Origin of the sequence: Rheinheimera soli (assembly GCF_031457405.1) — a bacterium.
Classification (GTDB): Bacteria; Pseudomonadota; Gammaproteobacteria; order Enterobacterales; family Alteromonadaceae; genus Pararheinheimera; species Pararheinheimera soli_A.
Genome location: NZ_JAVDWR010000009.1, coordinates 1 through 57671, shown reverse-complemented (window position 1 = coordinate 57671; position 57671 = coordinate 1). Strand labels below are relative to the sequence as shown.

The window sequence follows — 57671 nt, the reverse complement described above, 5'->3', positions numbered from 1 at the left end:
AAGCACAAAGCCAACAATAACCGGATAGAGAGCATCACCAAATGCTCTGGAGGTACTGTCAGGCCAAAGTAGCTGACACACTTTTGTAAATACAGATCTAACACAAGGCGTTTTCCGAAGCTGACGTTTCTGGTTGTTGATAAGCCGCTATTGCCTGGTCTTTTTTCAGCCAACGTTGATTCAGCCAGTTTTGAAAGGCGACTCTGAAGGATTCGTCGTTAAAATAATCGCCAATAATTTCGTGATCAACAGGCAGAATTTCAACCAGCACAACCACGCGCTTTAAGCGGCCACATAACATATCAATGGCCACATGGCCCGGGTTGTCCGGGTACATAATGGTGACATCCAACACCGAATGAAACTGCTGCCCCATGCTGGCGAGAGTAAAAGCAATACCACCTGCTTTGGGCGGTAACAAATGCCGGAACGGACTACGTTTTTGTTTATGTTTTTCTGGGGTGAAACGTGAACCTTCGACAAAGTTAATAATAGTGGTTGGGGTGTTTTTAAACTTTTCGCAGGATTTGCGGGTGGTTTCTATGTCTTTACCTTTCAGCTCTGGTTTTTTGGCAACCTGGGCCTGACTGTAACGCTTCATAAAAGGCATATCCAAAGCCCAGGAACCTGAGCCAATAAAAGGCACCCATTTTAATTCTTCTTTTAAAAAGAACTTAGGCTCAGGAATACGGTTTAACGCAAACTGGCTTAATACCGGAATATCCAGCCAGCTTTTATGGTTAGAGATCAGCAAATACCAGCTGTCTTTTTTCAGTTCAGCTACACCACTGACTTGCCATTCCACTTTATTAAACAGCTCCATCAGTAGTTTGTTGTATTTTGACCAGCCGCGATAACACCAATGTGCAGGTTTGGACCAGAAAGCTCTGGTTGCTGAACCTGGCGATACCAGTTTAGCTATGCCTACGAGTGTAACAAGAGTACCCCACAAGGCCAGATTAAGGCTAAACAGCAAAAATGCCAGAGGGGCTTTGAATACCACGGGTAACCAGTGCAACATCAGCTTCGCTCTCCTTGCTTCAGCTCTGTTAATAACAAGTCTTTGTCTAACCAGAGCTGATTCACCCAGCTTTGAAATTTTTGCTTAAACACCGGATCGTCATAATCACCAATCAGCTTTGGATCTATAGGTAATACTCTGACCCGCACTTTAATGTCATGCACTTTGCCGGAAATATAATCCCAGAAGGTAGGAATGCCTTTGGGGTAACAAATGGTCACGTCCAGCAGCTTATGCAAATGTTCACCCATAGCGTTCAGTACAAAAGAAATACCACCAGCTTTGGGTTTGAGTAAGTGGGTAAAAGGCGATTGTTGTTTGTCGTGTTTATGCGTCGTGAAACGGGTGCCTTCGAGGAAATTCATCACAGACACCGGTTTGTAGCGGAATTTTTCGCAAGCTTTACGGGTTGTCGCAATATCAGTGCCTTTCAGTTCAGGTTTTTCCGCCAGCTGCTTGGCGGTTAAACGCTGCATAAAAGGAAAATCCAGCGCCCACCAGCATAAGCCAATCACAGGCACATAAATCAGTTCTTTTTTCAGGAAAAACTTTAAAAAGGGTGCTTTATGGTTAAAGACTTTTTGCAGCACCAGAATATCCACCCAGGACTGATGATTTGCCATCACCAGATACCAGTCTTTCACGCTTAAGTTATCTATGCCTTTGATATCCCAACGGATCCGCGTAAAAGTGCGGCTGGTTAAGTTATTTAATGTGATCCAGCTGGTGGCGCAGAAATCGAGTAAATAGGTGATCCAGGTTTGCCAGATTTTTACCGGAGGCAACTTTACAATAGCCAGGATCAGAATAGGGGTTGCCCAAAAAATAGTGTTGATAAAGTACAGCAAAAAAGAAAGCGAGCCACGTATTGGGGCTGGTAAAAAATGCAGCATAGAATCACCACCTAATCATTAATTTAAAAAAGAAAAGCAGGCTGGCCTGCTTTTCTCTCATCCGATCAGTGGCAAGTTTACCTTAATCTTCGAAATAGGTGTAACCATAAACCCCTGATTTCAGCTCATCTAAATAAGACGCCTGCATTTCAGGGGTAAAGTCCATTCGTGCTAATTGCTTCTGATAAGAGGCAAGCAGCTTCTTCGCGTCAAACTGTACATAACGTAAAACGTCAGCCACTGTGTCGCCTTTAATCGCATTGGTCAGACGGTAACCGCCTTCGTCATCCAGTTCAACATGCACTGAGTCGGTGTCACCAAACAGGTTGTGCAAGTCGCCCAGAATTTCCTGGTAAGCACCGACCATAAACATACCCAACAGGAACTGCGAGTCTTCTTTGTAAGAAGGCAGCGGCAAGCTGGATTCAATACCGTTACCGTCGGCATAACTTTTCAGTACGCCGTCTGAGTCACAGGTAATGTCCTGAATAATAGCGCGGTGTTCCAGCGACTCATTCATCCGTTCCAGTGGCATCACAGGGAATAACTGGTCAATACCCCAGGCATCCGGCATGGACTGGAACAAGGAGAAGTTCACAAACAACTTGTCGGCTAATTTCTCGTTCAGTTCATCGTGAATATCACGGTGTGAACGCGAGGATAAATCCAGCTTGTTTTTCACTTTGTTGATGGTGGCAAAGTAAATTTGCTCCAGCAAAGACCAGTCTTTTAACGTCAGCAAACCATGCACATACTGAGCGTGGGCATCGGTAAAATAATGCACTGCATCGTGGTAGGCTTCGACCGCTGTGCGTGGCGTAACGTTTTTATACGAATCCCACAACGCCCAAATCACAGCTGGTGAGTCTTCGCTTGGCTCTGGCATATTGACTAAGCCTGGTGCGCGTTCTACGTCAATAGCATCAGTGATTAACACTGCGTGGTGCGCTGTCATAGCACGGCCCGACTCAGTGATAATGTTCGGATGTGGTAAGTCGTATTCGTCACAGACTTCTTTTAAGCCATACACCACGTTGCGGGCGTATTCCAGCATGGTGTAGTTCATCGAACAGGCTGAACGTGAGTTTGACCCTTCGTAATCCACACCTAAACCACCACCTACGTCAACCGTAGTGATAGGCACACCCAAGGTGCGCAGTTCAGCATAGTGACGCGCACATTCACGGATGGCATTGTGAATATCCCGGATATTGGCAATCTGAGAGCCTATATGGAAATGCACTAACTGCAACAAGTCCAGTTTGCCGGCTTCACGCAGAATGTCGATGGCTTGCAGTACTTGAGTGGCTGTTAAGCCAAACTTGCCTTTTTCACCACCGGTGTTTTGCCACTTGCCTTTACCGACCGAGTTCAGCTTGATACGGATACCAATTAAAGGTGCCTGACCTAAGCTGTCGATTTCACGGATTAAGGTTTTTAATTCAGTGATTTTTTCAACCACTACATACACCTGGTGGCCCATCATCTGGCCAATAGTGGCTAAACGCAGGAACTCAGAATCTTTGTAGCCATTACAAACAATACGCAAAGGTTTGTCGGTGACACCTAAAATAGCCATCAGCTCAGGTTTGGAACCTGCTTCTAAACCTACTTTGCCGCTGTCATGGCTCACCAGTTTTTTCACTACAGAAAATTGCTGGTTTACTTTGATAGGGTAAACGGCTGTGTATTCGCCTTTGTACTCACGCTCTTTTTTCGCCTGAGCAAAAGAGCTGATTAAGGTGCCAACACGGTGCTGCAGAATATCGGTAAAACGTACCAATACGGGCAGGGTTAAGCCTTCCTCTTTAAAACGGGCAGTCAGTTCCGGGAAATTAATACCGGGTTTTTTATGGTCCTGATCCGGATAGGCCACCAGGTCGCCATTGTTGTTCACATCAAAATAGCCTTCACTCCAGACTGCTACGTTATATATGGATCGTGCTTTTTCGATACCCCAATCTGCCATTGTCGTGCCCTTTAAAAAATGATGCGCCATTTTAAAGCCAATACAGTGAAAAAAACATGAAAAGTTTGTCTCATCTTGCCCTGACTGGCAAAATACCCCCAAAGTCTTTGAAATTGCAGCACGGCGTAGCTAATGCAGGTGCAGTTTCATACGAGTCAGGGACATCCAGCTTAGTTTATTTTGAGGAGATAAGTATGTCGGGCGACAATAAATGGTTCACTGAAATTTTTGCGGCCAGTGGCAGTGCTTTTGGTTTAGCCATTACAAAAAAACTGGATGAGGTGCAGTCGCCTTTTCAACATATCGAAATGTTTGAAACCACACACTTTGGCAATCTGATGGTAATTGACGGCGTCATTATGCTAAGCAGCCGCGACAATTTCCTTTATCACGAAATGTTAAGCCACCCTGTGTTATTTACTCACCCTAATCCAAAGCAAGTGGTGATTATAGGTGGCGGAGACTGCGGTACTTTGCGTGAAGTATTAAAACACCCTGACATCGAACAAGTGACACAAATTGATATCGATGAACAAGTGACCCGTATGGCGGAAAAATACTTCCCAGAGTTGTGCGCATCGAATAACGACCCGCGCGCTACCTTGAAATTTGCCGACGGTATCCAGTTTATGCGAGACGCAGAACCAGAATCTTTGGATGTGGTGATCGTCGACTCCACTGACCCTATAGGCCCTGGTGAAGGTTTATTTAACAGAGCATTCTACGAAAGCTGCTTAAAAGCGTTGCGCCCAGGTGGCATTTTAGTGCAACAAAGCGAGTCGCCTCTTATTCATATGCCACTTTTAAAAGCTATGCGTGATGCGATGTCAGACGCCGGTTTTGCCGATTTACAAAGCCTGCTGTTCCCACAGATGGTATACCCATCGGGCTGGTGGACTTGTACTTTAGCCCGCAAAGAAGCCAAATTTGACGGCTTCCGGGTTGAAGCTGCGCAAAATCCTGCTTTTGAAACCCAGTACTACAATGCTGAAGTGCATCAGGCTGCTATGGCTTTGCCTAATTTTGTCAAAAAGGCTTTTGCAGAGAAATGATGAAGTGACGGGCGACCCTAAAGGTCGCCCTTACAAATTTTTCTGCCTGCTTGCCCAGACTAAGCTGGCTAAAATCAGTACCGAACCTGCGGATAAGGTGAGCCAGTTGACGTTATGTTGCCAGAATACAAAATTCACTACTAAGCCTGCAGGGATTAAGACGTTATTCATCACGGCCAACTGATTCGCATTGACCTGCCTGGCTCCTGCATTCCATAACCAATAACCTAAACCTGAAGCCACTACACCCAGCCAGGCTAAAATGCCGTAATCCAGAGTGGTCGTCGGCATTTTGTTCCAGTCGGCAAATAAAGCTGTGGCTATTAAGCTGGTGACAGTGGCGCCAACAAAAAACCAGCCAAAGTTATACCGCTGTGCGCCTGTGGAGCCTAAGTTCAGTTGGCGGTAGGCGACCTGACCAAAAGCAAAACATAAGTTGGCTGCCTGTATCAGCAGCAATCCCCACCAGAAATCTGAGCTTAAGTTTTGATACCGAATCACCAAGGCGCCCAAAATAGCCAACAGAGCAGGGCCTAACCAGCGCAGGTGCAGCTTTTTATAGCGCCAAAAGTAATCCAGCACCGAGATATACACAGGAGTCAGAATGGTAAAGAGCAGCACTTCGGCCACAGTCAGATACAAAAAGCTGTGATACAAAAACAAATACATCAGCCCAAGTTGCACTGATCCTATAGCGGCAAGAGCCACAGCCTGAGTTTTAGAGCTACTGCTTTTGAATAACCAGGGCAGGAATAACAACAAGGCCAACAGCATACGGCTACTGACCGCCAGATAAGGATCAACACGGCCAGCCAGAAATTCGCCAATCAAGGAGAAACTAAAAGCCCAAATCAGCGTGACTAACCACAATAAACCCATAAAAAAACTCCGGCTGGCTGCTTCTACAAGGGGCTGGGTTTACCCCAGCCCGCTGCAAATTACAAGTCCAGACCGGCTTTTTTATATCACTGAGTGATGGCTTCGATATGGATCTCAACGCGGCGGTTCATTGTTCTGTTGCTTTCAGAATTGTTTGGCACTGCCGGGTAGCTTGGGCCTAAACCCTGAGTTTCAATACGAATGGGGTTTAAGCGTTGTGCTACCAAATAATCTTTGACGCTTTCAGCTCGTTTTTTCGACAACTGCATATTGTAGTCGTAAGTGCCGGTATCGTCGGTATGACCGCTGATCACCAGCAAGGTTTTGTCGTATTCGCCCAGCACTTTAGCTACATCGTTTAATACCGGATAGAGCTGTGGCTGAATGGCGGCCTGGTTTACCGCAAAAGTAATTTGTGACGGAATTTCTAAACGTAAAATATCGCCGTCACGGTGCACTTTTACACCAGTACCTGATAATTGATCACGCAAGGCTATTTCCTGATGGTCCATATAACGGCCCACAGCAGCACCGGCCAAAGCACCAATAGCAGCACCTATCGCCAGTCTTTTATTTTTATGGTTGCCTGTGGCTTTACCCAGCACAGCACCGACACCTGCACCAATGGCTGCGCCTTTGGCGGTGTTTTGATTTTCCGGCGCTATGTTCATGCTGGCACAACCTGATAAAACTAAAGTGCTGCATAATGCAACTAAACCTAAGTGTTTGGCTTTCATGCGAAATCTCCTGAATTTTTGTGGAGTTATTGTACCTCAGTTCAACTGAATTAGCGCTGAACTAAATCAAATCCTGCATTCAACAAAGCTACAGCTTCAAGTAAGACGGGTATAGACATATATACGTCTAAATAGGTATGCTCCGGTGGTTAAAAATTAACTGGAGATAAATGGGTGTTATGGCTGGGTTAAAGTGGCGACGTCTGGTGCTCAAAGTGGGCAGTGCCCTGATTGCACCGGAAGCAAAAGGTTGCTCCACCCGTTATTTGTTGGCTATCGCTGGCTTTATCAGTGAGTGCAGACAACAAGGGGTTGAAGTGGTATTAGTATCCTCAGGTAGTGTGGCGGCAGGCCGCGCTGCTATTCCCTTTGCCCATCACCCCTTACCCATTAATGTGAAACAAGCTATGGCCGCAGTAGGCCAAACCCGCATGATGCAAAGCTGGCGCAATTTACTGGATGTGGATTGCGCGCAAATTCTGCTGACGCATGACGATTTGCAGCATCGCAACCGCTACTTAAATATCCACAATACCTTGCGTACTTTGCTCGATCACGGCGTGCTTCCGATAGTGAATGAAAACGACACTGTGGCGACCGCTGAACTTAAAGTGGGAGATAACGACAACCTTGCAGCTTTGGTGGCGACAGTTGTTGATGCCGATGCTTTGATTATTTGCTCCGATGTCGATGGTTTATATACAGCCAATCCACGTTCTGACAGCAGTGCCAGGTTGATCCCTGAAGTGCATCTGATCACGCCGGAAATTTATGCGATGGCCGGTGGTAGTCATCATTTGATTGGCACTGGCGGCATGACCACCAAATTGCAGGCCGCCAGCAAAGCCACCTCTCAGGGCATTGATACCTTAATTCTTAACGGTCAGAAAGCCGATAGTTTTGCAGCACTGCTGGCAGGAAAAGCCTGTGGCACGCTGTTTCATAAACAGCAGGAACGCTTAAGTGCAAAAAAACACTGGCTGTTACACAGCTTAAAAACACGGGGTGAGTTACAGCTCGACAGTGGTGCTGTGCAGGCGTTGCTGCATAAAGGCGCATCTTTACTACCAAAAGGCATCAGCAGTATCAGTGGCGACTTTGATAAAGGTGATGCTATTTGGTTGTGTGACGAGGCTGGTAAACAACTGGCAAAAGGCATCAGTCAATACAGTGTGGCTGAGCTTGGAAAAATCCGTGGTGTGCACAGCCAGCAAATCGCCGGTATTTTGGGTTATTGCCCAAGCGAAGTAGTGGTGCACCGCGACGATTTAGCTTTAGTGGAGGGCTGAGTATGACAAGCGTAAATATTAAGGCCATTTGCCAGCAAGCCAAGCAAGCGGCATTACAACTGGCGCAGTTGTCCGAAGCGGATAAAAACCAGTTGCTGCTGGCGATGGCGGATCAGTTAGAAGCCGACACAGCATTCATTCTGGCGGGTAATGCCAAAGATATGGCGGCAGGGCGCGAAAAGCAGTTAGCAGAGGCTATGCTGGACCGCTTATTGCTGACTGAAGATCGAATTAAAACCTTAGCCAACGCAGTGCGTTATATAGCTGCTTTACCAGATCCTGTTGGCCAAATCCGCCAGATGGCGCCACGGCCTAATGGTATTCAGGTCGGTAAAATGCGTATTCCGCTTGGCGTCATCGCGATGATTTACGAAGCCCGGCCTAATGTCACGGCAGACGCTGGCGCTTTATGTTTAAAATCAGGTAATGCGGTGATTTTACGTGGTGGCCGTGAAGCTTTGCAGTCAAGCCTGGCAATAGCGGCTTCCTTACACAAAGCCATGGCAAAACAAGGCGTAAACCCGGCTGCTATTAGTGTGATCCCAGACCCGGACCGGGCCTTGCTGTTGGAACTGCTGCAGCAAAAAGACAGTGTCGATTTAGTAATACCCAGGGGTGGTGAAGGTTTAATTCATTTTGTCAGCGACCACAGCAAAATTCCGGTGATCCAGCATTACAAAGGCATCTGTCATTTGTATGTGGATAAAGCAGCTGATCTGGATAAAGCCATGGCCTTGTTATTAAACGGCAAAACTCAGCGGCCAGGGGTTTGTAATTCACTGGAGACTTTGCTGGTGCACCAGGCGATAGCGCCAGAATTTTTAGCTTTGGTCTCTGCGGCTTTTGAAGAACAACAGGTGGAAGTCTTTGCCTGTGACTTGTCTTTGCCCTATTTCACTGGGGCAACTAAAGCGGACGACGCTCAGTTTGATACTGAGTATTTACGTTTGGCGATGTCGGTAAAAACTGTGGCTGATTACGACGAAGCTGTGGCTCATATTCAGCGCCATAGTTCAGGCCATACTGAAGTCATTTGCACTCAGGATATCAGCACAGCACAGCGGTTTTTAAAGCAAATTAACAGCGCTGTCGTGATGGTCAATGCTTCTTCACGTTTCAGTGACGGCGGCGAGCTGGGCTTAGGGGCTGAGATTGGTATTTCTACCTCCAAACTGCACGCTTACGGCCCTATGGGGCTGGAATCCCTGACCACTGAAAAATACATAGTGATAGGGGATGGCCAAACCCGCTAAAGCGGATTCAAGTTTAATGAGGTTGTGCCGATAACAGTAAGTATTTTCTGTTTCAGGTGCAAAAGCTGATGATAAAAATGGATGTTTTAACCCAGGTTTTGAACAGGGGTATCAGTAACTCAGAACAACGCTCCACTTTAGCCAGTTCTGATGCAGCTGGCATTACTGCGTCAGATAACAAGAGCGGTATAAAAGCAGAGGTGGGTATTCATGTGGATATCTCGCCTTTGGGTTTGCAAAAGTCCAAAAATGCAGGCCGCGACGAAGATATAGACGAAAGTGAGTTGCCCGATGATGTGAAAAACTCGCTGAAAGCTATTCGTAACCAGCAGGAAGAGCTGGAAGAGAAGCGGGAGGAGTTGCAAAAGCTGATGAATAACAACGCCATGCCAGCCGAAGAAAAAGAACAAAAAATAAAGCAACTGCAAGCAGAAATCGGCAACTTAGTTCGGGCTGTTGCTGATGCAAAAACTCAATTACTCAGCTCGATGCAAGAGCAAGGCTTAAGCGATCAGCAAATACAAAAAGCCATGATGCTGATGGATTAGTCTGCCGCTTATCTGCCCCCGCTGTTCGACAAAGTTGTTCAGTTCTGCTTTGATAGATCAAAGACTTAATGGATTAGCATATGAAAATAGCGGTCATAGGTGGCGGAATTAATGGTTTGTCATCCGCCTGGCAACTGGCGTTGGCTGGTCATCAGGTGGAGTTGTTTGAACGCGACGAACTGATGCAGGCGACCAGCAAGTCTTCCTCCAAATTATTACATGGCGGTTTGCGTTATCTGGAACAGGGCGAGTTTCGGCTGGTGCATGAAGCTTTGCAGGAAAGGCGCTGGTGGCTGAAAAAGGCACCGCATTTAACCAAAAGATTACCTCTGCTGTACCCCATTTATCAAAACAGCCAAAGACCGCGCTGGCAAATCAAAATTGGTTTGTGGCTTTATGACTTGCTGAGTGGAAAAAAAGGCATAGGCCGCCATCGCTGGCTGACGGCAGAACAGGCAAAACGCTGTTCATCACACCTAAAAACAGATGGTTTAACAGGTGCTTATTTATTTTTTGATGGCCAGATGGACGACAGGAAACTGGGGTTGTGGGTGGCTGACCAAGCCATCAAAGCCGGAGTGCAGATCCATCAGCATTGCCCTGTCAGTCAAATCACTGCTACTGGTGGGGTCTTTGCCGGGAACAGTTCCGACTGGCAAGTCTTTGATCTGGTGGTGAATGTGGCAGGCCCATGGAGTAATCAGCTGCTGGAGCAGTCCGAGCTGCCCGTCCAACAAACTTTAGATCTGGTGCGGGGCAGTCATTTATTGCTGCCAGCCGTCAGCCGTTATGGCCATATGCTGGAAGTACCGGGCGAGACCCGTATTGTCTTTGTATTGCCTTATCAGGGGCAAACTTTATTAGGCACCACAGAAGTACGGCAAAGTCTGGCAGAACCCATAGAGTGCAGTGAAACAGAGCAGGCGTATTTATTGCAGCTGTATAACCACTATTTTTCTACTCAATTGTGTGACGCTGATGTTCAGAGTAAATTTGCCGGAGTGCGCCCTTTATTAGGTGGTAGCGACAGTGCCAGCACGGCCAGTCGCGAATACGCGCTGAATTGGCAACAGCAGTTATTAACAGTTTCAGGTGGGAAATGGACTACAGCCAGAGCTTTGGCCCTGACTGTAGTGGAACAGGTGCAGAAAAAAGTGTTATAAATCCAACGCCAGTATTTTTGAACGGCGTTGGTAGTTATACAACTGTTGTTTTTTCTCTGGCAAGTCCTGCACTGTCACCAGCTCAAAACCATGCTCCTGGAACCAGTGAATACTGCGGGTAGTCAGCGCAAACAAGCGATAGTACTTACGCTGCCGCGCCAGTTGAATAATGTTTTTCAGCAAAGCGCTGCCACGGTCGGCGTCACGGTATTGTTCATGCACGGCCAGGCAGGCAAATTCACCTACATTTTCTTCCGGGAATGGATAAAGCGCAGCACAGCCAATAATTAAACCATCACGTTCAATCACCACAAACTGATCAATTTCCATTTCCAGCTGTTCGCGTGAGCGGCGCACTAACAAACCTTGTTGCTCCAGCGGCCGGATCAGATCCAGAATACCGCCAATGTCAGTGATGCTGGCGGCACGTAAACGTTCTGCCGCTTCGGTGACAATTTGAGTACCAATGCCGTCACGGGAGAATAATTCCTGCAGCATAGCGCCATTTTCGCCGTAACTGACTAAGTGACAACGTGGCACACCAGAACGGCACGCAGTGATAGCTGCATGTAAAAAAGCCACAGTGGCAGTGCAGGCGTCTGCTTTTTGCTCCATTTGCCACATTAAATGTTCGGCATAATTGGGCATCAGTTCTGCGGTAATATCGCCATCGTCGGCCACAATACCGCCGGCTTCGTTAAAGCCGATAATTTTTTCTGCTTTAAGTTTAATCGCCACCTGAGTGGCAATTTCTTCGGCTGTCAGGTTAAAGCTTTCGCCTGTGACTGAAGCTGCAACAGGCCCCATCACCACGATACCGTTATTATCCAGCTGACGGCGGATACCTTGCACATCAATACGGCGCACACGACCGCTATGTAAATAGTCGATGCCGTCTTCTACACCCAAAGGCTGTGCTATCACAAAGTTGCCGCTGACCACGTTAATTTGTGCATTGTGCATAGGCGTATTACTTAAGCTCATCGACAAACGTGCGGTAATATCCAGCTGCAAAGCACCTGCGACTTGTTTGATCACCAAAAAAGCATCATCGTCTGTGACCCTGATACGATTGTGGTAATCACAATTTAAACCGGCTTTTTCCAGGGCTCTATTAATTTGTGGCCGGGCACCATACACCAGCACTATTTTAATGCCGAGGGTATTAAGCAAAGCTATGTCATTAATAATGCTGCGAAAGCCTGGCTGATCTATGGCTTCACCACCCATCATCACCACAAAGGTTTTGCCACGGTGTGAATTCACATAAGGGGCGGACTGACGAAAGCCATCAACGAGTTCTGTAGTGCGCACTATGGTTTTGTTTCCTTCTGGCAAAAACAAAAATAAGACTAGGGCTGCCTTGTGACAGGAATACGGCAGTGGCTTAAGCATAGCAAAATAATGCAGAAGCTATAGCTGGCGCAGTATAGACAGCACAAATGAGCGCGCACTTTAAACAATTTTGGATAAATAACCAACAGTTTATTTGTGTTAGGAAGATGTTTTTGTAAATTTCATTTTATATCAATATTTTATGTGTGATTCACTGTTGGTTGATATTCACCTTTGTGGGTTGTTATGTGTCTTTACTGAATTAATATTAATTGCTGCCCTTTAAAAAGGGCAGGCAGGACTTTGCTGTAAAGTAGCAGCTGCCATTTGGCGTAAAAACTGCTGCTGCTCAGCAGGTACAGGGATCTGAGGAAAATACCCCAGCAATTCGGCATTATTTCCTGTGATGCTTTGATAAAACACTAAAGCTGTCAGAAAAGTACCAGCCAAAGCTGCATGATTGCCATCCGCTTCATGCAATACCATCCTGGGTTCCTGCTGCCACACTTTGTCCCATGCCAGGCCAACAGGTGCAATGCAACCTGGTTCTGTCGCTACTATAGTCTGATGCAACTGGTGCACCCGGCTGCCTTCTGTGCTGTTACCGTCCTGACCATGTTCAGGAAATAATACAGGGGTAGCACCTTGGGCTTTTACTGCTCTAAGCCAAATCAGGCTGTCATCTATTGGATAACTGTTTAAACCTGTAGTGGAGTATTTCTGGCCCTGTAAGATGACATGAGTCCAGCTGCGGGACTGCATAAAAGCCAAATCCACTTTGTTATATAAACGCTCATCCAGATAAGAACCATCACCAGCTACAGTAATGTCCACCACAGCCCCTGGCCGCCCGGCCAAAATAAACTGTCGGATCAACCCCGTCAGGTTATGTGAACGGACATGGCTGTTGCCAAATACCAGAATTTGATAATGATCGACATAGCGGTTGTCCGGCACTTCGGCACCCACAGGAAAGTTGATGCCTATTTGCTGCGGATTTCCCTGAGTAGTACTGCCCCCACCACAACCAGACAGTAGCAGGCTGCTGCAGCTAATCATCACATAAAGGAAATAGAAGGATATTTTGCTCATTGAGAAGCTCCGCCTTGCCGGGAATGAGTCAGTATTATCTGAACAAGAGCTTTAAAAGGCATTACTTTTACAGGATGAAAAGCTGACGAATTGATGATTACAGGCAAGTACAACACTGGCCTGAAAAACTTAGATTGAAAAGGTTAGACTCTACTCTGTGACCCATAAGGTATGGACTATAGGTCTGGTTATTGTACCTCCCCAAAATGGGATCAGCTCGCAACCGGTACTCCATAAACCAACCTTTTTGCCGGAAGCGTATGCTGCCATAGCTGCAGAAACTATCCCGTTGTAGCCCGCGAGAGATGGTTTTATATGAACAAGATTTGTGTCGCCGCAACTATCAGGGTTGCTGAGTCCAGATACCCACAAGGTCATCCCTCCTTCTCCATGCATAGTGTACTTCTGAATCATTACTCCTTGACCATAGGGGGTAAGGTAGCCTGACGAGAGTCCAGTGAAAGGATACAACAGGGACAAGACAAAAAAACACATCCATTTTTTCACACGAAATTCTCCTAATACTTTTAGTTGTGTAAGCTTTGTTAAAGCATATTAATTTAGGTTTTGTGTTTTGGCTAACGTGAGCCCAGGGCAAGATCACGAACATTTTTTGACCACCCCAAGCTGGTAGTTGACCCAAACGCCAGCTTATGATCAGATACTGCCTTTTGCAAAAGGGCAATTCTGTGAACTTGAATCTATTCTCTGAACACTTTTCCAGTATCGAAGACACTCGCCAGTCCGCCAAAGTCACTTATCCGCTGTTTGATGTGCTGTTTTTGACCCTCTGTGCTGTGATTTCGGGTTGTCAGGGCTGGGAAGATATTGAAGATTTTGGCGAAGCTAAGCTGCATTGGCTACAGAAGCTGGGATTTTTTGCTGAAGGCGTTCCCGTTCACGACACTATTGCACGTATTATCGCTCGTATAGAGCCTACTCAATTACAACGCTGCTTTGCTGAGTGGATGCAAGCCGTTGCAGTGTTGACAGAGGGGCAGGTCGTTGCGATTGACGGTAAAACACTGTGCAGCTCGTACAACCGCACAAGCCGACGCTCGGCTATTCATATGGTCAGTGCCTTTGCCAGCGCGAATGGCGTGGTGCTTGGTCAAGTCAAAACGGAGGAAAAATCAAATGAAATCACAGCGATACCAGAGCTGCTGGATTTGCTGGAACTCAAAGGCTGTCTGGTAAGTATCGATGCCATGAGATGCCAGAAGGATATAGCGCAGAAGATTGTTGATAAAGGCGCCGATTATTTGCTGGCAGCAAAAGCGGCAGGGCACAGAGTGAATGTAGTTACTGAAGACAGTGATGGATGCGGTTTACAAAAAGGTGGTACTGTCACCAAAACGCTTAATCTGACCACTAACCCCTGAGTCACAGGAAAAACTCTGGCCACGCTAATCCGCAACCAGAGCTTTAGCATCAATCCAAAATTATATGCGGCAAAAATCTGGAGCTGTCTTTGGTGATCAAAGAATTATCTTCGCGAATACCAATACCAGCTGCGCTGTTGCCTACCACCCAGCTGCCAATCATGGTGTAGCTGTCGCCGAATTTTGGTAATTGCTGTAACTTCTGACGGATAAAAGGTGAGTCGGAGTATGGGCCTGGTTCACTGATTTTTTCGCCGCTTTGAGTCACTAATTCAACATTAGCGCCTTCGCGGGAAAACAGCGGTTTACGTACCCAGCCTGCGCCAAAACTTTGGCCTGGTTGTTCAAAGTGACTTTCCAGTAAGTTGGGGTGGCCCTGATGTTTTTGCCAGAGCAAGGGCAATATGCCTTTGTTGGATAACAACATTTTCCAGCCCGGTTCCAACCATTGGGTTTGGCTGCTTAAGATGACGGACGCAAAATCTTCCTGCAGCATAAATTCCCATGGGTACAACTTAAACAAGCCACCTATAGCGTAACCGTCCAGATCGACCAGTTGACCACTGGCTTCACCCAGTTGTTCCAGCTCGATAAAACGGCTGTCGAGCCCCGCTTGTTTGGCAATGTCCATCAGGTACATGACTGTGCCTTTGTCTTCGATGCTGTTTGCCACAGAAGCAAAATACAAAGGGTTGGCCAAAGGCAACTCAGCAAAAGCGGCTTCTAACTGATCTTGCAAGGAGTTAAACTGATCAGCGCCTTGTGGCACTTTGCCGCGCATGATCTGATCTTCCAGCCATACCCACTGGAAAAAACCAGTTTCAAATAAAGAGGTAGGGGTGTCGTAATTCAGTTCCAGCAATTTAGCCGGGCCATGACCGTCGTAGACTAAATCCAGTCGGCCATATAAAGACGGCGCTTTAGCGCGCCAGGATCCGGCAACAAAATCCCAGAATGGTTCCGGTATGGCGAGCTGCTGCAGCTTTTCTTCATCGCCGATAATGTCATCCACTAAAGCTAAAGCCATCTGATGCAGCTCTTCGGTGGGTTCTTCTAAATCTTGTTCTATCTGGCGCAGGTTAAACTGGTAGTACGCAGTTTCATCCCAATAGGCTTCGCCGTCAAAAGTATGAAACTCAAAGCCAACAGATTCAGCATAAGAGCGCCAGCCAGGGCGCTCATCACAAGCTACTTTTTTCATTGCCTGTTAACCACCGGTACTTTTGGTGGAGCTGGAACGTTTAGCTGCCTGAGCACCAAAACCACCACGATTCACTGTACCTGCTGCTTTAGGCTGAACTGAGGACGGCTTGATATAGGTTGGGCCCACACCGCGGGCTACAGGCGTATTGGTTGCAGTGCGGAAGGTGCTGCGATCATCCCTTGATTTATACAAAGGTTGAGCCTGCACTGGTTGTTTCAGTTGGCCACCTGAACGGTTCAGCATCTGGCCTGCTAAAAAGCCCATCATCATTGGCATAAAAAAGCCGCCGCTGGATGCCTGAGCCTGTTGCGCTGGCTGCTCCGTACCTGCTGCCAACGCTGCCTGAGCCGGAGTTTCACACTGGCCGAGCCCAAAGTCGGCTTCACACGAGGCTTTGTCGGTATATTTGGGGGCAACCTGAGTGTGCATGGTTAAAGCCTGGCCTAAATCGGCACGGCATTGCTCAGGATTAAAATAGGCAGCGCATTGATCGACGGTTTCAAAAGCCGCAGTTTGCACTGCTTCTTCCTGACCACAACCTGCCATTAAAAAAGTGGCGGTAGGCACCATTAACACTAAAGCTGCCTTTTTACTGCGTTTCAGCACTTTTTGTTTCATCAGTGACTCCTCAATAGGGTATGCAGGTTAATACGTCATGCTGGCGGAGTTAATCAAACCTATGGCAATGGAACAACCGGCAGAAAAAATACCGGCTGCTACTTCACCTTTGTTGATACGTTCCGGTAGTTGTTTCAGGGCAAAACGTACTACACCAAAAGTTAATACTTGTACTACCAGAGCAATAGCACCCCAGATAGCACAGTCGGCTAACGACAATGAATGAGTGATAGCACTGGATAATGGCAAAGCAAAACCAATTAAGGCACCACCAAAAGCGACAGCTGCTGCGCTGTTGTTTTCTTTGATTAAGGCTAATTCGTCGTGTGGCGTGATCCAGGTGTAAAAACGGCAAAACAAGGCCACCAATAAAATAGCCAGAAAAAAGAAGCTGATAAAGTCCGGAAAACCTGCCACAGAGGCCAATAAAGTGTCACTCATTCTAAAATCCTTGCTTTAAGTTAAGGGGCTTTGCCGATGATCCAGAAAAGCCGGACAAAAGGCAACAACTGAATCCAGAGGCATTTTAAGTTAATCCCTTGTTGCAGTCAGTTTTAAGCTATGCTCAATAGGTAAGTTAACTTACTAAGTTACTGATCTGTTAAGGAGTTAGTCCCTATGTTAAATCAAATGTCGGTAAAAATCCGCTTGTTGTTGTTGGTCTGCGTACCATTACTGGTGTTAGTTGCCATTAGTTTGATTTCGGTCAGGGAAATGGGCCATTTAAGTGACGGAGCCACCAGTATTTATAACGACAGGGTGGTGCCACTGAAACAAATTAAACAAGTGGCTGATGCTTATGCGGTGGCATCGGTCGACTTGCTGCATAAATACCGTGGTGAAGTTATAACGGCCTCTGATGCTGTGCAGCAGTTGCAGCAACAGGCGCAACTGGCTGATCAGGTATGGCTGGCCTATCTGGCAACCAGTTTAACCAAAGAGGAAGTCAGCCTGGCTGACAAAGCCAAACAACAAATGTCGGTTTTCCGGCAAATACTGCAACAGTATCAAACGCAGATCACAGATGGCTCTTTAACAGAGCGCAGCGCTAAAGATTTTAATACAGAGTTGTATCAACTGGCTGACCCATTAAGTAACTCTTTGGCCGCTTTAATAGATGTGCAACTGCTGGAGGCTGAAAAATTTAAAGTGCAGGCGGCAGAGCAGTATCAGTTTTTTATGCAGTTATTTGTGATTGCCTTGCTGTTGGTGTTTATTTGTTTAGGCGGCTTATCCTGGCTAATTTACCGCTCTATTCACAATCCATTACATCAGTTGCAGCAGGCTATTTCTGTTGTTGGTGATAAATCTGATTTACGCATTAGGGCAGAAGTGACAGGCACTGATGAAATTGCTGTGACAGCAGTCGCTTTTAATCAAACCATCAGCCGTGTCCATCAGTTTTTTACTGAACTGGCCGATGCGGTGTCGCAATTGGCGGCAGCTTCAGAGCAGATGAGCCAAATCAGTCAGCAAGTCAGCGGCACAGCTTTTGAGCAGGAACAGCAAGCCAATTTAATTGCCACTGCTGTGAATCAAATGTCGGCAGCTATTCAGGAGGTTGCGGGTAGCGCTCTTGCCACCTCAGAGCAGGCCAATGATGTGGATCAGAAAACCCAGCAGGGGTATCAAAAAGTCATTCAGAATGTGGGTTCTATTGAGCAGTTATCTGGTGTTATCAGTGGCGCCAGTGTGGTCATTGAGCAATTAAATGGTGAATCGGAAAAAATCACCCAGGTGTTGGCGGTGATCCAGACTATTGCAGGCCAGACCAACTTACTGGCTTTAAATGCCGCCATTGAAGCAGCCCGAGCCGGTGAAGCAGGCCGTGGTTTTGCTGTTGTGGCTGACGAAGTACGAACTTTAGCCACTAATACGCAAAAAGCCACAGAGTCTATCCGCGCCATGATTGATAACTTGCAGGCTTCGGCCCGTGAGGCTGTGCATGCTATGGCGCAATCAGGCCAATACGCCAGCGCCAGTGTGGCTAATGCCAAAGAGGCAGGTGCAGTGCTGGAGGAGATTAAGTCGTCAGTCGGCACTATAGTGGATATGAATGTGCAGATCTCAGCGGCCACTGAAGAACAAACTATAGTGGCAGAAGAGATCAACAAAAATATTACTGAGTTCAGCGTCAGTATCGGCGAGATCACCCGCAGCGCAACCCACAGCGCTGATGCCAGCAGTGCGCTGGCGCAATTGGCCAGCAGGTTACAGCAACAGGCAGCCTCTTACAGGGTGTAAAAAGGACCGGAAGCTGGCCCGCTAAACAGGGCGCTTTGCATAAACATCTGCAAAAAAACAGAGCTTGTACTGCCACAAGCTCTGTTTCCTTATCACCTGAAGTGGTTCAACACTATTGCAGTCCTAACCCCAGCTTTTTGCATCAAATCAGGCATAAATTCTGCTATCTCGCGGTGAAACTGCATGAGCTGCTTTATTCAGTCAGGGCTGCCTCGCTCTTTTTTGGGGCAAAAAATGCCGGATGCACCGCTTTGTGACGACAGTGTCGGCCTGAATACGTATTCATCTTGTGGGCTGCGTCAGCCTGGTTAATAACTGTTCGCGGAACATTTTATAAAAACCAGGGCGTCCTTTGATTTTGTTGTACAGGGAAAGTCCATAACAATCCGAATCGGGGACAAGAGGCATGTCAAACTATAAGCATAGTTTGCTGACGCTCGCTATTGCTGCAGCAGGTTTTAGTTGCAGCATCAGCGCGGAAGAAGCAAATCAGCAACTCGCACAGCAGGAACAACAGGTTAGTGCGGGTTCAAACACCAGCAAAACCAGAGAAGAAGTTGAAGTTATTGAAGTCAAAGGCTTTTCCAGCAGTTTAATTAAATCACTGAACGATAAACGTTTTGCCGACACAGTAGTTGAATCCATTTCAGCCGACGACTTAGGCTCTTTGCCTGATGTGTCTATGGCGGATGCCTTAACCCGTTTACCAGGTATTTCGGCAGTGCGTACCGGCGGTCAGGCTTCTGAAATTAACATCAGGGGTATGGCTGGTGGTTTTGTCTTTTCGACTTTAAACGGCCGTGAGCAGGTGTCTACCAGTGGTCAACGTAATATTGAGTTTGACCAGTATCCTTCTGAGCTGATCTCCTCTGCATCTGTGTATAAATCACCAAAAGTTTCACTGATTGAAGGTGGGGTGGCTGGTACTGTTGAGTTAAAAACAGCCAGTCCGTTAAAAGCTAAAGAAACGCATAACTTCACAGTCAACGCCCGCGGTATGTTGAACGACAGAGCGGATGAAATTCCTGGAGGTCAGGAAACAGGGGACAGGTTTAGCTTTTCTTATCAGGGCAAGTTTTTAGAAGATACTGTGGGTGTGGCTGTGGGTTTTGCCCGCTTGTATCAGCCTAGCGTGTCGACTCAGTTTGTTGGTCTGGCCTACAACAAACAGGCTGATGTGGATGGTATTGATGAAGCATCCCGGAATGAGCTGATCAGTGAAGGTTTTGAGATGCAGCACAGGGGCGGAGAAGAAACCCGCAACGGTTATATGGCTGCCATTGAATGGATCCCCACAGACAAGTTAACAGTGACTGCTGATGCCTTTTTATCTAAGTTTGACACCGAAGCTTTTGCCCGTGGTTTTCGCGTTAAGCTCGAAGGTGACAGCGCCGCTATAGGCAATCCGGTGATCAATGACAATATGGTGATTGGGGGTACTTTTAACCGTAAAACCAATGGCAATACCAGGGTTGAGCTGGTGAACGATGACAACACCGATAACGATGAAGTGAAAAGTTTTGGTTTTAATGTCGACTTCGATGCGACAGATGCACTGACCTTGAACTTCGACCTGTCGCACTCTTCTGCCGACAGCGTATTTAAAAACGGTTTGTTATGGGCTTTAGTGGCTGAAGACGCCAGAGTGCCTAATCCGGTACTGGATGGCAATGTATCGATCAGCTATTTGCTGAATGGTTTAAACCTGCCTGATCTAGGTTTTAATCAGGAAGGCGCTTTTACTGATATCAACAGAGTAATGGTCAGTAAATATGGCATTTACCCTTACATCAACTCAGATGAAGTGAATGCCTACAAACTGGATGCTAAATACGAACTGGATAACTCTGTGCTCAGTTCGTTTGAAGCTGGTGTGCGTTACTCAGAGCGTACCTATTCGAATGACCGTCAGGTGTTTGAATATGGCTCAGATGGTGCTTTTTTGAGTTCACAACCTCCGCTGCGTTTAACAGAGGATATGGTTGATGTTGTTGATTTCAGTGGTAATTTTTCACATTTCCCCAGTTACCTTGCTATTGATTTAAATAAAGCGCTGAATGCCTGGTTTCCACAGGGCATACCTCAGCCAGTGCAAACCTGGGGAACAGGTAACACAGGTGTTTTGCCATCACAACGTGTTTCAGGTGGTCCGGATACCGCATGGTCTGTTTTGCAAAGTGGCGAAGTCTATGAAGATGTGATGGCGGCTTATGTGATGGCCAATCTGGATACCGAAGTATTCTCTATTCCTGTCACAGGTAACATTGGTGTACGTATGGTTGAAACCAAACAATACGCCACTGATTTAACAGATGTGGGTGGGAACGCTACTTTAGGCGCGCAGAATATTACCGATGAAGCAGGTTTGGTAAATATCCGCTACAAGCCAGGTATTATTGGTCAGACCTATAGGGATTATCTGCCACAGATGAACCTGAACTTTGCCCTGACCGACAGCGATCAGCTTCGATTTGCTGCTGCTAAAGTGATGTCACGGCCACCTATAGATCGGCTGGCCTCCAATACCAGTTATACAGTAGATACTCTGACAGGGCAGGTGAATGGTTCCAGCTCGAACAGCCCGTTTTTAAAACCTTTTTATGCCACTCAGTATGATATTTCGTACGAGAAATACTTCACTGAAACAGACGGGGCTTTTGTTGTCGCTGTGTTTTACAAAGATATTGAATCTTTTATCAATACCTTCACTATCGCTGATTTCGACTTTAAAGCAGCAGGTTTTCCTATCCCTGATTTTATAGTGCGGGAAAACGGTTCCACTATAGAGACTAAACCCGGCAATTACACCACTGCAGTGAACAACGACAAAGGGGGTTATATCCGTGGTGCTGAAATTGCGTACACCCAGGTGTTTAAATTTCTGCCGTCCTTCTGGCAGGGCTTAGGTTTTAGTGGCAGTTATTCCTACACCGAAAGTGAAATTCAGCAGCAAGTCAGCTTAGGCGCTCAGACCATAGATATCACTTTACCGGGCTTATCGAAAAACGTCATGACGGCCACCTTGTTTTGGGAATACGAAGGTTTCGAAACCCGGATCAGTGGTCGTTACCGCGACAACTTTGTGTCAGAGCAGGTGGCTGTAGAAGCTCAGACCGTGAACTTCGATGGCGAGATGGTGATTGACTATCAGGCCTCTTACCAGATTAACGACAACTTTGGTGTGCTGTTTCAGGTGAACAACCTGACGGATGAACCCACCAAAAGTTATTTTGGCAATGAAGCCAATACCGGCACTATCCAGTTTTTTGGCCGCCAGTATTTTGTGGGTGCGAACTATAAGTTCTGACCTTGAGTGACAGCTTCAGCACTCAGCTTCAGAGCGGGTGCCCGTAACAAGAATTGATTGGAGTTCGATAACTATGTTTCAGATCACAAATAGCTTAAAGCTGGTCCTTTTAGGGCTGGCTGCGCTGACACTGGCCGCTTGCGGCGGTGGTGGCGAGGATTCTGTGGAAGGTGGTACTAAACTGCTGACCTGTAATGTGCCACAAATTCCGAACGCGGCAGGCACAGCCTGTATTGATCCACCGCCGATAAAATGTAAAGCGCCTACAGTGCCGGATGCAAAAAATGAAAGCTGTATAGTTGGGGTTGATCCCAATGCACCTGAACCTGCATTTTTCCCCGCAACGGGTCAGGCTGCGCTTTTTTATAAAAGAGCAGACGGTAATTATGAAGGCTACCGCCTACATACCTGGAATAATGATGCATGCGATGCCTACAAAGACAGTTCTCTGGCTGCGTCCTGGGACAATGGTCTGGTGCATACAGCGGTGGATCCAAACTACGGCGCTTACTGGGTGCTGGAGTTAAAAGACGGTGTGGCTGGTGTGGAAGGTGCTTGTGGTAACTTCCTGATCCATATAGGCACTGATGACGCTGGCAAAGAGATGGGCGGCGGCGATCAGAAGTTGTTGTTAGGGCCTAAGTCAGATGAAAAGTTTGCCCGGATGAACTTTACTTTTTCTGGTGTGAACTCAGTATTTGAATTCCCTTTACTTGCCTTGGGGGTTTCTATTGCTAACTCAGCGGCGCACTGGCTGGATGCCAACACTTTTGTCTGGAATGTGGACAGTGCTATTGCCACTAAAGTGCAATTACACCATTCAGCCACTGCTGAGTTAACCATTGATGACGATGATCAGCTCAATGGTGAAACCCTGATGCTGGAAGAAACTGAACTGACAGAGGCGCAAAAAGCCAAAGTTCCGCATTTGGCCGACTGGCCAGCGTACCGCAGCACTATGACAGCGGATCAGGCGAAAGCTATTGTAAAAAATCAGCTGGTGTTGTCAGCCCATGATGCAGAAAACAAACTGGCAGCAGCCAGTTATGTGCAGGCCGCTAAGGTGCTGGATGCTTTGTACACCAGCGGTGAAGCTGATGCCGATGAAGCGACTTTAGGTGTCAGCTACGAGGGGGATGCTGTGACTGTGGCTGTATGGGCGCCCACTGCCCGCACCGTCGCCTTAAAACTCTATAACGCTGCAAAAACTCTGACTTCTACTCAGGCGATGACCTTAGATGCGGATACCGGGATTTGGAGTTACAGCGGCACTAAAGCCAATCTGGACCGTACTTTCTACCGCTTTGAAGTGACTGTGTATCATCCTGCCACTAAAAAAGTGGAAACAGTGGAAAGTACCGACCCTTACTCCGTCAGTTTGTCCACTAACGGTCGTTTCAGTCAGTTTGTGAATTTAGCCGACGAAGATTTAAAACCTGAAGGCTGGGCAACCCGAACTATTCCAACTGTTGAAAATCCTGAAGATACAGTGATTTACGAAGGTCATATTCGTGATTTCAGTATTCGTGATACTAGTGTCAGCGAAGCAAACAGAGGTAAATATCTGGCATTCACTGAGATGAACAGTGCGCCTGTATTGCACCTGAAAAAGCTGGCTGAAAGTGGTGTAACGCATTTTCATATGCTGCCTGCCACAGATATGGCGACAGTGAATGAAGACGTAAGCAAAAGAGTTGAAATTACCGATACAGTGGGCGAGTTATGTGCTGTGAATGCCAGCGCTAAAGTCTGTGGTCAGGAAAACTCAACCACAGTGATACTGGATTTACTGAAATCTTATCAGCCCTCCGGTGAACTGGCTCAGCAGTTGGTTGCAGATATGCGTGCCACTGACGGTTTTAACTGGGGTTATGATCCACATCATTTTAATGTGCCAGAAGGCAGTTATGCATCCAGTGCCGAAGGTGTGGCTCGTATCAAAGAAATGCGGGCTATGAATCAGGCTCTGCAGGAACTTGGCCTTCGTGTGGTCTTGGATGTGGTGTACAACCATACCAACTCCTCAGCTGTATTTGATAACTCAGTGTTCGATAAAATGGTGCCGGGTTATTACCACAGATATAATCCGGTCACTGGCATTATTGAACGTTCAACTTGCTGTGAAAACACTGCACTTGAACATAAAATGATGGATAAATTCGTCAAAGACTCGCTGGTGCTGTTAGCCCGTGAATACGGCTTTGATGGCTTCCGTTTTGACATTATGGGACACCATCCGAAAGCTGATATTTTAGCGGCCCGGGAACTGGTGCGTGCTGTGGATCCTGATACTTACTTCTACGGCGAAGGCTGGAACTTTGGTGAAGTAGCGGATGATCGTTTGTTTGAGCAAGCGCGGCAGGCCAATATGGCGGGTACCGAAGTAGGTTCATTTAATGACCGTATACGGGATTCAGTGCGCAGCGCAGCTCTGTTCACCGGGAAAGGCGAAAATGGTGAGCGTCAGCAGCAAAACTACATTGAAATTGGTTTAGCCGGCACCTTAAAAGACTTTGTGCTGGAAGATTACCGTGGCAACACGGGTGTGGCATCAGGTGTGACCTGGAACGGTCAGCCAGCTGGTTATGCTGAAGATCCAGCCGATATTATCAACTATGTGTCTAAACACGATAACGAAGCGATCTGGGATAAATTACAGCTGGAATTGCATAATGCAGGCGTTGATTTAAGCCTGGAAAACCGGGTCAGAGTGAATAATATTGCTTTGGCTATTCCTGTGCTAAGTCAGGGCATTCCATTTCTGCAAATGGGGGATGACTTGTTGCGTTCCAAGTCCTTAGACCGTAACAGCTATGATTCAGGCGACTGGTTCAACTTTGTCGATTTCAGCAAAGAAAGCAATAACTGGAACGTAGGTTTGCCCATGGCTCAGGACAACAGCGCCAACTGGAGCACTATTGCTGAAGTGGCGACTAAATCCAATACCAGAGTTTATGCAGATGAGATCCATTTTTCATCTGATGTATTTAATGAATTTCTGCAAATTCGTAAAAGCAGCAATTTATTCCGTCTGACCACAGCTCAGAATGTAATGGACCGCTTAGGTTTCCATAACATTGGTAAAAATCTGACGCCGGGCTTGATTGTGATGAGCATAGACGATGGGACTGGCCTGACCGATCTGGATCCTGAACATGACGCTCTGGTGGTGGTGATCAACGGCACCTCAGCACAACACTCTCATACTGTGCCTACGGCCAAAGGTTTTGTGTTACATCCGGTGCAGGCCGCTTCAGCGGATCTGATGGTGCAGGACGCCAGTTTCAGTGAAGCAGCAACAGAAGGTACTTTCACTGTTCCGGCCTATACAGCAGCGGTTTTTGTGAAACCTCAGCATGGTGCTCAGGGCGAAGGTTTAAAAGCCGATGCGACTATGGGGGCTCCTGATTTTGCGCCTTATGGTTTAACCACTGTCTATGTGCGTGGCGCTATGAATGGCTGGGGTGAAACTGACGCTATGAGCTATGTTGGGGATGGGGTATACAGTACTACTATCACTATTGCAGCGGGTGACTACGAGTTCAAAGTGGCCTCTGCAGACTGGTCCACAGTTGACTTTGGCTCAGGCAACCAGCAAGTGACTTTAGGTGCAGCCAAAACCTTAAACCGTGGTGGTTCTAACCTGAAAATTACTATCCCTAAAACCTCGAGTTACACTTTTACAGTCAACGCTGCGGTTGCTGAAGCTCCGGTTATTACTGTGACTGAATATGTGCCTTATGGCGAGACCACTGTGTTTTTGCGCGGCAGTTTAAATGGCTGGAGTGAAAATAACCCTCTGCAATACGAAGGGGATGGCGTGTATAGCGTCACAGTGAACTTGGCTGTAACCGAACATGAGTTCAAAATAGCCTCGGCCGATTGGTCTACCGTTGATTTTGGCTCTGCGGATCAAAATGTCACACTCAACACAAACAAAGCGCTGACAAGAGGTGGTTCGAATCTGAAACTGCAAATTACCGAACAGGCGAATTATAAGGTCAGCTTCACTGCCACAGACCCGGCAGCCCCTGTGTTAAGGGTAAGCAAAGTCGAATAACAGGACTCAAACCTGATGTAAAAAGGCCGTTTTGATCACGGCCTTTTTTTATGGATTTTTCTCAGGATCAGTGCAATGCAGCACTGTGGTCACATTGCTTTTTTGAGCGGCACTGTAAGGCCCTGATGCCGCAGCTATGCATTTCATCAAAGCCTGTCAGCTTGCAACTTCGCTGAACTCAGCTAAGTTTGCATTAAGTTAGAGCGTAAGCTCTGCTTCGGCGAGCCAAATAAATCAGCGGATCCAGCGGCCTGCCTGCACCAATACAATGCAAAATTCCAGCAATGCCCTGCAAAGGGGCGACATACCCGGAGGTGAATACGTATTCATGTTGAACATTGGCGGCGATAAGTTTAACTAGTAGGGTCAGATTAATATCAACAACCAGACAGATATAAGTCTGAAACAAAAAAAACACACTATCCGGGGATAAGGGCATGAATAAATTTAAGTTAAGCATACTCACTATGGCAATTGCGACTGCGGGCTTTAGCTCGTACAGCTCTGCTCAACAGGCCGAACAAACTAATGCGGCAGCAAATGCCCAGGAAGAACAAATTGAAGTGATAGGCATCACGGGTTTCCGTGGCAGCTTACAAAAAGCTCAGGCTATAAAAATGAGCGAAAACTCCATCGTTGAAGTGCTGTCAGCAGAAGACATTGGTAAGCTGCCAGACACCAGCGTGGCAGAATCTTTAGCACGTTTGCCAGGTTTAGCCGGTGAGCGTCGTAATGGCCGTACCAGCGGCTTGTCTGTTCGTGGTTTTAATGAAAACTACGTAGGCACTTCATTAAATGGTCGTGAATTATTAGGTATGGGTGACAACCGCGGCGTTGAATATGACCTGTACCCATCAGAAATCGTTTCTACTGCTATGGTTTACAAAACTCCTGATGCTACGCTGATGGCGCAAGGTATAGGTGGTACTGTTGATTTGCAAACTGTGCGTCCTCTGACGGCAGAAGACACTTTTGTGGTGAACCTGAACTACGAACAAAACGATCAGGAATCCGGTAACCCGGATTTTGACGATCATGGTCACAAAGCCTCAATCAACTACATCGATAAATTTGTTGATGACAAGTTGGGTTTTGCTTTGGTGTTGTCCTCTATTAAATCACCACGTCAGGAACAGCAGTTCCGTGGCTGGGGTTATCCTGGAGCTAATACTACTAAAGGTGCGCCAGGTGTTACTGTTCCTGCCGATACCTTTATTTTAGGTGGTCATGATACCTTTACCCGTTCAGCTATGCTGGAACGTGACTCCATTGCTGCAATTTTTGAATACGATGCAAGCGACGATTTAAAAGTTAAGTTTGACGCTTTGTATATCAACTTTAATGAAACCGATGTGCGCCGTGGTCTGGAAGAAGGTATGGCTGAGTGGGGTACTGGCGCTTACACCATCACTGAAGTTCAAAATGGCCTGGCTACTGCTGCTTACTATGATGGCTTCTTTTCAGTGGTCCGTAACGACTCCCGTGAACAGGATGCTGAGCTGAAAACCTTTGGTCTGAATCTGGAATACAATATCAGCGATGACTGGACTGCTGAACTGGATCTTTCAACAGGTAAAGTCGATAAAACCATCACTGATGTGGAAAGTTATTCAGGTGTAGGTCGTGCAGGTGGCACAGGTCCGGATAACAGACCTATCAGTGCGCGCTCATGGGTCATGACGTCGTCTGGCGCTATGTTTGGTGCTCACCCAACTATTGCACCTGTTGATCTGACTAACCCGGCATTGATACGTTTAGCTGGCCCACAAGCCTGGGGCGGTTCTTTAGCTCCGGTGCCTGGATTCCAGGATACAGGTACTGGTTTTGGCCCTACAACAGCTCAGGATGGTTTTGTTAATAAACCAATTTTTGAAGAAGAGCTGGACAGTGTACGTTTGCAATTTAATGGCGCCGTGGAATGGGGTATTTTCACAGGTCTGGAAACTGGTATTGTTTATAAAGACCGCACTAAGAGCAAAATCAACAATGGCGCTTATTTGACCGCCAATGTATGGCCAAACTCAGATGCTATCCCTAACGTATTAGGTGTGGCTGATTTAAGCTTTGTTGGCATCAACGGTGTTTTGGCTTATGACAGTTTAGCTTTATATAACAACGGTTATTACATAGCTACAGATGCTGCTTTCCTGGAAAATGGTCGTTTTGGTGACACTTACGAAATCAATGAAAAGATTACCACTTTATACGGTATGTTAGATATCAGCACGGACGCAGGTTCTATTCCTGTGACTGGTAATATCGGTGTGCAAATTGTCCGGGCTGATCAGGAAGGTTTTGGTTTTAATGCCTCATCAGGCAGTGATCGCTTCACTGATGCTGTCGCAGTATCAGGTGGCACTGATTACACTGATGTATTACCAAGCATGAACCTGAGTTTTGAAGTGGCAGACGGTCAGTTTGTCCGTACTGCTGTGTCTAAAGTCATGAGTCGCCCACGTCTGGATGATTTACGTCCAAACAGTCAGGTGACTTTTAACTTTAACGATACCAATATTTTGGATGATGATCCGTTAAACAGCGCCTTTGCAGGCAATGCAGGTAATTCTGAATTGAAGCCGTTAGAAGCTAACCAGTTCGATTTATCTTATGAAAATTATTTCCATGATAATGGCTTTATTGCGGCAAGTTTCTTCTATAAAGACCTGAAAAACTGGCACCGTAACATTACCTTAATCAATGATTTCTCTGATTATTATATTCCTGGTTTCCACCAGACGTCAGCACAGGGTACTCCACCTAATGCACCACCAGCCACCTTCTTAGGTCGGCTGGATATCCGTCAGGATGGTTTACAAGGTTTTGTTCGTGGTTACGAGCTGCAAGCCAGCGTACCATTTGACATCATTGACGAAGTATTGGATGGCTTTGGTATAGTTGCCAGCGCCACCTTTATGGATGGTGAGTTAGATGATGGTGGTCGTGTACCAGGTTTATCAAAAGAGATTTACACTCTGACTGCTTATTATGAGCGTGCTGGTTTTGAGGTTCGTGTTTCCGGCACTAAACGTGACCAGTTTGCAACTGAAACCCGTGGTCTGAGCTTAAGTCTGGCTCCGACTATGGACCAGGGCGGTTCATTGATTGACGCGCAGATTGGTTATGATTTCAGTGAGTCAGGTATTGATGCACTGGAAGGTCTGCGTGTTTCATTGCAGGGTCAGAACTTAACGGATGAAAAAACTATTCAGAACAATCCAGGTGATGCTCGTCAGATCACTCAGTACCAGAGCTTTGGCCGTAACTTCATGTTAGGCTTAAACTACAAGTTCTAATGCAGGCTGAGGTTGTGTCGGAGCAGCTGATCTGCCCGGCTACTGACAAACTCTGTTTAAAACCCAGCCATTAAGGCTGGGTTTTTCTTTAGGGAATTCGCATGACTCCAATCAAAAAAGTAGTGATTCTGGGTGGTGGTACAGCGGGCTGGCTCAGTGCTGCTTTACTGAAAAAAGTACTGGGTACAGTGGTTGATATTGAGCTGGTTGAATCCGATGCTATTGGTACTGTAGGTGTTGGAGAGGCCACTATTCCTCCGATCCGACTGCTAAATCAGGTGCTGGGTATTAACGAAGCTGATTTTCTGCGTGAAACCAAAGCCACTATTAAGCTGGCCATTAAATTTGAGAACTGGCGTGCTCAGGGCGACAGTTATTACCATAGTTTTGGCGCGCCAGGGCGCAGCCTGACCTTCTGTCATTTTCATCATTTATGGTTAAGGGCACGGCAACAGTTTGGTGATATGACACCCATTTGGGATTACGACTTAAATTACCTTTGTGCTGAAGCCGGCAAATTTGCCCCTATCACAGCAAAAGACCCTATCCTGGAATTACCTTACGCTTATCATTTTGATGCTGGTTTGTATGCTGCGTTCCTGCGTAAGTTCAGTGAACCTATGGGCGTAGTGCGTACTGAGGGCATGGTGGAGCAGGTGACTCAGCATTATAATGGTCATATCAAAAGTTTAGTGCTCAAAGATGGTCGCGAAGTAAAAGGCGACTTATTTATAGATTGCTCAGGTTTTGTCAGTTTGTTGTTGCAACGTAAACTCGGGGTAGGTTATGACGACTGGAGCCATGTTTTACCTTGTGATCGTGCCTGGGCTGTGCCCACTGAGCGTTTTGAAAAGACGTTACCTTATACCAGATCCATAGCGCATGAAGCGGGCTGGCAGTGGCGTATACCGCTGCAGCATCGTAACGGCAATGGCATGGTATTCAGTAGTGCCCACTGCACTGAACAACAGGCTTTGGATCTGCTGATGGGAAATTTGCAAAGTACTGCGGTGGCTGATCCCAAACTGATTAAATTCAAAACAGGCCGCGCTCGTAAACAATGGCATCACAATGTGGTTGCTGTTGGATTATCCAGTGGTTTTCTGGAGCCACTGGAGTCCACCAGCATTCATTTGGTGCAATCAGGCATAGTACGTTTGCTGAAAATGTTCCCACACCATGGCATTGAACCCGCCACAGTGGCTGAATACAACAAACAATCCGAAGCCGAGTTTGTGTATATCCGCGACTTTTTATTACTGCATTACCATGAGACTGAACGCACGGACAGCCAGTTCTGGCGTGATATGCGTCAACTGCAAATTCCTGATTCGCTAAAACACAAAATTGAGCTATTTCAGGCCGATGGCAGCATTTTCCGAGAGCAACATGATTTATTCCATGATGGCTCCTGGCTTCAGGTGATGTTAGGACAAGGATTATTGCCAAGGGACTATCATCCTTTGGCTGATACTTTCTCTGATACACAGCTCAAAGATATGCTTAAAAGCATCAAGGCAATTAAACAAGAGCCTTTAGCAAAGCTGTTTTCACATGATGAGTTTTTGCGCCGCGCTTGTGGGGCATAAATAAAACAAAACTTTTGGCCGGGCAAAACCTTGTCCGGCGTCAGACAGGATTTAGACATGATATCACTTCGTTTCCGGCTGGCTTTTGTAGTTGTGTTGTTCAGCTCTGTAGCACAGGCCGCCACTTACCAGTCACATCAGGTGCTTGATAACAAATTGCAGCTTCAGACCGATGAATATGCGGTGTCATTAAGCTTTAAAAGTCAGGGCGCTGTAGAAGTTGTTTACCAGAAAAGTGGCCTGAAACAATTGCCGTCTTTTGCTTTGGTTGCACCTGAACTCAGCCTTGTTGCCAGCTTGAATGAGCAGCCACAACAGCTTGAGTTCGCTACAGAGCAGTTAACAGTGCGGGTGAATAAGTCGCCTTTTCAACTGAGCTTTTACCGGGGCAACGAACTTATTCTGGCGGAAGAAAAAGGCTTTTTTGCTTATGAAACGATGAGGGGCTTCCGCTTTAAGCTGCAGGATGATGAAAAGCTGTTAGGCACAGGCCAGCGGGTAGTCGGCATGGACAGACGTGGTCAGCGTTTGCCCTTGTACAACAAAGCCAGCTACGGCTACACCACAGAAGCACAGCAAATGTACTTTGGTTTACCCGCTGTGATGTCGAGCGAAAAGTATCTGGTGTTGTTTGATAACAGCGCCAGTGGTTTTGTCGATTTAGGCAAAACTGAAAAAGAGGTGCTGCAATTTGAAGCTGTGGCAGGCCGCACTGCTTATATTGTGATGGCTGCGCCCACTTATCCAAAACTGATTGAAGAGTACGTGACAGTGACTGGCAAGCAACCATTGCCACCGCGTTGGGCTTTGGGGAATTTTGCTTCACGTTTTGGCTATCGCACCGAGGCCGAAACCCGCGCCATAGTGGATAAATTTGCCGCTGAAGACTTTCCACTGGATGCAGTCGTGCTGGATTTATACTGGTTTGGGCCAGATATTCAGGGCCATATGGGCAACCTGGCCTGGGATAAAAAGGCCTTCCCTAACCCTAAAGGCATGATCAGCGACTTTAAAGCCAAAGGGGTGAACACTGTGCTGATCACTGAACCTTTTGTATTAAGCACCTCCACACGTTGGGATGAAGCTGTTCAGGCCAAAGCTTTAGCCACTGATTTAGCAGGTAAAGCCAAAACCTTCGATTTTTATTTTGGCAACACAGGCTTAGTGGATGTGTTTTCAACAGAAGGCACAAGCTGGTTTGAAGGGATTTATAACGAGCTGGCTGAGTATGGCGTAGCAGGCTGGTGGGGCGATTTAGGCGAGCCTGAAGTGCATCCTTCTGATGCAATTCACAGCATAGGCACTGCGGACGAAATTCATAATGTGTATGGCCATCGTTGGGCTGAACTTGTGTATCAGAACCGCTTAGAAAAGCAACCAGAACAGCGTCCTATGATTATGATGCGTTCGGGTTTTGCTGGCTCACAACGTTTTGGCATGATCCCCTGGACAGGCGATGTCAGCCGCAGCTGGGATGGTTTAAAACCTCAGGTGGAGTTGGCGCTGCAAATGGGTTTATTAGGCCTGGCTTATACCCATTCAGATTTAGGTGGTTTTGCCGGTGGCGAAGTGTTTGATAAAGAAATGTATATCCGCTGGTTGCAGTACGGTGTGTTCCAGCCTGTGTATCGCCCTCACGCCCAGGAGCAAATAGCACCAGAGCCCGTGTTGCACGACAAAGAAACCAAAGATATTTTGCGGGAATACGTCAAGTTACGTTACCGCTTAACGCCTTACAACTACACTTTGGCTTATCAAAACAGCAGCACTGGTATGCCATTAATGCGGCCGCTGTTTTTTGAAAATGAAGCAGACACCAGTTTAATTGCCAATAAAGACAGTTACCTCTGGGGCGATGCCTTTTTAGTCACTCCTGTGACTGCAGCAGGCGTGAAGTCGGTACCAGTGCAGTTACCTGCTGGTGTCTGGCTGGATTATTGGACAGGCAAAGCGCATCAGGGCGGCAAAACTATTGAGCAGCCGACTGATTTAACCACTTTACCTGTCTTGGTACGTGCCGGTTCTTTTGTGCCTATGGTGCCTGCGGTTCAAAGTTTAAAAGACTACAGCAGCCGTCAGCTTGAGCTGCATTATTACCACGACCAATCCATCAGTCAGGCTAAAGGCCACATGTATGAAGACGATGGCAAATCACCGGATTCATTAAGCAAAGGCCAGTATGAACTGCTGACCTTCAGTGCTGCCGCAAAAGGCAAGAGTTTGGCTTTTGAGTTAAACCGCACTGGTTTAGGTTATACCGGAATGCCAAAACAGCGGGAAACTACCCTGGTTGTTCATCAACTGGCGAAACCTGCTACCGCGCTGGTGAATGGTCAGGCGCTGAGTTGGGTGAATTCAGCAGCAGAGCTGGTGGCCGGAAGCGCTTATTTTGATGCAAAAAAACAACAAGTGCTGCTGAAACTGAACTGGGATCAGGCCAAAGCCAGGGTGGTGTTAGAGTGAAGCCTTTTCATACTATAAAAGCTGTACTGCTGAGTCTGACGCTGTCGGTTAATCTGGTTTTCGCCAGTCCAATCGAACATCTGGAGCCCGCCTTTTGGTGGGCTGGAATGAAAGAGCCAAAGTTGCAACTGATGGTGCATGGCAAAGATATTCAGCACTCTCAGGTACAGCTGAGTTATCCGGGCGTGAAGCTTTTGGGTGTGCAGAAGGTGCAAAACCCGAATTATCTGTTTGTCGATTTGGAACTGAGTCCTGATGTAAAACCTGGCAGTTTTGAGCTGAGCTTTAGCCAACATGGTAAGACAGTAGCGCGGTATCACTACAGCTTATTGGCGCGGCAGCAGGGTTCGGCACAGCGCCAGGGTTTTGGTCAAAAAGATTTAATTTACCTCATCACACCGGATCGTTTTGTCAACGGCGACCCAGGCAACGATGAAGTGAAAACCATGAGCGAAGGGCTGGACAGAGCGAATCCTGGCGGCCGGCATGGTGGCGATATTGCAGGTATGCAGCAGGCTTTGCCGTATTTACAGCAACTGGGGGTGACGCAGATCTGGCCTCAGCCGCTGACGGAAAACAATAGCCCTGCTTATTCCTATCATGGTTATGCAGCCACGGATCTCTACAAAATCGACCCGCGTTTTGGCAGTAATGAAAGTTACAAAAAATTTGTTCTTGAGGCCAATACACATGGCATAGGTGTGATCCAGGACATAGTGGTGAATCACATAGGCTCCAATCACTGGTGGCTGCAGGATTTACCGGAAAAAAGCTGGCTGAATTACAACGCTAGTTTTCATCCAACCAATCACGCCCGCACTACAGTGCAGGACCCTTATGCTGCAGAGGTCGATGCCAAAGCTTTTGTCGATGGCTGGTTTGTCGAGACTATGCCGGATTTAAATCAGCGTCATCCATTGTTGGCGACTTATTTGATTCAAAACTCTGTGTGGTGGGTGGAATACGCTCATTTATCCGGCATTCGTGAAGACACTTACTCTTATGCGGATAAAGATTTTTTAACTCAGTGGTCTAAACGCCTGATGAGCGAATACCCGAATTTTAATATTGTCGGTGAAGAGTGGAGTGCTAACCCTGTTGTGGTGTCCTATTGGCAAAAAGGCAAGCAAAACTCTGATGGTTATCAGTCGTTTACACCCAGCATGATGGATTTTCCGCTCTATTACGCTTTGCTGGCTGCGCTGACTGAAGAAGAGTCATGGGATAAAGGCTGGATCAAACTTTATGAAGCTTTGGGTAACGATGTGATTTACCCTGATCCAACCAACCTGGTGTTGTTTGAGGGGAATCACGATACAGCGCGGATATTTTCGTTACTCAATGAAAACAGCGATTTGTATCGGATGGCGATGATTTATCTGCTGACCGCACCTCGTATTCCGCAGCTGTATTATGGCACTGAAATTCTGGCGCAAAGCCCTAAACAGCGTGACGATGGTTTAGTGCGCAGTGATTTCCCCGGTGGTTGGGCAGGGGACGCTGTGAATGCCTTTAGCGGCAAAGGTTTAAGCCAGGCTCAGCTACAGGCACAGCAACTGATCAAAACACTGGCGAATTACCGTAAAAACAACGCTGTGTTACAGCAAGGAAAGATGAAACATTTCAGCCCGGCCGATGGTCTTTACAGTTATGTGCGTTATCAGGACAACAAACAGCTGTGGGTATTTTTTAATAAAAATGCCAGTGCCAAAACTGTGGATCTAAAGCGTTATGCTGAACTATTGCCAGCCAATGCCGGTTTTATTGATGTGCTGACAGGTAAAAGCATCACCACCAACGGCAGTCTGCAACTGCCTGAGCGTGGCAGTCTGGTATTAGAGCTTCAGTAAGGCAAAGGCGGTATTTTTAACAGCTTTAATAACAGATTGCGTCCGGCCCGCAGCAGTGGATAACTAAAGCGGGCGCGGCCTGCAGATTGAAACCAATATAACCAAAGCCTGTTGCGCCAACTGGCTTCATTCACTGAAGCCAGTAGTTGTAATACTTCAGCTCCTTTTAACCAACGGCCATCCACTCTTAACAGCATGCTTTGATTCACAATCAACCTATGATGTTGCAATTCAGCAAGTAACAACGGGGCTTGTTCAGGCAAATCTCTGGCATTGAGCAGCGTCAGCTCGCCGAATTGTTTTTGCAGCCGCTGCGATGCCACATAGTTGCGGCACAAAGGGCAGTCTCCATCGTAAATCAGCAGTAGCTGTTGCATAGCAATCCTTTTCAGTAAAACAGTGCTTAGTCTAAATCAAAAGCCTTTCTGTAGGGTGAGCTGGCGATAAAATAGCCAGATTTAACTGGCGAAACTGTGTCGCAGGGTTAAACTAGTAAGTAGTCTAATTTCTGGTCGCCAGTCCAGATGGAGTTTGTCATGATCAACAACATCAGCCCGGGTTTTATTCCGTCAACGCCGGTGGTAAATCCTGCTACAGCCAATGCTGGTTCCAATGTGGCCAACACAGAGACTACAGCGTCTGCCAGCAAAAAAGCAGAACTGGAGTTTAGCCCTGGCCGTAACTCGGCAAAAGACTACTCTGCTGTGCAGCAAAGTCTGGCGAAGGGCAAAGGTGCTGTGGAAAGTGCTCAGGCAGCCACAACAGAGATCAAAGATTCACTGGTGAAAGTACGGGAAGTGGCCACTCAACTGGCAGATGATTCGTTGGCTGCCCCTGCTCGTGAAAAGTTACAAAAACAGTATGCTGAACTGCGTACTGGCATTGAAAAATCATTGGAAAGTGCCAGCTATAAAGGCGCTGATGGTGGCAAAGGCGTAAATTTGCTAACCGATAAAGACAGCAGCAAAGTGACGATCAATAGTTATGGCAGTCAATCTGAACTGCGCAGCAGCACCCTGGATAAAAGCCTGGGGCTGCCTGAGAAAATAGGTTCAGCAGCCGAAGCCCGTGACTTGTTAAATGGTAAAGAAGGCAAGGCCAGTGTACTGGCGACGGCTGAGACTGCAGTGGCCGACAGTACGGAACGTTTGGCAAAAGAAGATAAAAAGCTCAAAGCCCAGTTAGAAACAGCAACAGCTGTCAGTAAAGCGGCGAATAGTCTGGAATCCGAACGTACAGGGGGCCGTAATTCAGCCCGTGCTGCACCAGATGAAGAAAGCAGAGCTGCTTTGTTAAAGCAGGCAGAAGAAAGCCGTCAGCAACTAAAACAACAGGCGATGGGCATAGGCAACAAAGAGCAGGGCGCTCGCTCTTTACTGAGTTTATTTAACTAAGCCCTTCTGATGCGAAGACCACTGGATTTATATCGTCATACCCGCTTATTGGCGTCAAACACCAAAGCCCTCGAGGCTCAGGTGTTTCGTCGTGTACTCTATCAGCTTGAACTGGCACAACAGGGTTCTGAACTGGAACAAATCAAAGCTTTGGCCGATCTGCGGGTGCTGTGGCTGACTGTTTCTGGTTTAGTCAGCGATCCGGATAATCATCTGCCTACCGCTTTGCAAGACAATTTGCGGCAGTTAGCTATCGCTGTGATGGCTGAATTGGATTTGCCTCTGGTTGAACATGACAGGCAATGGTTGATTGATGTAACAACTCAGGTTGCAGAAGGGCTCGAAGCTTAAATTCTGCTCGTCAGCTTTTGATATTTATCTGGTTTGTTTTGCCACTAGTCGCAGCCCAAATCTTAAAACTGGACAATACCCTCCTTTTCTCTACACTGGTTTTGCGTAAAAACTGATAACTAAAATCAAATTCAGGAAAGCCCATGTTAAATAAATCTGTTCTGGCCCTTGCTGTGCTTGTAGCACTGGCAGGCTGTGATAAAGCCCAAACCCCAACTCAATCCACTGAAACACCGGCAGCAGCAGTGGCTGAAGTAAAAACTTTAACTTCAGGTATTGAATTGTCCAATATGGATACCAGCGTGAAGCCTGCCCAGGACTTTTTCCGTTATGTAAACGGCAACTGGCTGGCAAAAACTGAAATACCAGCCGACAAAGGCCGTTGGGGCAGTTTTGATGAATTACGTGAAAACGCCGATAAACAAGTACTGGCAATAGTGCAGGAATTGGCGGGCCAAACGGCAGAAGCAGGCACAGACACTCAGAAGATTTCCGACTTCTACCGCTCTTATATGGATACGGCGACTCTGGACACTTTAGGTTTAGAGCCATTAAAAGCTGACTTTACCAAAGTAGAAGCGCTGGCTTCTCATGCCGATTTAGCCACACTCTGGGGCGAATTACAGGCCGCTCGTACCGGTACACCTGTGGTGTTATTTATAGGTCAGGATCAAAAAGCGTCCGATCAGTATATTACCCTGGCGAACCAGTCAGGTTTAGGTATGCCGGACCGTGATTATTATCTGAACACTGATGAAAAATCGAAAGAAATTCAGCAGAAATATCAGGCTTATATCAACAAAGTAGCTGAATTAGCTGGCTGGGACGATCCGGCAAAAGTAGCTGCCACTGTCTATGCGATAGAAACCAAACTGGCCGAAGCGCAATGGAGCCGGGTGCAAAACCGGGATCGTAATGCCACGTACAACAAATTAACTCTGGCTCAGCTTGCTGAAACAGCGCCTGGTCTTGACTGGACTGCTTTATTAGGTGCCGCCAAACTCTCCAATATAAAAGAGGTAGTGGTGCGTCAACCGACTTACCTGACCGCTTTTGCTCAGTTACAAAAAGAAATCCCGGTTGCTGACTGGCAAAGTTATTTAAAATTCCATCTGGTGCGCGCCAACAGTGAGTTATTGGCCAGCAGCTTTGATCAGGCTAGTTTTGAATTTTATGGCAAAACTCTGTCTGGCTTAGAAGCTCAGCGTGAACGCGAAAAACGAGCTGTGGCAGCGCTTGAAGGTTCTCTAGGTTTTATGCTGGGCAAAATTTATGTCGAGCGTCACTTCAAGCCTGAAGCCAAAGAGCGCATGGATCAGATGATCCAAAATATGCGAGTCGCTTTTAAAGAGGCTATTGATGGTCTGGAGTGGATGAGCCCTGAAACCAAAAAGGCGGCTCAGGAAAAACTGTCTAAGTTTAATGCCAAGATTGGCTACCCTGATGTATGGCGTGACTACAGCTGTTTAGACGTAAAAGCTGGCGACTTAGTAGGCAATATGCAGCGCAGCAGCCAGTGTGAATTCGACCGTATGCTGGCTAAATTGGGACAGCCAGTGGATCGCACTGAATGGGGCATGACACCTCAAACCGTCAATGCCTACTACAGCTCGACCATGAATGAAATTGTTTTCCCTGCTGCTATTTTGCAACCGCCGTTTTTTAATGTGAATGCAGATGATGCGGTGAACTACGGTGCTATTGGTGGTGTGATAGGACATGAAATTACCCACGGTTTTGATGATCAGGGTCGTCGTTCCGATGGCCATGGTAATTTAACCGACTGGTGGAAGCCTACCGACGCAGAGCAGTTCCAGAAGCGTGCTCAGCTGATGATAGACCAGTACAGTGCCTTTAATCCTATTGACGATTTAAAACTGCAGGGTGCTTTAGGTTTAGGTGAAAACATTGCCGATTTAGGTGGTTTAACTGTTGCCTTTAAAGCTTATCAAACCTCGTTGCAGGGCAAACCAGCGCCTGTGATTGATGGTTTCAGTGGGGATCAGCGTTTCTTTATGGGCTGGTCTCAGGTGTGGCGAATTAAGTTCCGTGATGCTTCCTTGCGTCAGCAAGTAATTACAGGACCTCATTCCCCTGGTATGTACCGTGTGTTAGGTGTGCTGTCGAATATGCCTGAATTTTATCAGACCTTTGATGTGAAACCTGGTGATGGTATGTATCGTGATGATGCGGTACGGGTCAAAATCTGGTAACTAGTGAGCGCTGTGCAGGGACGTCTTTTGGCGTCCCTTATTACAGTTGGGAAAAGCGTTAAACTGTAATTCTGGAGCAGGGTTTTGTCATCCGGAAAAAATCGGCATCTGCTTCAGGCTGAGCCATACTGATTCAGGTGATCTTTGATACTCTGTGCAGCAACTGAATACGTATTCAGCTGGTTGCTGGCTCTGGCAAAGGCTGTTCTAATCGATCTCTTCTCCAACGCTCTAACAGGCGTCGTCAGCGTTGTCCATTGCAGGTGAACTGAAGGCCGGATTAGATGACAGAGGAGCCGGTTTCAGGTGAGCGCTCACCTGACATTCACATAAAAATAATAGGACAACAGATGAAACAACCGCAGTTATCGTTCTGGCAGATATGGAACCTCAGTTTTGGTTTTCTTGGGGTGCAAATTGGTTTTGCTTTGCAAAATGGTAATGTCAGCCGCATTCTTTCCGATCTTGGCGCTGATTTATCGTCATTGTCATTGTTCTGGTTAGCTGCGCCTATCATGGGGTTGTTGGTGCAGCCTATAGTAGGTGCTGCTTCTGATCGTACCTGGAACAGATTCGGGCGTCGTATTCCTTTTATGCTGGGGGGGGCAGTAGTCGCCGCTGGCGCTATGGTGTTGTTGCCTAATTCTTCCATGGTGGTTGCCTTTATTCCGCCTATGTTGTTTGGTCTGGTGATTTTTGCAATTAAAGACGCTGCTTTTAATGTCACCTTTCAGCCGTTTCGGTCACTGGTCTCTGATATGGTTCCGGCCGAACAGCGTAATCTGGGGTTCTCAGTCCAGACCTTGCTGATAAACATAGGTGCAGTTTTTGGCTCTATTTTACCTTTTGTGCTGACCAACGTGATTGGTCTGGATAACGCTTCACAAACTGGTCAGGTGGCTGACTCAGTTATTTGGTCCTTTTACATTGGTGCTACAGTGTTGCTGGGCAGCGTGTTATGGACTGCGTTCAGAACCCGCGAATACAACCCTGAACAATATTGCCAGTACAAAGGACTGGACCTTGAGAAACTGCAGCAACAGCGCGAAAAAACCAGCTTCGTTGAGAAGATGAAATCATTCTGGGCCACTATGCTGTCTATGCCTGGCATTATGAAACAGCTGGCTTTGGTGCAATTTTTCTCCTGGTTTGCTTTGTTTATCATGTGGACTTATTTCCCGGCCGCTGTAGCCCAGAACAACTGGGGTGTTGCAGTGCACTGGTTTGATCCGGTTTATATTCAACAAATGGGTGGAGTGCCTGCCGATATAGCGGCCGCCAAAGGTGCCGCAGGCGATTGGGTGGGTATTCTGTATGCTGGCTATTCTCTGTTTGCCGTGTTTTTTGCGATGGTAATGGCAAAGCTGGCCAATGTATTTGGCCGTAAACTGGTGTATTCCTTTGCGTTAGCTTGTGGTGGTGTGGGTTATCTGAGTTTTGTACTCTTTAACGATCCGACCCTGACTCAGGTGGATTTGTTGATCACTGAAGTCACTATTCCACAAGGGGCTTTGTCTTTAATGATCCCGATGATAGGCATAGGTATAGCATGGGCCGCTATACTGGCGATGCCTTATGCCATTCTGGCAGGTGCATTACCAGCGAATAAAACCGGTGTCTACATGGGGATTTTCAACTTCACTATAGCAGCGCCGCAGATTGTCTCGGGTTTACTGGCGGGTTGGATCCTTGGCTCTGTCTTTAAAAATGAAGCTCTGTATATTGTGATGCTGGCAGGTGCTGCCATGATATTAGGGGCTTTGTCTGTGTGGTTAGTCAAAGAACAAGAGACTACAAAAATACAACAGTAAGCAGTACAACAGTGATCCACAACGCCATGGCCTGCAGGTCATGGCGTCTGTCCTGATCCGCGGCTTTATGCTGGATCAGGGCCTTCCTCTGCTGTGCTTTAACGCCAGCGATAGTCTGCCCACAACTGACGTTGTGTTGGATTCATAAAAGACCAGGCTAATAGTCTGCTTTGTTTATTGCCTTGCTGCATTTCAATCAGTTGCTGCTGTGCACCCAGTTTTGTCAGTTGTTGCTGCAATACAGGCAGATTCTCCTGTTTAGACACCAGACTGCTAAACCATACTACCTGCTGAGCATAACTTTGGCTTTCGTTGATCATACGGCGAATAAAAGCTGCTTCTCCGCCCTCACACCAGAGTTCATGATTGCGGCCCGCAAAGTTCAATCTGGTATTTTTCTGGCCGAGGTTTTTCGCTTTGCGTTCGCTGCCAGCCTGAGCCTGCTCAGCAGAGCTGTGAAAAGGCGGATTGCATAAGGTTAAATCAAACAGATCATCAGGCTGAATAATACCCTGAAATATCTGTTCGCTTTTGTGCTGCTGACGTAATGCTATTTTATGGTGCAGCTGGTTTTGCTTAATCAATAACACAGCTGCAGCCAGTGCTTCCGGGTCCAGTTCTGAGGCCGTAACTTTCCAGCCATATTCAGCCTGAGCCAGCAAAGGGTAGATCAGATTGGCACCACAGCCGGTATCGAGCAGGTGCAGCTTCGAACCTGTTGGAACTTTGCCTTTATTCAGAGGCGCTAACAGATCGGCCAGATAATGCAGATAATCTACTCTTCCCGGCACTGCGGGGCATAAAAACTGCTCGGGCAATTGCCAGTGTGGTATCGCATAAAAGTGTTTTAACAAAGCCTGATTCAGGGTTTTAACGGCTTGCGGGTTGGCAAAGTCAATTGAAAGCGTGCCATAGCCGTTGTCGCGCACAAAGGCAGTTAAAGCCGGTACTGCAGCGGATAAAGCCTCAAAATCATAAGCGTGCTGGTGCTTGTTGCGGGGATGAAGGCCTTTGGAAGTGGAAGTCATAAAAAGAACCAGGGCTGCAGCTTAACGCTCTGCAGCACCACAAGAGTGACGGACGATGATTTTTGGCTGAATTTCTGTTAGCTCAACAGGCTGGTGGTTAATCAGTTTTAATAAGTTGACCACCAGCATCTCACCAGCCAGCGAGGTATTTTGCTGAATAGTGGTTAAAGCAGGAGAAGAGAAGGACGCAACAGGGATATCATCAAAACCTACCACAGCCACATCTTCCGGCACTTTCAGGCCTTTTTTCTGCAGAGCACGAATAGCGCCTATTGCGATCAGATCACTGGCACAGAATAAGGCGTCAAAGCTTTTGCCTTGAGCATGTAATTGATTAATGGCATCAAAACCTGCCTGCTCTGTTGAAATCGCATCCAGTTGTGCCACAGTGTTTTCTGCTATACCTGCTTGTTCTAAAGCATGCACCATGCCCTGATACCGGGCCAAAAATTCAGGGCTGTGATCGGAAGCATTGCCAAGAAAGGCAAAACGTTTCCTGCCTTGTTGCAACAGGTGCTGTCCGGCCAGTTTGCCACCTTGCAGGTTATTACTGCGGATAGTGAATTCAGGATGGCCGTGCACTTCAGCGCCCCAGCAAACAAAATGGGTTTGCTGAGCTAACAGGGTATTGAGCTTTTCTTCGTAGTCTTTGTAATCGCCATAACCGAGCAAAATGATGCCATCCGCTTTTTTACTGTCTTCGTAATCTGCATGCCAGTCATTACTGAGTTGTTGAAAGGAGACTAATAAATCATGACCACGCTGACTGCAGGCACGGGTAATACTGCCCAACATAGCAAGAAAAAATGGATTAATTTGTGATTCATCCACAGTAGGGTCTTCAAACAGCAACAGCGCCAGGGTGCCAGTGGTTTGTTTGCGTAAATTACTGGCGTTTTTATCCACCTTGTAATTTAACTGCTTGGCGATGGCAAAAATTTTGTCTTTGGTTTCCTGATTTACAGCAGGGCTGTCACGCAATGCACGGGAAACTGTAGATTGGGATACACCGGCAAGATAGGCGATATCAAAGGAGGTCGCTTTTCCTTTCAACGGTGTCATCGGGGCTATTCCTGGCTGATTTGTTGACTTCATATACCCTTCTCACTTGAAGCTGCAGCTGCGTTGGCTGCGCTTTCTCACCCTCATCACATAAGGCAACTATGTGCAAAGGGACTCTTTCTGTTGTTGCCTTGCTGCTACAAGCTGTTTGTTCTTGCGAGCGTCCGGCATCATAGCATTAAATTAGCCTGTTGGATCCTTTTCACCCCTGCAGAGGAAAGGTCTTTAGCCACTGTGCTTCGGGTCAGAAAAAGCCTGCTGCTTTGCTGTGATTTTATGCGGCAATTTGTGTGAAGTTGTTAACTTTGCTTAAGCTGTTTTGCTTTCAATGCTAAAGTGAACGCCATTCATGCTTTGGGTAGTATTTTGATGAAATCAGCGGCTTGGCTTTTTCTTTTCTGTCTTTTAGGCAGCGGTACTGCATTTGCATGCGCTACTGATGAAGAAGGCTGCATAGCTCCGAATCAGTTTCAGCTTTCTGTAGCCTTGGGGGCAGGGCAGCGCAGCAATCCATTGTATGACGGCGACAGCTTTCCTATGCTGCTTCTACCTGACTTTAGTTATTACACTGACTCCTGGTTTATTGATAATGGCACTTTAGGATATAGCCTAAAGCAAAATGAGCAATTTGCCGTCAGCATGGTGATGCGGCTGAATTCAGAAAAAGGCTATTTCCAGCGTTGGTTTGCCGGCAATGTAGTCAGTATGAGAACCTCAGGAGCTTTGCTGCCACCAGAAGTAGACACGGGTACTGAAAAATCTCTGGCTGCAGTATCTATTACAGATGTCAAAAAACGGCCCACGGCAATAGACGCTGGTATTCAGTTCAACTGGTTTGGTGAACAATGGCAAAGCCGACTGAACCTGTGGCAGGACATCAGTTCAAAGTACAAAGGTCAGAATGCCAGCCTGAGCTGGTCACGGTTTTGGCCTTTGGCTGGTGGGCAGTTTGACCTGAGTACCAGTTTATACTGGAAAAGTGCCAAACTCATCGAGACCTATTATGGTGTTGACGAGGATGACCTGTATTATCTGCAGCGCTATCAGGGCAGTGCCAGCTGGCAACCTGAAATAAGGTTAGGCTGGCAAAAAGCGCTGGATCAGCGTTGGTCACTGCTGACTTTTTATCGATATCTGCATTTGGATGATGCAATGACGGATAGTCCGTTAGTGCAGGATGATTCAGTGCAGACCTGGTTTGTAGGTGTAAGTTATCGCTTTTATTGACGCAAGGATAGGGAATGTTCGGGCTGTTATTCGCCGGTAATATGCTGCTGGCGACAGCTCAAGTCCCTGAATGCAATGCTGAATTATGCTGGTCTGTAAGTCCGGCTTTTTGCGTTGCTGCAACAGTGGAACAAAATTGCGAAGCACAGCTTACCGTCAGCTGGAGCAGCAGTAAGGCGGAAAACTTATGTCTGTATTTTGCACAACAACAGATGCAGTGTTGGCAACAGGCAGAACAAGGACAGTGGCAACAAGAGTTAAACTGGCCAGGTAAAACGGAAGTGAGATTGCAAAACAACAGGCAAGTGTTGTTGCAAAAAGAGTTAATTGTATTAAGCCGTCAGCCGGAAAAACGACGCCGTCTGGTGGCCCCCTGGAGTGTGTTTTAATGCAAAAAATCTTATTAGTTGAAGATGATGCCCGTCTGGCGGCTTTAGTGCAGAGTTTTTTGCAGCAACATGGTTTTGACGTCAGACAGGAAAGCAGAGGTGATACTGTGCCTGCTATTTGCCAGACCTGGCAGCCTGATCTGGTTATTCTTGACCTGATGTTGCCTGGTATGGATGGTTTTAGCATTTGCCGGGCTATACGCCCCTGGTTTACCGCTCCGGTGCTGATGTTAACGGCCAAACAAGGTGATATCGATCAGGTGCTGGGTTTGGAATTGGGCGCTGATGATTATGTGATTAAACCTGTGGAGCCTCGTGTATTGCTGGCACGGGTTCATGCGTTACTAAGACGCGGCAATCCAGTTCAGAAAACTGAAAATCAGGAGCTTGGCTTCGGCAAGCTGAATCTGAATAACAGTGCCCGCGAAGCTCATTTTGACGGACAACTGGTTGAATTAACCAGCTATGAGTTTGATTTATTGTGGATGTTAGCCAAACATGCCGGCCAGACCGTAAAACGTGAGGCTATCCACAAACAAATTATTGGTCGTGAATACGATGGTCTGGATCGCACTGTCGATGTGCGGGTATCGCATTTGCGCCGCAAGTTAAATGACAATGCTGAAACGCCTTTCCGGATCAAAACTGTGTGGGGCAAAGGATATCTGTTTGTTGCTGATGCCTGGAACAGCTAATAAGTGTCCAGGTTATTCCTACATTTTTATTTGTTCATTTCGCTGGTGCTGATTGGTGTTGGCTGGACTGTGGAGCGTATCTGGCAGGAAACACAAAGCCAGGTCCCGCCCTGGGTGATGCTGGTTGCAGACAATCTTGCCGGCCAACTCAGTACACAGTCTTTACCACAAGCTCAGCTTTCTTCTGCTTTACCTGCCACTTTGTTACCCGCAGGCAGCATTTTATGGTCTGAAGCTGAACACGCTGCATTAGAGGCAGGGCAGGTTGTGCCTTTGTTCACCCGGGATCAGGTGTTTTTTTACACCATGCAGCAGGGCGAATTATGGCAGTTGGGGCCTACAGATCTGAGCGAGAGTACAGTGCCCTCTTATTGGTTTAGTTTGTTGTTTTTGGGCCTGTTGGCGATAGCTGTCTGGTTATGGTTATGGCCTGTAGCCCGGGATATTCAGAAGTTAAAACAACAATTATCGGATCCGGCAGGCACAGCTGCTGTTCCTGTTCGCTCTTTTATTGCCCCCATCGCCATCAGCTTTGAACAGATGCGACAACAAATCCAGCGATTGCTTGGTTTACAGCGTGAAATGACGCAGGCGGTTTCACACGAGTTGCGTACGCCTTTAGCCCGTTTAAGTTTTGCGTTGGAGCTGTCTGCTTTAGCCCAGGACGAAAAACAGTTGATGCTGAATGATGTCAAAGAGCTGGAGCAACTGGTAGATGAGATGCTGGACTACGCCCGTCTTGAATCCGCACAACCTCAGTTGAAGATGCAGCAGGTGGACTTGTCTGAGTTGCTGCAAAACTTAGTGGAGAAGTTATCTCCTTTGCCTGGTGCTGCCATTGAACTGCATCTGAGCAACAGCTGTGTTTATGCCTGCGACGGCCACTATCTGGAAAGGGCGGTACAAAACTTACTGGTAAATGCCAAACGATTTGCCCACAGCAAAGTGTTACTGGTACTAGAGCCTGCTGCATCTGGTATTGAAATAGGTGTCGAAGACGATGGTCCTGGCATAGCGCCAGAAAAAAGGGCAGAGATACTCAAGCCTTTTGTGCGGTTAGACCCGAGCAGACAAAAAGGTTTTGGTGGTTTTGGTTTAGGGCTGGCTATTGTTTGTCGTGTACTTGAATGGCATAAGGCCAACATTGAAGTTGGAGAAAGCCGCTTAGGTGGCGCCAGCTTCAGGATAAAACTGCCATCTGAGCCGCGCTCTGATGGCAGAATGTAGACCTTAGAGCCCCAGATTTTTCAGGAAATCATCATCAGCATCAGAAGTTAATACTTCAACAGCTTCTGCCGCTTCTGATTCTGCTGCATTGGTATTGGCAATAATATCGTCCGGATTTTCATCCTGTGTCGGGATGAAATCGTGCAGTTGGATAAATTCAGTTTTATCCATCGACAATTCCATATAAAAAATTGCATGGTTTGGTGTGCTGAAGGTCACTCGTCGGGCCTGAGGTTGATCCAACTGAGTATTGATCATGATTTGCACTTGTTTATTAATCGCCATCATTTTTGGCTGGCTTTGATTAATAGAGGTTTGCAGCTCCATACGGACTCTGTTGGTGAAGTCACCGACGATTTGGTTCATCAGTTCGCCCATCACATTACCTACTTCGTCTGAGGTATGGAAATTAGCCAGTTCAGATTCTGGCATACCCATGCTCATCATGTATTTACGGTAAATTTCCATCGCTGCTTGCGACGTAAAGTTGATAATGACTAAACCAGAAAAACCACCGTCAAATAACACAAAACAGCCAAGATCAGGACGCAGGCAGGTTTTCTGGATTTTTTGTACCATAGGTGAATAGGCAACTCTATCGTTGCCAGCTGCAGCTAATACCTGAGTAACGGAATGGCAGAGGGTGAGCAATATTTCTTCGGTGGTCACTACTTTAGTTTTTTTCATCTGATAAACCCGGCTAAACAACGACATTAGCCTTAGTATATCTCTATTCCAACGCATAAGACTATAAAAAGCCTGAAGCTTTGTGTTAATGGCTCTGCCAGACGTATTCACTTATCAATAAGTTAAACAAGGGCACTAACTGATGACTGAACAGGAAAAAATGGCTGCGGCTTTATGGTTTAATCCGGCAGATAAAGTGTTGGCCAAACAGCGGGTGCAGGCCAAGGCTTTGTGTGCTCAGCTTAACCAGCAAGGCCCTTTGCCTTTTAAAGCTCATCAAGAGTTAGCCAGGCAGCTATTTGGCAAAGTGGGCAGTTGTTATATAGAACCGAATTTTTTCTGTGACTATGGTAAGAACATTGAACTGGGTCAGAATTTTTATGCCAACCACAACTGCGTTATTTTAGATGCGGCCAAAGTCAGTATTGGCGATGATGTGCTGTTTGGACCTGGAGTGCAAATTTACACTGTGACTCATCCGTTGGATGCGGCTCAGCGTAAAACAGGGCTCGAACAAGGCAAAGCTGTGACTATAGGCAATTCAGTCTGGGTGGGCGGTGGTGCTATTATTTTACCTGGTGTTACCATAGGTGAAGGTGCAGTCATTGCGGCCGGTGCTGTGGTGACCAAAGACGTACCCGCGTATAAAGTGGTGGCGGGTAATCCGGCAACAATCATTAAAAATCTGGATTAAAATCTGGATTAAAATCTGGATTAAAGCCGGGGTTTAGCGTGGATACGGTCAAACTCTCCTGACTCGGTCAGGTGCAGCAGACCTGAGTTAAACTTTGCCTGTAATTCTGCACTCCAGAAGGCTGCAGGGTAATCTACAGAGGGCAGTATCTGGTGGCTCTTAATGCTTTTGGCGCCATAATGTTTGGTTGCGTAATAAGCCAGCACTTTGGCGTCACCTATCATCAGCTGGACTCTGTCGTTCATCAATAATTCAAACTGCTGAACTCTGTCAGCTTCTTCCAGATAATGGGCTTTTTTAACAGTTGCCGCAAAATCCGGACCCAGTACTTCACTGGCTTGCTGGTAGGCAACTATAGTTTTTCCTTCCAAATCTTTCAGGCTGTTAATCGACACAGGGCTGCTGCTTTTTGTCACCACAACATCCAGCACCGTAAAATAAGGCTGGCTATAAAATGCGCCTGGATAAGGCACGGCAACAGGACTGGCCATATCCAGCTTTTTTTCTGAGAAGAGTTTTAATAAACGGCTGTAACTATAAAGTTCAAATTCGGCTTCAATGCCTTCACGCAGCAAAATGGTTTTGACTATTTCATAGTCCAGCCCGGTAATTTCGCCCTGAGCATTCCGATAAGCCCAGGGCGCAGAGTCATGCAACCCTACTTTTAATGGTGCAGCCTGCACCAGGGCGCAAAGCAGGCTTAACAATACAACTAGACGTTTCATAGCAAAACTCCGGGAAGACTCTGCTTATTTAGCACAGTTCAGGACCAGTGTCGCAATTTTTGCGATTTAGGCTGCAATAATTTTATTGAGATCAGTTATCATTTCTTTACTTCCTGCCTGAGTATGATCATGAGTAAAACAGTCTCTTTTGGGTTGTTACTGCTGCTTGCCAGTATAGTTGCAACTACGCCTTTGGCTATTGATATGTATTTGCCTGCTATGCCAGTAATGGCTGATGAACTGGGCACAGATATTGGCCTGATCCAGCAGTCCTTAAGTGTCTATCTGGCCGCTTATGGTCTGGGGATGTTGCTCTTTGGTCCTTTAGCGGATGCAATTGGTCGTCGTCCACTGGCGCTCTGTGGTTTGTTGTTTTTTAGTCTGGCCAGTTTTGCTCTGGTATTTTGTCAGGATGCACAGTGGTTGTTGAGTTTGCGTGCTTTTCAGGCTTTTGCCGGCAGCGCGGCCACTGTAGTTGTGCCTGGTATTATTCGTGCTTTGTATCAGGAAAACACAGCTAAAGGCATGTCTTATGTCTCGATGATTATGATGATGGCGCCTTTAATAGCGCCAGCCATTGGCAGCGCTGTGTTATGGGTAGGCCACTGGCAGGATATATTTCTGGTACTGGCGCTTTATTCGTCTTTCATACTGCTGCTGACCTGGCGCTTTTTGCCCGATCCTGTGCCTGTGATTAAAGGGCGAAAACTGGAGTTTTTGGCAGGTTACCGTTTTGTGTTTGCCAATGTGGCGGCACGACCACAAATTGCGACTTCGATGTTTGCCTCTTTTGCTTTTTTCTGTTTTTTAACCGCAGTGCCTTTTGTTTACATTGAATATTATGGTGTCAACGAGCAGCTGTTTAGCCTGCTGTTTGCCTTGAATGTGGGGATGCTGATGCTGGCAAATTTTTGTAACAGCAGGTATGTCAGCAGATTTGGTCCGCAGCGAATGCTGAATTTTGGTCTGGTGCTGGCCTTGTTCAGCTCTGTTGTACTTTGTCTGGCAAACTGGTTTGAACTGGGGTTGGTCTTCACTGTGCTGAGTATAGCGCCGCTGATGGCAAGTCTGGGGCTGATAGCCACCAATGCCGATGCCATGATTTTAATGCGGTTTCCAGAGCATAGCGGCACAGCAACAGCTGTGATTGGCACTTTACGTTTTGGCAGTGGTGCTTTGGCCGGGCCTTTATTGGCGTTGGGATACACTGGTACTGCATTGCCGTTTTCTGTACTGATGTTTTCTGGCGTAGTGGCTATTGCAGTCAGTCAGTTTTTTGGTGTGTATCAGAGCAAAGCTGTTAAAGAACTCTAAGACTGTAAATAATTCAGTAAGCGGTCAAAGGAGCGGTAACTCAGGGCTTCGAGTAAATCGTTACGTTCTATTTGTGGCCGCTGTGCTAAATCAGCCAGAGTGCGGGCGACTTTTAACAGCTTATGATAACTGCGGGCTGACAGCTTTAACTGAGTCAGGCAAGTTTCAAAATAATCCGCATCTGTTGGTTGTAAACGGCAATGTTGCTCCAGTTCCGTCAGGTTTAAACGCGCATTGGCTTTGCCCTGGCGTTGCCATTGTACCATTCTGGCTGCCTCCACCCGTTGTTTCACCAGAGCACTGGGCTCTTCGCTTTTCATCTGGCTTAAACTGCCTTTGGGCAATAAAGGAACTTCTACCTGTAACTCTATTCTGTCGAGAAAAGGACCTGACAGGCGGCTTAAATAACGCCTGATCTGTTCCGGACTGGAACGGCCATCTTTATGATGCCCTGAAGGGCTGGGGTTCAGCGCCACCACCAACTGAAAACTTGCCGGAAACTCAGCCTGTCTGGCCGCTCTTGAAATAAATACTTTACCGCTTTCCAATGGCTGGCGCAGGGATTCGAGCACTACTCGCGGAAACTCAGGTACCTCATCCAGAAACAAAACGCCGCTATGCGCCAGGGAAATTTCACCGGGGCGTGGTACAGAACCACCTCCAACCAAAGCAACAGCAGAGCAGCTATGATGAGGCTGACGGAAGGGCCGTTGATGCCATTGCTGCAAAGTACGGGGCTGTGCTGCTACTGAATAAATGGCTGCGGTTTCCAATGCTTCCTGATCGGTTAATGTGGGAAGTATGCCGGGTAAACGTTGGGCCAGCATTGATTTCCCTGTGCCTGCCGGGCCAAACATCAACAGATTATGTTCGCCAGCTGCTGCTATCTCCAGTGCTCTTTTGGCCTGAGCCTGGCCCCGTACTTCGGCCAGATCCGGGTAAGGTTCCGCCTGGGTGTCAGGGATAGCCGGAATAGCGGGTAAATCCTGATGATCTAATAAAAAGGCATGCACCTGTAATAAGTGCTCTGTGCCAAAAACTTTCAGATCAGGCACTTGTTGCGCTTGTATGGCATTTTTCAAAGGAAATACCGCTGTGTGTCCTGCAATTTTACAAGCTAAAGCCAGAGGAATTTCTCCTACTATGCTACGGATCTCACCTGATAATGCCAGTTCTCCAAAAAATTCATAAGCTGATAAATCAGCCTGCAGCTGACCGCTCGCATGCAGTATGCCAAGGGCTATAGCTAAATCAAAACGGCCCCCTTCTTTAGGTAAGTCAGCAGGGGCCAGGTTGACAGTAATTTTATGATCCGGAAACTCAAAACCACTATTAATCAGTGCACTGCGCACTCGGTCTTTGGCTTCTTTGACAGAGGTTTCAGGTAAACCCACCAGCTGAAAACCAGGCAAACCACGACTTAAATGCACCTCTACTGTCACCAGCGGTGCGTCCAAACCACAGCGGGCTCTGCTATGGACTAAGGCCAATGCCATGATCCATCCTCAGATAAATTTGTTTACTTAATTTTAACCTTGGAATCTGAATTAGCCAGTTCGGTTGTCGAATTGATAAAAGGAGGGATTTAAGAGCATAAATTAACTGCTAAATCTATGTTTATGCAGACTATTTATTTTTCGTTTCAACTATAAAATCCAAAGTTTGGACTTTCCTTTTTTTCATTTCCTGCTATTCCTGTTACAGCAGAATAAAAAATTTTCAATCAAATACTCCATCTGTCTGACCACCACCAGAAAAAAGAGGTTGCAGTGAATAAAGTAGGGAGACCCAAAGTGAAAGCCACCCGCACGCCTCTTTTTAAAATAGGCCTCTTTATTTTGTTGAGCACGGCGGTTTTTCCGCTGTTTGCTGCAGCGCAAAATACAGAACAGCAAAAGGCTGAATTTATTCAACTGGTCAAAGCAGGTCAGCTGGATCAGGCGTATCAGTTGGCAGAAGCTTTAGAAATGGAGCTGGCGGGTGACCCGGATTTTGATATGGCTTATGGTCGTATTGCCTTGCATGTAGGTCAAAATGACAGAGCTGTATTTGCGCTTGAACGTGTTGTTGCTGAGAAACCTGCGTGGCAACAAGCTCGTTTTACCTTAGCTCAGGCCTATTACAAAACAAAAAATTATCCTGCGGTTTTACGTCAGTTGGATCAACTTGAGAAACAGCCACAAGGAGATTTGGTTGAACCTGTCTCTAAGTTACGTAGCGCAGCAGAGTGGGAACAAACTAAGCTAAAAGGCCATCAGCGGCATAAGATCAGGTATGGCTTTGGCCATGATGACAACGTCAACAGTGGTACTGCCGAAGACAGAGTTTTTATCCCTTCTTTAGGCGAAATTGATGTGTTTCCCCAAAGCCAGGCGAGCAGTGATAACTTTCACCAGCTTGGATACAGCTTCGATGGACGCTGGCAGCAGGACCAACGTTATGCCTGGCTGGCCGATGCACAATTAGGCGCCACAAAGTTTAATCAACTGTCTGAGTTTGACAGGGAAACCCTGGCGGCCCGTGTAGGTTTTGAGGCTGATTATCAGCACTATAGCTACAGCATGCGCGCCTACAGCAGGCCTTTACGTTTGGACGGACAGTTGTATCGCAATGACTGGGGCGGTCAAATCAGCGGAAAATATCAGATGAATGCACTGAATTCTGTGGGTCTGCAGTGGGTGTCAGGTCGTTCAGACAACAGAATAGATGACAGACTAAATCTGACCCTGCACGCTCTGAGCGCGTCATGGGAGCGCAAAGGCAGCCGCTGGATTAATCAGGCCAGTCTCAGTGTGTCCAATGAGCGCAGCCGTCTGGAAAGTGCTGACTATAACAGCAGGGTGGTCAGTTCTTTAAGTTACAGCACCATCTGGCTGGCCAGTGCTTCCCATGTTCTTATCGCCAGAGCTGAACTACAGGACATCAGTCATAAAGCGCCTCATCCTTTATTCAGAGTAGTGCGGGATGAAGCATTATTCTCCTTCACGGGCAGTTGGATTTGGCAGTACTCGGCCTCGTTCGGCACTGAGCTCAGATGCAGCTACACTAATAAAAACAGCCCTGTGACTTTGTATGCATATGACCGCACAGAATGTGTGCTAGGAGCCAGCTATGCGTTCTAACCTTAGTGTGATTGTTATGCCAATGCTGGCTTTATGTAGTCTTGCTCTGTCGGCGCAGGATCAAGCAGACAATGCAGGCCTGACATTGATGGCCAGAGGCAATGTCACGGCAACAGCAACTGATACCCAACAAAGCCGTGATTTGAATCGTAAAGCGCCGGTTTTTAATATTGATCAGGTCAGTACCGGAGCGCAAAGCCAGGCCCAGTTCAGAATGCTTGATGGCGCTCTGTTAGCTTTACAAAGCGATACAGAACTGTTGATCTCTGAATACAAAGCCGGCTCTGCCACGGAACAAGGGTCAGTGGTGATGGAGCTGGTGAAAGGCAGCCTGCGCACCGTCACAGGCTCTATTAAAGGCGATGCAGGTAACTACCAACTGAAAACGCCTGTGGGCAGTATAGGTATCCGGGGTACTACCTTTCAGTTGTCCTATATCAACGAAATTATGTTGGTTGGCGTCTGGGATGGCCAGATTGAGTTACAAGTTACCAGAGCAGATGGCACAGTTGAAAATGTCACTTTTGGTGGTGGCCAGAGTTCATCTTTTGCGCGGATAAGCAGGGCTGGGCAGGTGACCCCTTTGTTATCACCTCCTGCTGAATTTGCAGGAGATACAGGTGCTGGTGACGAGGAAAGCAGCAGTGGATCAGGCAGCAACACAAATACAGCCTCAAATACGGTGTTAACTCAGGCTACAAACTCAGTATCAAATCAAGGATCTGAAGACACGTCCTTTATCGCGGCGCAATCCTATCAGGGCAGTAACAATCAGATACCAGTTGCTGACTTGATCGCGGCGCGTACCGGCAGTTACCAATACAACACTCTTGAGCAGTTCAGCGTACAAAGCACCGAAGGCGCTGTATCTGGCTTTCAGGTTAGTCTGACCATAGATTTTGATAATGGCACTGTACCTCAGGGCGAGTTGTCTTTTAATGATGCTGGCGGTGAATGGTTTGCAGCTTTTAACGGTGTGGTGAATGTGGACCAGCTGGAATTAGGTGTTAATTTCGCCAGCCATGGTAATGAAAGAGCTCAGGGGCAAATCGATACGCTTTTTGTGAATGGTATTGATCAAATCCTCGGGCAGTTTGTATTGAGTGAAATTGAGAACCCGGCCGTCACTGCTGGCGGTATCTTTTTGATTAAATAGCGCCGCCCTGAAGGATAAAGTTATGCGTGTAGCTCTGTTTCGTGAGTTTTTCCGGCGCTGGTTAATCTTAACCCTTTGTTTTGTGCTGACTGCTTGTGGCGGCTCTGGTGGGGACAGTGGGTCGGATACCCCCTCAGGGGACAGACCTGTTGTGCCTCCACCTATTACTACTCCTGTTGTCCCTCCTGTGGGTGACACTCCGGTTGAAATGGGCCTGATGGTGGCTTTTGGCTACAACTCGCTGGCAGCGGGTTCACCTTTACGTACTAATCTGGTGCAAAATCTGGCGGTAGCGAATGGTACTGCCAATTATCGTTTTCCGCGTTCAGGTGAAAGCATCAGTGGCAATCTGACTATAGCTGTTGATGTGGCTGATCCTGATGGCATAGCCCGTGTATTGGTGGGGTTTAGCGGTAGTGAACAAGCATTGGTTTTATGTGACAGCAATTGTGGTACAAGCTTCTCGCAAACTGTGACTGGTGTGAACCCGCGCAATTTTGGCCTGACTCCGGGTTCCTTGCGTTTAGAGCTGTGGCTGGAAGATGTGTTGGGTAACCGTGTTATGTTTGACGCCCGGGACATTGAATGGTTACCTGAAGCCATAACAGGGTTAAATACCAGCAGAACTGTTACGACTGCACAGATCAATTGGGCAGCAAATAGCAACGCCCGCAGGTACAACCTGTATATTGCTGAGCAGCCCGGTATCACACCAGAAAATGTCCTGACTAAAACAGGTGGCCGCCAGTTTTTAGCTTTGTCGCAACCCACTGTGGCTGTGCCGGGGTTAATTGCAAATCAACGTTATTTTGTCGTCGTTACCGGAGTTGATTCGTCCGGTGAAAGCTTATTTTCACAGCAACATGTAATACAACCACTGGGGGCTGCTGAATTTTCAGCTCCTGTTGCTACCCCTGATCAGTTTAGCCTGAACGAAGATACTGAATTCAGAGGCTTTTTACTGAACAACGACAGTCATCCTGATGACCGTAGTTTTAGTCTGGATCCACAAGCTGTGCGTTTGCCGGATAACGGAACTTTGGTACTGAATACCGATGGCTCTTTTATTTATCAGCCTGCGCCCAACTTTTTTGGTAATGACAGTTTTATTTATCAAATCGTCGACACCCAAGGGCTGACAGCTCAGGCTCTGGTCAGTTTAACTGTGCTGCCTGTGAACGATGCGCCTGTAGCTCAGGATGACAGTTATAGCCTGAATAAAAACAACAGTCTGAATATCGCTGCACCTGGTGTGTTAAGTAATGATTTTGATCTGGACGGTGATACGCTGGTAGTCGACACTATACCTGTAGTGGCGCCTGCTCATGGCAGCTTACAACTCAATGCGGATGGCTCTTTTAGCTATACACCACAAACCAATTATGCAGGCGAAGATTTTTTTGTGTATCAGGTGACTGATGGTCAGGGCGGTTCAGCCCAGGCCAGGGTCAGTCTGCGCATTGAAATGACAAATGCTGCTCCTGTTGCTCGAAATGACAGTTATCAGGTGAATGAAGATGCTAGGTTGGTAGTTGATGCTGCCAATGGCATTTTGTCCAACGATTTTGATCCGGATGGCGACGTTATCACGCTGGTGACAGAGCTGCCAACTACGGTCAAAAATGGCCAGTTGGTATTGGCATCCGATGGCAGTTTTTTGTATATCCCTAACCAGGATTTTTTTGGTACTGACAGCTTTAGCTACCAGATTAAAGACCCCACCGGTCTAGTAAGCACTGCCACTGTGCTGCTGACTGTGCTGGCGCAAAATGATCCACCTGTGGTGCAGCCATCCGCTTATTCTGTGAATCAGGGCGCTTTGTTGTCAGTTTCAGCGCCCGGTTTGTTAGCGCATGCGTTTGATGTGGATGATACCAACCTGAGTCTGGTGACAACCCCTGTTGCAGCTCCGGCCAAGGGCGTCTTGACCTTGTCAGCAAACGGGGCTTTCAGTTATCAGCCCAATGCGACAGCTGCAGGGACAGACAGTTTTAGCTATCAGGTGACGGATCCAGCAGGAGCAGTGGGTACCGGCACAGTGACCATCACTATTATTGCTGCTCCAAACCCCCCAGTGTTCGCCGATGTAACTATTGACCTTTGGGATGATGTACCTCCAGGTTTTGGTCTGGCCCAGTTTTTTGTGACCCATACTGCTCCTGATACAAGCATCAGCTTCAGTCTTATTGCTGGTAATGCACAAGGTATTTTCGATCTGACAGCTGCCGGTATACTCAGCGTTGCAAACCCTGCACCTTTGGTTCAGTTGGCCGGGACTTCTGTACTACTGACGGTCAAAGCACAAAATAGTGCAGGACTTTCAGCGCAAGCCACTGTAACTGTCAAGGTTAAAAGTACTCAGGTTACTGCAAAGAATGACAACTATTCAGTAGCGGAAGACCAGGTGCTGACGTCAACTGTCAGTGTGCTCGCCAATGACCTGGATCCAAAAGGGGTTGGCTTGGCAGCCAGTCTGGTGACAGCACCTGCTCATGGTGTGTTAAGCCTCAATGCCAACGGCCATTTTAGCTATAGTCCAAACCTGAACTTTTATGGACAAGACAGTTTTGTTTACAGTGCCAGCAATGGTACCCGCTCTGCTCAGGCTACAGTGCTTATAACTGTGACTCCGGTGAATGATGCGCCTGTATTAAATCCTGCTACTTTTACTTTTTCTGAGGCTGTAGCGCAGGGAACTGTAGTGGGGCAACTGATTTGGCAAGATGCAGAAACCAATCAGAGTTACAGCTTTAGCATTCTGAGTGGAGATTACACCCAAGCTTTTTCAGTGACCAATCAAGGCCAGCTTGTGGTTACCAGTGCAAGTGCCTTGCAGGCCAGAGGCGGATCCAGTGGTGTTTTAACTATACAAATCACTGACAGTGCAGGTGCTACAGGTACTGCTTTAATTACGCTGAATTTGATATCTGCTATGCCTGTGGCCAATGCCGATTCTTATACAGTAAATCAGGACAGTCTGTTGCAGGTGATTGCCGCTGCTGGTGTGCTTAGCAATGACACAGACCCTACAGGTCTAGGGTTAACTATCACCTCTGTCACTTCAGGGCCTTTTTATGGGCAGCTGAGTATGAACGCGGATGGCAGCTTTAGTTATCAACCTAATACAAACGTCTATGGGCAGGATATTTTTCACTATCAGGTCACTAATGGGGTAAGAACTGCCAGTGCGGCAGTAACAATCACTATAGCCCAGGTGTTGCCCCCCTTATTAGCAAACTTTGACGCTTACACCCTGGATGAAGATACGCTACTGACAGTCACAGCAGGTAATTCATTGCTGCAGAATGATATTTATGACCCAGACCTGGCCTTCA

Annotated in this window: 42 protein-coding genes and 1 pseudogene (1 of these 43 running past the window's edge); 26 read left to right on the top strand and 17 right to left on the bottom strand. The window is 47.1% G+C overall.

Annotated features, from left to right (window positions below; genetic code table 11):
• The 4 genes from J2W69_RS13465 to speA form a co-directional block, all read right to left on the bottom strand.
• Positions 1–104, bottom strand: the 5' end (the start) of a protein-coding gene (locus J2W69_RS13465; RefSeq protein WP_310279366.1) for a mechanosensitive ion channel family protein. 1096 nt of this gene lie to the left of the window's left edge; only the first 104 of its 1200 coding nucleotides appear in the window; the start codon lies at positions 102–104; the stop codon falls past the left edge of the window.
• Positions 98–1021 (bottom strand): acyltransferase, encoded by a 924-nt coding sequence (locus J2W69_RS13460; protein WP_310279364.1) that lies wholly within the window; start codon positions 1019–1021, stop codon positions 98–100. Before J2W69_RS13460 ends, J2W69_RS13465 begins: the two co-directional genes overlap by 7 nt.
• Entirely contained in the window at positions 1021–1914 is an 894-nt protein-coding gene (locus J2W69_RS13455; protein ID WP_310279362.1) for an acyltransferase, read from the bottom strand. Before J2W69_RS13455 ends, J2W69_RS13460 begins: the two co-directional genes overlap by 1 nt.
• 82 nt (positions 1915–1996) lie before the next feature.
• Positions 1997–3883, bottom strand: a complete 1887-nt coding sequence (speA, locus tag J2W69_RS13450; protein WP_310279360.1) for a biosynthetic arginine decarboxylase — start codon at positions 3881–3883, stop codon at positions 1997–1999.
• Between the two features lie 194 nt (positions 3884–4077).
• Between speA and speE the strand changes: the two genes are divergently transcribed.
• Positions 4078–4935, top strand: coding sequence for a polyamine aminopropyltransferase (gene speE, locus J2W69_RS13445; RefSeq protein WP_310279358.1), 858 nt, complete (start codon positions 4078–4080; stop codon positions 4933–4935).
• Positions 4936–4965: 30 nt separating this feature from the next.
• Here speE and J2W69_RS13440 read toward each other — a convergent pair whose 3' ends face one another.
• Together J2W69_RS13440 and J2W69_RS13435 are read right to left on the bottom strand one after the other, a co-directional pair.
• Entirely contained in the window at positions 4966–5814 is an 849-nt protein-coding gene (locus J2W69_RS13440) for an EamA family transporter (protein WP_310279356.1), read from the bottom strand.
• Positions 5815–5900: 86 nt separating this feature from the next.
• The gene (locus J2W69_RS13435) at positions 5901–6551 is read right to left on the bottom strand and encodes a YiaD family glycine zipper/OmpA-like lipoprotein (RefSeq protein ID WP_310279355.1); all 651 of its coding nucleotides are present in this window, start codon (positions 6549–6551) and stop codon (positions 5901–5903) included.
• Between the two features lie 170 nt (positions 6552–6721).
• Between J2W69_RS13435 and proB the strand changes: the two genes are divergently transcribed.
• From proB to J2W69_RS13415, 4 genes are all read left to right on the top strand, one after another.
• Positions 6722–7840, top strand: a complete 1119-nt coding sequence (gene proB / locus J2W69_RS13430; RefSeq protein WP_310279353.1) for a glutamate 5-kinase — start codon at positions 6722–6724, stop codon at positions 7838–7840.
• Between the two features lie 2 nt (positions 7841–7842).
• A complete protein-coding gene (locus J2W69_RS13425; protein WP_310279351.1) occupies positions 7843–9093 on the top strand; it encodes a glutamate-5-semialdehyde dehydrogenase in 1251 nt (416 codons plus the stop codon).
• Positions 9094–9161: 68 nt separating this feature from the next.
• Complete coding sequence (locus J2W69_RS13420) at positions 9162–9641, top strand: hypothetical protein (protein ID WP_310279349.1); 480 nt, start codon at positions 9162–9164, stop codon at positions 9639–9641.
• Positions 9642–9721: 80 nt separating this feature from the next.
• On the top strand, positions 9722–10804 hold the full coding sequence (locus J2W69_RS13415) for a glycerol-3-phosphate dehydrogenase/oxidase (protein ID WP_310279347.1): 1083 nt from the start codon (positions 9722–9724) through the stop codon (positions 10802–10804).
• On the opposite strand, the gene argA is transcribed toward J2W69_RS13415, so the two are convergent.
• Together argA and J2W69_RS13405 are read right to left on the bottom strand one after the other, a co-directional pair.
• Entirely contained in the window at positions 10799–12118 is a 1320-nt protein-coding gene (gene argA, locus J2W69_RS13410; protein ID WP_310279345.1) for an amino-acid N-acetyltransferase, read from the bottom strand. The two genes, J2W69_RS13415 and argA, sit on opposite strands and share 6 nt — an antisense overlap.
• A 303-nt stretch (positions 12119–12421) precedes the next feature.
• Positions 12422–13231, bottom strand: a complete 810-nt coding sequence (locus J2W69_RS13405; RefSeq protein WP_310279343.1) for a hypothetical protein — start codon at positions 13229–13231, stop codon at positions 12422–12424.
• Positions 13232–13884: 653 nt separating this feature from the next.
• Between J2W69_RS13405 and J2W69_RS13400 the strand changes: the two are divergent.
• A pseudogene (locus J2W69_RS13400) lies at positions 13885–14508 on the top strand (ISAs1 family transposase); the annotation flags it as partial.
• Between the two features lie 154 nt (positions 14509–14662).
• Here the strand turns inward: J2W69_RS13400 and J2W69_RS13395 are convergent.
• The 3 genes from J2W69_RS13395 to J2W69_RS13385 are packed head-to-tail and all read right to left on the bottom strand — an operon-like array spanning position 14663 to position 16876.
• On the bottom strand, positions 14663–15814 hold the full coding sequence (locus tag J2W69_RS13395; protein ID WP_310279341.1) for a glutathionylspermidine synthase family protein: 1152 nt from the start codon (positions 15812–15814) through the stop codon (positions 14663–14665).
• A 6-nt stretch (positions 15815–15820) separates the two neighbouring features.
• Positions 15821–16435: a DUF1190 domain-containing protein gene (locus J2W69_RS13390; RefSeq protein WP_310279339.1), complete on the bottom strand. Its 615-nt coding sequence runs from the start codon at positions 16433–16435 to the stop codon at positions 15821–15823.
• A gap of 27 nt (positions 16436–16462) precedes the next feature.
• Positions 16463–16876: a DUF350 domain-containing protein gene (locus J2W69_RS13385; RefSeq protein WP_310279337.1), complete on the bottom strand. Its 414-nt coding sequence runs from the start codon at positions 16874–16876 to the stop codon at positions 16463–16465.
• A gap of 177 nt (positions 16877–17053) precedes the next feature.
• Here J2W69_RS13385 and J2W69_RS13380 point away from each other — a divergent pair, with 177 nt between their 5' ends.
• The 7 genes from J2W69_RS13380 to J2W69_RS13350 all read left to right on the top strand — a co-directional run bounded on the left by J2W69_RS13380 (position 17054) and on the right by J2W69_RS13350 (position 35241).
• Positions 17054–18679 carry a methyl-accepting chemotaxis protein gene (locus J2W69_RS13380; protein WP_310279335.1) on the top strand — a complete coding sequence of 542 codons (1626 nt, stop codon included), beginning with the start codon at positions 17054–17056 and terminating at the stop codon, positions 18677–18679.
• A 406-nt stretch (positions 18680–19085) separates the two neighbouring features.
• Positions 19086–21986 (top strand): TonB-dependent receptor, encoded by a 2901-nt coding sequence (locus J2W69_RS13375; protein WP_310279333.1) that lies wholly within the window; start codon positions 19086–19088, stop codon positions 21984–21986.
• Positions 21987–22059: 73 nt separating this feature from the next.
• Entirely contained in the window at positions 22060–26046 is a 3987-nt protein-coding gene (gene pulA / locus J2W69_RS13370) for a pullulanase-type alpha-1,6-glucosidase (protein WP_310279331.1), read from the top strand.
• Positions 26047–26483: 437 nt separating this feature from the next.
• Positions 26484–29339 carry a TonB-dependent receptor gene (locus J2W69_RS13365; RefSeq protein WP_310279329.1) on the top strand — a complete coding sequence of 952 codons (2856 nt, stop codon included), beginning with the start codon at positions 26484–26486 and terminating at the stop codon, positions 29337–29339.
• 101 nt (positions 29340–29440) lie between these two features.
• Positions 29441–30928 (top strand): tryptophan halogenase family protein, encoded by a 1488-nt coding sequence (locus tag J2W69_RS13360; protein WP_310279327.1) that lies wholly within the window; start codon positions 29441–29443, stop codon positions 30926–30928.
• A gap of 57 nt (positions 30929–30985) precedes the next feature.
• Complete coding sequence (locus J2W69_RS13355; RefSeq protein ID WP_310279325.1) at positions 30986–33391, top strand: glycoside hydrolase family 31 protein; 2406 nt, start codon at positions 30986–30988, stop codon at positions 33389–33391.
• Entirely contained in the window at positions 33388–35241 is a 1854-nt protein-coding gene (locus tag J2W69_RS13350) for a glycoside hydrolase family 13 protein (RefSeq protein WP_310279324.1), read from the top strand. The genes J2W69_RS13355 and J2W69_RS13350 overlap by 4 nt, the downstream gene beginning before the upstream one ends.
• Here the strand turns inward: J2W69_RS13350 and J2W69_RS13345 are convergent.
• Entirely contained in the window at positions 35235–35618 is a 384-nt protein-coding gene (locus J2W69_RS13345) for a DCC1-like thiol-disulfide oxidoreductase family protein (protein ID WP_310279322.1), read from the bottom strand. The genes J2W69_RS13350 and J2W69_RS13345 overlap by 7 nt on opposite strands.
• A gap of 159 nt (positions 35619–35777) precedes the next feature.
• Between J2W69_RS13345 and J2W69_RS13340 the strand changes: the two genes are divergently transcribed.
• From J2W69_RS13340 to J2W69_RS13325, 4 genes are all read left to right on the top strand, one after another.
• Positions 35778–36635 carry a hypothetical protein gene (locus J2W69_RS13340; protein WP_310279320.1) on the top strand — a complete coding sequence of 286 codons (858 nt, stop codon included), beginning with the start codon at positions 35778–35780 and terminating at the stop codon, positions 36633–36635.
• A gap of 9 nt (positions 36636–36644) precedes the next feature.
• Positions 36645–36986 carry a flagellar biosynthesis regulator FlaF gene (locus J2W69_RS13335; RefSeq protein WP_310279318.1) on the top strand — a complete coding sequence of 114 codons (342 nt, stop codon included), beginning with the start codon at positions 36645–36647 and terminating at the stop codon, positions 36984–36986.
• A gap of 143 nt (positions 36987–37129) precedes the next feature.
• Positions 37130–39199 carry a M13 family metallopeptidase gene (locus tag J2W69_RS13330; RefSeq protein ID WP_310279316.1) on the top strand — a complete coding sequence of 690 codons (2070 nt, stop codon included), beginning with the start codon at positions 37130–37132 and terminating at the stop codon, positions 39197–39199.
• Positions 39200–39549: 350 nt separating this feature from the next.
• Positions 39550–41010 (top strand): MFS transporter, encoded by a 1461-nt coding sequence (locus J2W69_RS13325; protein WP_310279314.1) that lies wholly within the window; start codon positions 39550–39552, stop codon positions 41008–41010.
• A gap of 98 nt (positions 41011–41108) precedes the next feature.
• Here J2W69_RS13325 and rlmF read toward each other — a convergent pair whose 3' ends face one another.
• Together rlmF and J2W69_RS13315 are read right to left on the bottom strand one after the other, a co-directional pair.
• The gene (gene rlmF, locus J2W69_RS13320; RefSeq protein WP_310279312.1) at positions 41109–42038 is read right to left on the bottom strand and encodes a 23S rRNA (adenine(1618)-N(6))-methyltransferase RlmF; all 930 of its coding nucleotides are present in this window, start codon (positions 42036–42038) and stop codon (positions 41109–41111) included.
• 21 nt (positions 42039–42059) lie between these two features.
• Positions 42060–43100: a LacI family DNA-binding transcriptional regulator gene (locus tag J2W69_RS13315; protein ID WP_310279310.1), complete on the bottom strand. Its 1041-nt coding sequence runs from the start codon at positions 43098–43100 to the stop codon at positions 42060–42062.
• Positions 43101–43469: 369 nt separating this feature from the next.
• Between J2W69_RS13315 and J2W69_RS13310 the strand changes: the two genes are divergently transcribed.
• Genes J2W69_RS13310 through J2W69_RS13295 form a run of 4 tightly spaced genes read left to right on the top strand, consistent with a single transcriptional unit; the run spans position 43470 to position 46638 of the window.
• Positions 43470–44327, top strand: a complete 858-nt coding sequence (locus J2W69_RS13310; RefSeq protein ID WP_310279308.1) for a MipA/OmpV family protein — start codon at positions 43470–43472, stop codon at positions 44325–44327.
• A gap of 14 nt (positions 44328–44341) precedes the next feature.
• Complete coding sequence (locus J2W69_RS13305) at positions 44342–44716, top strand: DUF3019 domain-containing protein (RefSeq protein WP_310279306.1); 375 nt, start codon at positions 44342–44344, stop codon at positions 44714–44716.
• Positions 44716–45411, top strand: a complete 696-nt coding sequence (locus tag J2W69_RS13300) for a winged helix-turn-helix domain-containing protein (RefSeq protein WP_310279304.1) — start codon at positions 44716–44718, stop codon at positions 45409–45411. Before J2W69_RS13305 ends, J2W69_RS13300 begins: the two co-directional genes overlap by 1 nt.
• Before the next feature lie 3 nt (positions 45412–45414).
• Positions 45415–46638 carry an ATP-binding protein gene (locus tag J2W69_RS13295; protein WP_310279302.1) on the top strand — a complete coding sequence of 408 codons (1224 nt, stop codon included), beginning with the start codon at positions 45415–45417 and terminating at the stop codon, positions 46636–46638.
• A gap of 3 nt (positions 46639–46641) precedes the next feature.
• Here the strand turns inward: J2W69_RS13295 and J2W69_RS13290 are convergent, their stop codons facing one another.
• Complete coding sequence (locus J2W69_RS13290; RefSeq protein ID WP_310279300.1) at positions 46642–47325, bottom strand: DUF3334 family protein; 684 nt, start codon at positions 47323–47325, stop codon at positions 46642–46644.
• Between the two features lie 142 nt (positions 47326–47467).
• Here J2W69_RS13290 and J2W69_RS13285 point away from each other — a divergent pair, with 142 nt between their 5' ends.
• Complete coding sequence (locus J2W69_RS13285) at positions 47468–48019, top strand: sugar O-acetyltransferase (RefSeq protein WP_310279298.1); 552 nt, start codon at positions 47468–47470, stop codon at positions 48017–48019.
• Between the two features lie 20 nt (positions 48020–48039).
• On the opposite strand, the gene J2W69_RS13280 is transcribed toward J2W69_RS13285, so the two are convergent.
• The gene (locus tag J2W69_RS13280; protein ID WP_310279296.1) at positions 48040–48744 is read right to left on the bottom strand and encodes a substrate-binding periplasmic protein; all 705 of its coding nucleotides are present in this window, start codon (positions 48742–48744) and stop codon (positions 48040–48042) included.
• 129 nt (positions 48745–48873) lie between these two features.
• Between J2W69_RS13280 and J2W69_RS13275 the strand changes: the two genes are divergently transcribed.
• Positions 48874–50058 carry a Bcr/CflA family efflux MFS transporter gene (locus J2W69_RS13275; RefSeq protein WP_310279294.1) on the top strand — a complete coding sequence of 395 codons (1185 nt, stop codon included), beginning with the start codon at positions 48874–48876 and terminating at the stop codon, positions 50056–50058.
• On the opposite strand, the gene J2W69_RS13270 is transcribed toward J2W69_RS13275, so the two are convergent.
• Complete coding sequence (locus J2W69_RS13270) at positions 50055–51554, bottom strand: YifB family Mg chelatase-like AAA ATPase (protein WP_310279292.1); 1500 nt, start codon at positions 51552–51554, stop codon at positions 50055–50057. The two genes, J2W69_RS13275 and J2W69_RS13270, sit on opposite strands and share 4 nt — an antisense overlap.
• A gap of 273 nt (positions 51555–51827) precedes the next feature.
• Between J2W69_RS13270 and J2W69_RS13265 the strand changes: the two genes are divergently transcribed.
• From J2W69_RS13265 to J2W69_RS13255, 3 genes are all read left to right on the top strand, one after another.
• Positions 51828–53180 carry a tetratricopeptide repeat protein gene (locus J2W69_RS13265; RefSeq protein WP_310279290.1) on the top strand — a complete coding sequence of 451 codons (1353 nt, stop codon included), beginning with the start codon at positions 51828–51830 and terminating at the stop codon, positions 53178–53180.
• On the top strand, positions 53170–54336 hold the full coding sequence (locus tag J2W69_RS13260; RefSeq protein ID WP_310279288.1) for a FecR family protein: 1167 nt from the start codon (positions 53170–53172) through the stop codon (positions 54334–54336). Before J2W69_RS13265 ends, J2W69_RS13260 begins: the two co-directional genes overlap by 11 nt.
• Positions 54337–54358: 22 nt before the next feature.
• Positions 54359–57671, top strand: a 3313-nt coding sequence (locus J2W69_RS13255) for an Ig-like domain-containing protein (RefSeq protein WP_310279286.1), incomplete at its 3' end; no start/stop codon positions are given.

Coding starts and splice junctions, on each gene's coding strand:
- J2W69_RS13340 (WP_310279320.1), top strand. CDS start 35,778: ATGATCAACAACATCAGCCCGGGTTTTATTCCGTCAACGCCGGTGGTA.
- pulA (WP_310279331.1), top strand. CDS start 22,060: ATGTTTCAGATCACAAATAGCTTAAAGCTGGTCCTTTTAGGGCTGGCT.
- J2W69_RS13425 (WP_310279351.1), top strand. CDS start 7,843: ATGACAAGCGTAAATATTAAGGCCATTTGCCAGCAAGCCAAGCAAGCG.
- J2W69_RS13300 (WP_310279304.1), top strand. CDS start 44,716: ATGCAAAAAATCTTATTAGTTGAAGATGATGCCCGTCTGGCGGCTTTA.
- J2W69_RS13270 (WP_310279292.1), bottom strand. CDS start 51,554: ATGGCATTGGCCTTAGTCCATAGCAGAGCCCGCTGTGGTTTGGACGCA.
- J2W69_RS13355 (WP_310279325.1), top strand. CDS start 30,986: ATGATATCACTTCGTTTCCGGCTGGCTTTTGTAGTTGTGTTGTTCAGC.
- J2W69_RS13385 (WP_310279337.1), bottom strand. CDS start 16,876: ATGAGTGACACTTTATTGGCCTCTGTGGCAGGTTTTCCGGACTTTATC.
- J2W69_RS13365 (WP_310279329.1), top strand. CDS start 26,484: ATGAATAAATTTAAGTTAAGCATACTCACTATGGCAATTGCGACTGCG.
- J2W69_RS13360 (WP_310279327.1), top strand. CDS start 29,441: ATGACTCCAATCAAAAAAGTAGTGATTCTGGGTGGTGGTACAGCGGGC.
- J2W69_RS13315 (WP_310279310.1), bottom strand. CDS start 43,100: ATGACACCGTTGAAAGGAAAAGCGACCTCCTTTGATATCGCCTATCTT.
- J2W69_RS13305 (WP_310279306.1), top strand. CDS start 44,342: ATGTTCGGGCTGTTATTCGCCGGTAATATGCTGCTGGCGACAGCTCAA.
- proB (WP_310279353.1), top strand. CDS start 6,722: ATGGGTGTTATGGCTGGGTTAAAGTGGCGACGTCTGGTGCTCAAAGTG.
- J2W69_RS13285 (WP_310279298.1), top strand. CDS start 47,468: ATGACTGAACAGGAAAAAATGGCTGCGGCTTTATGGTTTAATCCGGCA.
- J2W69_RS13390 (WP_310279339.1), bottom strand. CDS start 16,435: ATGAAACAAAAAGTGCTGAAACGCAGTAAAAAGGCAGCTTTAGTGTTA.
- J2W69_RS13420 (WP_310279349.1), top strand. CDS start 9,162: ATGATAAAAATGGATGTTTTAACCCAGGTTTTGAACAGGGGTATCAGT.
- J2W69_RS13325 (WP_310279314.1), top strand. CDS start 39,550: ATGAAACAACCGCAGTTATCGTTCTGGCAGATATGGAACCTCAGTTTT.
- J2W69_RS13290 (WP_310279300.1), bottom strand. CDS start 47,325: ATGAAAAAAACTAAAGTAGTGACCACCGAAGAAATATTGCTCACCCTC.
- J2W69_RS13435 (WP_310279355.1), bottom strand. CDS start 6,551: ATGAAAGCCAAACACTTAGGTTTAGTTGCATTATGCAGCACTTTAGTT.
- J2W69_RS13375 (WP_310279333.1), top strand. CDS start 19,086: ATGTCAAACTATAAGCATAGTTTGCTGACGCTCGCTATTGCTGCAGCA.
- J2W69_RS13455 (WP_310279362.1), bottom strand. CDS start 1,914: ATGCTGCATTTTTTACCAGCCCCAATACGTGGCTCGCTTTCTTTTTTG.
- rlmF (WP_310279312.1), bottom strand. CDS start 42,038: ATGACTTCCACTTCCAAAGGCCTTCATCCCCGCAACAAGCACCAGCAC.
- J2W69_RS13380 (WP_310279335.1), top strand. CDS start 17,054: ATGTTAAATCAAATGTCGGTAAAAATCCGCTTGTTGTTGTTGGTCTGC.
- speE (WP_310279358.1), top strand. CDS start 4,078: ATGTCGGGCGACAATAAATGGTTCACTGAAATTTTTGCGGCCAGTGGC.
- J2W69_RS13330 (WP_310279316.1), top strand. CDS start 37,130: ATGTTAAATAAATCTGTTCTGGCCCTTGCTGTGCTTGTAGCACTGGCA.
- J2W69_RS13415 (WP_310279347.1), top strand. CDS start 9,722: ATGAAAATAGCGGTCATAGGTGGCGGAATTAATGGTTTGTCATCCGCC.
- J2W69_RS13275 (WP_310279294.1), top strand. CDS start 48,874: ATGAGTAAAACAGTCTCTTTTGGGTTGTTACTGCTGCTTGCCAGTATA.
- J2W69_RS13345 (WP_310279322.1), bottom strand. CDS start 35,618: ATGCAACAGCTACTGCTGATTTACGATGGAGACTGCCCTTTGTGCCGC.
- J2W69_RS13335 (WP_310279318.1), top strand. CDS start 36,645: ATGCGAAGACCACTGGATTTATATCGTCATACCCGCTTATTGGCGTCA.
- J2W69_RS13405 (WP_310279343.1), bottom strand. CDS start 13,231: ATGAGCAAAATATCCTTCTATTTCCTTTATGTGATGATTAGCTGCAGC.
- J2W69_RS13395 (WP_310279341.1), bottom strand. CDS start 15,814: ATGAAAAAAGTAGCTTGTGATGAGCGCCCTGGCTGGCGCTCTTATGCT.
- speA (WP_310279360.1), bottom strand. CDS start 3,883: ATGGCAGATTGGGGTATCGAAAAAGCACGATCCATATATAACGTAGCA.
- J2W69_RS13260 (WP_310279288.1), top strand. CDS start 53,170: ATGCGTTCTAACCTTAGTGTGATTGTTATGCCAATGCTGGCTTTATGT.
- J2W69_RS13460 (WP_310279364.1), bottom strand. CDS start 1,021: ATGTTGCACTGGTTACCCGTGGTATTCAAAGCCCCTCTGGCATTTTTG.
- J2W69_RS13310 (WP_310279308.1), top strand. CDS start 43,470: ATGAAATCAGCGGCTTGGCTTTTTCTTTTCTGTCTTTTAGGCAGCGGT.
- J2W69_RS13280 (WP_310279296.1), bottom strand. CDS start 48,744: ATGAAACGTCTAGTTGTATTGTTAAGCCTGCTTTGCGCCCTGGTGCAG.
- J2W69_RS13440 (WP_310279356.1), bottom strand. CDS start 5,814: ATGGGTTTATTGTGGTTAGTCACGCTGATTTGGGCTTTTAGTTTCTCC.